General features: G+C 56.3%; 50 protein-coding genes, 1 tRNA gene and 1 other RNA gene (1 of these 52 cut by a window edge). 32 read left to right on the top strand and 20 right to left on the bottom strand.

Going from position 1 to position 57,354, the window contains the following annotated elements; genetic code table 11:
* Positions 1-20: 20 nt before the first annotated feature.
* Positions 21-671: a VTT domain-containing protein gene (locus tag JYG33_RS17790; protein WP_042483676.1), complete on the top strand. Its 651-nt coding sequence runs from the start codon at positions 21-23 to the stop codon at positions 669-671.
* Between the two features lie 565 nt (positions 672-1,236).
* Here the strand turns inward: JYG33_RS17790 and JYG33_RS17795 are convergent.
* From JYG33_RS17795 to JYG33_RS17805, 3 genes are read right to left on the bottom strand one after another with little or no spacing between them, the layout of a single operon-like run.
* On the bottom strand, positions 1,237-2,604 hold the full coding sequence (locus JYG33_RS17795; RefSeq protein ID WP_207873457.1) for an N-acetylmuramoyl-L-alanine amidase: 1,368 nt from the start codon (positions 2,602-2,604) through the stop codon (positions 1,237-1,239).
* Entirely contained in the window at positions 2,568-3,068 is a 501-nt protein-coding gene (gene tsaE, locus JYG33_RS17800; protein ID WP_207873458.1) for a tRNA (adenosine(37)-N6)-threonylcarbamoyltransferase complex ATPase subunit type 1 TsaE, read from the bottom strand. Before tsaE ends, JYG33_RS17795 begins: the two co-directional genes overlap by 37 nt.
* A 9-nt stretch (positions 3,069-3,077) precedes the next feature.
* Entirely contained in the window at positions 3,078-3,974 is an 897-nt protein-coding gene (locus tag JYG33_RS17805) for an AEC family transporter (protein WP_207873459.1), read from the bottom strand.
* Between the two features lie 151 nt (positions 3,975-4,125).
* On the opposite strand from JYG33_RS17805, the gene JYG33_RS17810 reads away from it, so the two are divergent.
* Positions 4,126-5,121, top strand: coding sequence for a tripartite tricarboxylate transporter substrate binding protein BugE (locus JYG33_RS17810; RefSeq protein WP_207873460.1), 996 nt, complete (start codon positions 4,126-4,128; stop codon positions 5,119-5,121).
* A gap of 75 nt (positions 5,122-5,196) precedes the next feature.
* Here the strand turns inward: JYG33_RS17810 and JYG33_RS17815 are convergent, their stop codons facing one another.
* Complete coding sequence (locus JYG33_RS17815) at positions 5,197-7,485, bottom strand: NADP-dependent malic enzyme (protein ID WP_207873461.1); 2,289 nt, start codon at positions 7,483-7,485, stop codon at positions 5,197-5,199.
* Positions 7,486-7,651: 166 nt separating this feature from the next.
* Between JYG33_RS17815 and JYG33_RS17820 the strand changes: the two genes are divergently transcribed.
* Positions 7,652-8,629 (top strand): LysR substrate-binding domain-containing protein, encoded by a 978-nt coding sequence (locus JYG33_RS17820; RefSeq protein WP_207873462.1) that lies wholly within the window; start codon positions 7,652-7,654, stop codon positions 8,627-8,629.
* Positions 8,630-8,846: 217 nt separating this feature from the next.
* Here the strand turns inward: JYG33_RS17820 and JYG33_RS17825 are convergent, their stop codons facing one another.
* Genes JYG33_RS17825 through dctP form a run of 6 tightly spaced genes read right to left on the bottom strand, consistent with a single transcriptional unit; the run spans position 8,847 to position 14,852 of the window.
* A complete protein-coding gene (locus JYG33_RS17825; RefSeq protein ID WP_207873463.1) occupies positions 8,847-10,331 on the bottom strand; it encodes an aldehyde dehydrogenase in 1,485 nt (494 codons plus the stop codon).
* Entirely contained in the window at positions 10,332-11,219 is an 888-nt protein-coding gene (dapA, locus tag JYG33_RS17830) for a 4-hydroxy-tetrahydrodipicolinate synthase (protein ID WP_207873464.1), read from the bottom strand.
* A 35-nt stretch (positions 11,220-11,254) separates the two neighbouring features.
* Entirely contained in the window at positions 11,255-11,905 is a 651-nt protein-coding gene (locus JYG33_RS17835) for a GntR family transcriptional regulator (protein WP_207873465.1), read from the bottom strand.
* A gap of 24 nt (positions 11,906-11,929) precedes the next feature.
* Positions 11,930-13,249 carry a TRAP transporter large permease subunit gene (locus JYG33_RS17840; protein ID WP_045930984.1) on the bottom strand — a complete coding sequence of 440 codons (1,320 nt, stop codon included), beginning with the start codon at positions 13,247-13,249 and terminating at the stop codon, positions 11,930-11,932.
* The gene (locus tag JYG33_RS17845; RefSeq protein WP_207873466.1) at positions 13,246-13,767 is read right to left on the bottom strand and encodes a TRAP transporter small permease subunit; all 522 of its coding nucleotides are present in this window, start codon (positions 13,765-13,767) and stop codon (positions 13,246-13,248) included. Before JYG33_RS17845 ends, JYG33_RS17840 begins: the two co-directional genes overlap by 4 nt.
* A 26-nt stretch (positions 13,768-13,793) precedes the next feature.
* Positions 13,794-14,852: a TRAP transporter substrate-binding protein DctP gene (dctP, locus tag JYG33_RS17850; RefSeq protein ID WP_207873467.1), complete on the bottom strand. Its 1,059-nt coding sequence runs from the start codon at positions 14,850-14,852 to the stop codon at positions 13,794-13,796.
* 562 nt (positions 14,853-15,414) lie between these two features.
* Here dctP and JYG33_RS17855 point away from each other — a divergent pair.
* Both JYG33_RS17855 and JYG33_RS17860 read left to right on the top strand, forming a co-directional pair.
* Positions 15,415-15,489, top strand: a tRNA-Arg gene (locus JYG33_RS17855).
* Between the two features lie 75 nt (positions 15,490-15,564).
* A complete protein-coding gene (locus JYG33_RS17860; RefSeq protein ID WP_207873468.1) occupies positions 15,565-15,990 on the top strand; it encodes a PACE efflux transporter in 426 nt (141 codons plus the stop codon).
* 53 nt (positions 15,991-16,043) lie between these two features.
* Here JYG33_RS17860 and JYG33_RS17865 read toward each other — a convergent pair whose 3' ends face one another.
* Positions 16,044-16,433, bottom strand: a complete 390-nt coding sequence (locus JYG33_RS17865; RefSeq protein ID WP_207873469.1) for a helix-turn-helix domain-containing protein — start codon at positions 16,431-16,433, stop codon at positions 16,044-16,046.
* Positions 16,434-16,584: 151 nt separating this feature from the next.
* Between JYG33_RS17865 and JYG33_RS17870 the strand changes: the two genes are divergently transcribed.
* Positions 16,585-17,196, top strand: a complete 612-nt coding sequence (locus tag JYG33_RS17870) for an NAD(P)-dependent oxidoreductase (protein ID WP_207873470.1) — start codon at positions 16,585-16,587, stop codon at positions 17,194-17,196.
* A 16-nt stretch (positions 17,197-17,212) separates the two neighbouring features.
* Positions 17,213-17,692, top strand: a complete 480-nt coding sequence (locus tag JYG33_RS17875) for a nuclear transport factor 2 family protein (RefSeq protein ID WP_207873471.1) — start codon at positions 17,213-17,215, stop codon at positions 17,690-17,692.
* A 172-nt stretch (positions 17,693-17,864) separates the two neighbouring features.
* On the opposite strand, the gene JYG33_RS17880 is transcribed toward JYG33_RS17875, so the two are convergent.
* The 3 genes from JYG33_RS17880 to xerD form a co-directional block, all read right to left on the bottom strand.
* Positions 17,865-19,094: an MFS transporter gene (locus JYG33_RS17880; protein ID WP_207873472.1), complete on the bottom strand. Its 1,230-nt coding sequence runs from the start codon at positions 19,092-19,094 to the stop codon at positions 17,865-17,867.
* Positions 19,095-19,386: 292 nt separating this feature from the next.
* Positions 19,387-19,881: a Cys-tRNA(Pro) deacylase gene (gene ybaK, locus JYG33_RS17885; RefSeq protein WP_207873473.1), complete on the bottom strand. Its 495-nt coding sequence runs from the start codon at positions 19,879-19,881 to the stop codon at positions 19,387-19,389.
* Positions 19,882-19,896: 15 nt separating this feature from the next.
* The gene (gene xerD, locus JYG33_RS17890; protein ID WP_207875936.1) at positions 19,897-20,793 is read right to left on the bottom strand and encodes a site-specific tyrosine recombinase XerD; all 897 of its coding nucleotides are present in this window, start codon (positions 20,791-20,793) and stop codon (positions 19,897-19,899) included.
* 186 nt (positions 20,794-20,979) lie between these two features.
* On the opposite strand from xerD, the gene modA reads away from it, so the two are divergent.
* From modA to JYG33_RS17905, 3 genes are read left to right on the top strand one after another with little or no spacing between them, the layout of a single operon-like run.
* The gene (gene modA / locus JYG33_RS17895; RefSeq protein ID WP_207873474.1) at positions 20,980-21,729 is read left to right on the top strand and encodes a molybdate ABC transporter substrate-binding protein; all 750 of its coding nucleotides are present in this window, start codon (positions 20,980-20,982) and stop codon (positions 21,727-21,729) included.
* Positions 21,730-21,751: 22 nt separating this feature from the next.
* On the top strand, positions 21,752-22,429 hold the full coding sequence (modB, locus tag JYG33_RS17900) for a molybdate ABC transporter permease subunit (RefSeq protein ID WP_207873475.1): 678 nt from the start codon (positions 21,752-21,754) through the stop codon (positions 22,427-22,429).
* Entirely contained in the window at positions 22,429-23,130 is a 702-nt protein-coding gene (locus tag JYG33_RS17905) for an ATP-binding cassette domain-containing protein (RefSeq protein ID WP_207873476.1), read from the top strand. Before modB ends, JYG33_RS17905 begins: the two co-directional genes overlap by 1 nt.
* Here the strand turns inward: JYG33_RS17905 and JYG33_RS17910 are convergent.
* A complete protein-coding gene (locus tag JYG33_RS17910) occupies positions 23,120-23,932 on the bottom strand; it encodes a TOBE domain-containing protein (protein WP_207873477.1) in 813 nt (270 codons plus the stop codon). The genes JYG33_RS17905 and JYG33_RS17910 overlap by 11 nt on opposite strands.
* A 108-nt stretch (positions 23,933-24,040) precedes the next feature.
* Here JYG33_RS17910 and JYG33_RS17915 point away from each other — a divergent pair, with 108 nt between their 5' ends.
* From JYG33_RS17915 to JYG33_RS17960, 10 genes are all read left to right on the top strand, one after another.
* Complete coding sequence (locus JYG33_RS17915) at positions 24,041-26,689, top strand: PD-(D/E)XK nuclease family protein (RefSeq protein WP_207873478.1); 2,649 nt, start codon at positions 24,041-24,043, stop codon at positions 26,687-26,689.
* A complete protein-coding gene (locus tag JYG33_RS17920; RefSeq protein ID WP_207873479.1) occupies positions 26,689-29,991 on the top strand; it encodes a UvrD-helicase domain-containing protein in 3,303 nt (1,100 codons plus the stop codon). Before JYG33_RS17915 ends, JYG33_RS17920 begins: the two co-directional genes overlap by 1 nt.
* A 16-nt stretch (positions 29,992-30,007) precedes the next feature.
* An RNA gene (gene ffs / locus JYG33_RS17925) (signal recognition particle sRNA small type) lies at positions 30,008-30,105 on the top strand.
* Positions 30,106-30,220: 115 nt separating this feature from the next.
* A complete protein-coding gene (gene dnaX, locus JYG33_RS17930; RefSeq protein ID WP_207873480.1) occupies positions 30,221-32,686 on the top strand; it encodes a DNA polymerase III subunit gamma/tau in 2,466 nt (821 codons plus the stop codon).
* 42 nt (positions 32,687-32,728) lie between these two features.
* A complete protein-coding gene (locus JYG33_RS17935) occupies positions 32,729-33,055 on the top strand; it encodes a YbaB/EbfC family nucleoid-associated protein (protein WP_207873481.1) in 327 nt (108 codons plus the stop codon).
* On the top strand, positions 33,055-33,666 hold the full coding sequence (gene recR / locus JYG33_RS17940) for a recombination mediator RecR (RefSeq protein ID WP_207873482.1): 612 nt from the start codon (positions 33,055-33,057) through the stop codon (positions 33,664-33,666). Before JYG33_RS17935 ends, recR begins: the two co-directional genes overlap by 1 nt.
* A gap of 104 nt (positions 33,667-33,770) precedes the next feature.
* Entirely contained in the window at positions 33,771-34,811 is a 1,041-nt protein-coding gene (locus JYG33_RS17945) for an ABC transporter substrate-binding protein (protein WP_207873483.1), read from the top strand.
* Positions 34,804-35,610: an ABC transporter ATP-binding protein gene (locus tag JYG33_RS17950; protein ID WP_207873484.1), complete on the top strand. Its 807-nt coding sequence runs from the start codon at positions 34,804-34,806 to the stop codon at positions 35,608-35,610. The genes JYG33_RS17945 and JYG33_RS17950 overlap by 8 nt, the downstream gene beginning before the upstream one ends.
* Before the next feature lies 1 nt (position 35,611).
* Positions 35,612-36,406 (top strand): ABC transporter permease, encoded by a 795-nt coding sequence (locus tag JYG33_RS17955; protein ID WP_207873485.1) that lies wholly within the window; start codon positions 35,612-35,614, stop codon positions 36,404-36,406.
* A 289-nt stretch (positions 36,407-36,695) separates the two neighbouring features.
* Positions 36,696-37,433 carry a class I SAM-dependent methyltransferase gene (locus tag JYG33_RS17960; protein ID WP_207873486.1) on the top strand — a complete coding sequence of 246 codons (738 nt, stop codon included), beginning with the start codon at positions 36,696-36,698 and terminating at the stop codon, positions 37,431-37,433.
* 136 nt (positions 37,434-37,569) lie between these two features.
* Here the strand turns inward: JYG33_RS17960 and tal are convergent, their stop codons facing one another.
* The gene (gene tal, locus JYG33_RS17965) at positions 37,570-38,532 is read right to left on the bottom strand and encodes a transaldolase (RefSeq protein WP_207873487.1); all 963 of its coding nucleotides are present in this window, start codon (positions 38,530-38,532) and stop codon (positions 37,570-37,572) included.
* Between the two features lie 225 nt (positions 38,533-38,757).
* Here tal and carA point away from each other — a divergent pair, with 225 nt between their 5' ends.
* The 4 genes from carA to JYG33_RS17985 all read left to right on the top strand — a co-directional run bounded on the left by carA (position 38,758) and on the right by JYG33_RS17985 (position 44,936).
* A complete protein-coding gene (gene carA, locus JYG33_RS17970; RefSeq protein ID WP_207875938.1) occupies positions 38,758-39,864 on the top strand; it encodes a glutamine-hydrolyzing carbamoyl-phosphate synthase small subunit in 1,107 nt (368 codons plus the stop codon).
* 8 nt (positions 39,865-39,872) lie between these two features.
* Positions 39,873-43,115 carry a carbamoyl-phosphate synthase large subunit gene (carB, locus tag JYG33_RS17975; protein WP_207873488.1) on the top strand — a complete coding sequence of 1,081 codons (3,243 nt, stop codon included), beginning with the start codon at positions 39,873-39,875 and terminating at the stop codon, positions 43,113-43,115.
* Between the two features lie 140 nt (positions 43,116-43,255).
* Complete coding sequence (gene lpxO / locus JYG33_RS17980; RefSeq protein ID WP_207875940.1) at positions 43,256-44,152, top strand: lipid A hydroxylase LpxO; 897 nt, start codon at positions 43,256-43,258, stop codon at positions 44,150-44,152.
* 13 nt (positions 44,153-44,165) lie between these two features.
* Positions 44,166-44,936, top strand: a complete 771-nt coding sequence (locus JYG33_RS17985; RefSeq protein ID WP_207873489.1) for an SDR family oxidoreductase — start codon at positions 44,166-44,168, stop codon at positions 44,934-44,936.
* A gap of 21 nt (positions 44,937-44,957) precedes the next feature.
* Here JYG33_RS17985 and JYG33_RS17990 read toward each other — a convergent pair whose 3' ends face one another.
* The gene (locus tag JYG33_RS17990; RefSeq protein WP_207873490.1) at positions 44,958-45,596 is read right to left on the bottom strand and encodes a histidine phosphatase family protein; all 639 of its coding nucleotides are present in this window, start codon (positions 45,594-45,596) and stop codon (positions 44,958-44,960) included.
* A gap of 320 nt (positions 45,597-45,916) precedes the next feature.
* On the opposite strand from JYG33_RS17990, the gene JYG33_RS17995 reads away from it, so the two are divergent.
* On the top strand, positions 45,917-47,242 hold the full coding sequence (locus tag JYG33_RS17995; RefSeq protein ID WP_207873491.1) for a solute carrier family 23 protein: 1,326 nt from the start codon (positions 45,917-45,919) through the stop codon (positions 47,240-47,242).
* Between the two features lie 31 nt (positions 47,243-47,273).
* Here JYG33_RS17995 and JYG33_RS18000 read toward each other — a convergent pair whose 3' ends face one another.
* Entirely contained in the window at positions 47,274-47,573 is a 300-nt protein-coding gene (locus JYG33_RS18000) for a hypothetical protein (RefSeq protein ID WP_207873492.1), read from the bottom strand.
* Between the two features lie 66 nt (positions 47,574-47,639).
* Here JYG33_RS18000 and greA point away from each other — a divergent pair, with 66 nt between their 5' ends.
* Entirely contained in the window at positions 47,640-48,116 is a 477-nt protein-coding gene (greA, locus tag JYG33_RS18005) for a transcription elongation factor GreA (RefSeq protein ID WP_207873493.1), read from the top strand.
* 96 nt (positions 48,117-48,212) lie between these two features.
* Here the strand turns inward: greA and JYG33_RS18010 are convergent, their stop codons facing one another.
* Entirely contained in the window at positions 48,213-48,809 is a 597-nt protein-coding gene (locus JYG33_RS18010) for a YhbY family RNA-binding protein (RefSeq protein ID WP_207873494.1), read from the bottom strand.
* Positions 48,810-48,826: 17 nt separating this feature from the next.
* On the opposite strand from JYG33_RS18010, the gene JYG33_RS18015 reads away from it, so the two are divergent.
* The 5 genes from JYG33_RS18015 to JYG33_RS18035 all read left to right on the top strand — a co-directional run bounded on the left by JYG33_RS18015 (position 48,827) and on the right by JYG33_RS18035 (position 54,546).
* Positions 48,827-49,465 (top strand): RlmE family RNA methyltransferase, encoded by a 639-nt coding sequence (locus tag JYG33_RS18015; RefSeq protein ID WP_207873495.1) that lies wholly within the window; start codon positions 48,827-48,829, stop codon positions 49,463-49,465.
* A 107-nt stretch (positions 49,466-49,572) separates the two neighbouring features.
* The gene (gene ftsH, locus JYG33_RS18020; RefSeq protein WP_207873496.1) at positions 49,573-51,486 is read left to right on the top strand and encodes an ATP-dependent zinc metalloprotease FtsH; all 1,914 of its coding nucleotides are present in this window, start codon (positions 49,573-49,575) and stop codon (positions 51,484-51,486) included.
* 26 nt (positions 51,487-51,512) lie between these two features.
* Positions 51,513-52,355, top strand: a complete 843-nt coding sequence (folP, locus tag JYG33_RS18025) for a dihydropteroate synthase (RefSeq protein WP_194273438.1) — start codon at positions 51,513-51,515, stop codon at positions 52,353-52,355.
* Positions 52,352-53,695 carry a phosphoglucosamine mutase gene (gene glmM / locus JYG33_RS18030; protein WP_207873497.1) on the top strand — a complete coding sequence of 448 codons (1,344 nt, stop codon included), beginning with the start codon at positions 52,352-52,354 and terminating at the stop codon, positions 53,693-53,695. Before folP ends, glmM begins: the two co-directional genes overlap by 4 nt.
* A 68-nt stretch (positions 53,696-53,763) precedes the next feature.
* Entirely contained in the window at positions 53,764-54,546 is a 783-nt protein-coding gene (locus tag JYG33_RS18035; protein WP_207873498.1) for a GNAT family N-acyltransferase, read from the top strand.
* A 289-nt stretch (positions 54,547-54,835) separates the two neighbouring features.
* Here JYG33_RS18035 and JYG33_RS18040 read toward each other — a convergent pair whose 3' ends face one another.
* Positions 54,836-56,326: a Ppx/GppA phosphatase family protein gene (locus JYG33_RS18040; RefSeq protein ID WP_207873499.1), complete on the bottom strand. Its 1,491-nt coding sequence runs from the start codon at positions 56,324-56,326 to the stop codon at positions 54,836-54,838.
* Positions 56,327-56,566: 240 nt separating this feature from the next.
* Between JYG33_RS18040 and ppk1 the strand changes: the two genes are divergently transcribed.
* Positions 56,567-57,354 carry the 5' portion of a polyphosphate kinase 1 gene (gene ppk1, locus JYG33_RS18045; RefSeq protein ID WP_207873500.1) on the top strand. Its footprint extends 1,285 nt past the window's final position, so only the first 788 of its 2,073 coding nucleotides appear in the window; the start codon lies at positions 56,567-56,569; its stop codon lies beyond the right edge, outside the window.

Raw genomic sequence — 57,354 nt, forward strand, 5'->3', positions numbered from 1 at the left:
TGTTATTTTGGTGTGGAACTATGCCCGATTTACTCAGCATGATCCTTCATATTGACCAATACCTGGGTGTGTGGGTCGAGCAGTATGGAGCCTGGATTTACCTTGTTCTGTTCTTGATTATATTTGGCGAGACCGGGCTTGTGGTTTTGCCATTCCTGCCAGGTGATTCCTTGCTGTTTATTGCCGGAGCCTTCGGGGCGTCGGGCATGCTGGACCCGGTGATGCTGGGTGGCTTGCTGATCGTGGCAGCCGTGCTGGGCAATACCGTGAACTATCACGTAGGGCGGTATATAGGCCCGAAAGTCTTTACCCAGGAATCCCGATTCCTGGATCGCCGTGCTTTGGTCAAAACCCATGCGTTCTATGAGAAGCATGGCGGCAAGACCATCGTCATTTCCCGCTTCCTGCCCTTGTTCCGTACCTTCGCTCCTTTTGTGGCCGGTGTGGGCCATATGAATGCCATGCGCTTTCAGATGTACAACATTACCGGTGCGGTACTGTGGATTTGCAGCTTGATTACCCTGGGCTACTTCTTTGGTAACGTGCCTTTCATCAAGGCGCATTTGAATACCATCGTGCTGATTGGTATTGCGGCTGCTGCGGTGCCTGTTGTAGCTGGGGCCTTGTGGAAGATCTTCAAACGCAAAAGCAAGGGTGATGCGGCTTTGTAGGCTTTGAGGCTGCATCGCTTGGCTGTTAAAGGCCAGGAAGAGGACGCTAGAAGGCGTCCTTTTTTTCGAGTATCTGTTAGGTGAAGTGCTTGTTAGTGGGAGTAAAGGCTGCCGCAAAGTCTGGGTTCAGGTGTTTAAGGTAATCCATTGGTGCTCTTCGCATTCCTGGAGTCGCCGCCCCTGCTTGAGCACACTACAAAGAATGCCTCAGTTTTCTTGAGGGGGAGCAGCTAGTCTGCAGGCGGGATTCTGGCCCGTGCTGCGCACGGGTTCCCTTGTCTCTTGAGCGATCCAGGCGCCCCGTGAACTCGCGCGATAGCTCGTCCCCCGGACGAGCTATAAGCGTCGCGCTCAAACAGCACGGGGCTTGCATCCTGGATAGCTCAAGAGCCTGCGGCCAGAGTCCTAACTCGCCTTCCGACTAGCTGCTCCCCCTCAAGAAAAAGCCACACCAGTTAGCGCTCAAACAGAGCGCTGCTCTCTCAGGGTATCCCCAGAGGCTACAAACGAAAAAAAGCGCAGCAAAAAGTTGCTGCGCTTTCTTCAAGAGCCACCAGGCTGATATTTAACTACGGCTAGCCAGTGCCGGAAATTCAGCAAAGTATCCGCGAATTCCTGTCAGGATGGCTTGTGCGATCTTGTCCTGATGCGAGGAACTGCGCAGCAGACGCTCTTCTTCCGGATTACTGATGAAGGCGGTTTCGATCAGGATGGACGGAATGTCCGGAGCCTTGAGCACAGCAAAACCGGCCCGCTCAACACTGCGTTTGTGCAAGCGGTTGATCTTGCCGATTTCGCCTAGCAGGTGAGCACCCACTTTGACGGAATCGTTAATCTGCGCGGCTGTAGACAGGTCCAGCAGAATTTGAGCAACCTGACGGTTATGGGAGCCGAGGTTCAGGCCACCGATCAAGTCGGCATCGTTCTCTTTCTTGGCCAGCCAACGGGCCGCCGAGCTGGTTGCACCGTTTTGGGACAAGGCGTAGATAGACGAGCCTCGCGCACTGGGTTTGATCCAGGCGTCAGCGTGAATACTGATGAACAGATCCGCTTTTACTCGGCGCGCTTTTTGTACACGCACTTGCAGCGGCACGAAGAAGTCCGAGTCGCGCGTGAGATAGGTACGCATATTGGGCTGGGCATCGATCAGGCGCTTCAAGCGTCGGGCGATGTTCAGCACCACGTCTTTTTCACGTGTACCGCCGGGGCCGATTGCACCGGGATCTTCACCACCATGACCGGGGTCCAGCGCAATCAGCAAGGGGCGATTGGGCGTGCCGGGTGTGGCTGCAGGCGAAGGAGAGCGCGGTGGGGTGGTAACAGGCGGTGGTGTTCGAGCGACGGGCGGCAAAGTCTGCCCTTGTACCGTAGGCACAGGAGCGTCGGGCGAGTTCTGAGCCAGGCTTTCCAGTACGGATGCCAGGGGATCGTTGTCGTCCTGAATTTGCAAAGCCAGCAGCGGGTCTTGGGCCACGCGAGGGTACAAGTCCAGTACCAGACGGTACTTGTATTCACCCACGGGCTTTAGCGTAAAGATCTGGGGGGCGACGGGTTGCTTCAGATCCAGCACCATGCGCACAACGTCGGGGCGGTTCTGGCCCACGCGAACGGAACGGATATAGGGATCGTTAGGACGGACCTTGGAAACCAGCTCTTCGATGGTGCGGTTCATGGTCAGGCCCTGGATATCCACCACCATGCGGTGCGGATTCTCCAGCGTGAAGTGCTCGGCCTTGAGTTCGCTATCCATCTCCAGGGTGACGCGTGTGTATTCGTCTGCTGGCCAGGTACGGACAGCCACAATCGTGCTGGCGTGCGCCAGTCGTGGGATGACAGGGAGCAGGAACAGGGTAGTGGCCGTGGCGACGAATCGGCGACGGGCCTGGCCGGCTGGGGCTACTTCTGCTGGCTGGGGGCGAGTGTCGTAATCCATAGCGTTCCTTTGGCGCTGCGTGCATCCAGGGTGGCCAAACGACCGTCACCACAATAATCCAGGTGTAAATCCAGATCGGGCTCGGGCAATAAATCCCCTGCTTTTTCGGGCCATTCGATCAGCACAACAGCATTGTCTTGCAAAATATCGCGAAAACCTGCGTCGACCCATTCTCGTGGATCGCTAAATCTATAAAAATCAAGGTGATAGAAGTATAAGCTAGAAACTTTATAACTTTCAAGTAAAGCGTAGCTAGGACTTTTGATACGACCGGTAACGCCGCAAGCCCGCAACAGGGCTCGAACGAAGTGGGTTTTACCGGCGCCCAGGTCACCATGAAGATGAATTCGGCCACCCGTCGGCACTCCGGACACCTGGCCGCTCAGTAGCGGGGCAAGGCGCTCGGCCAAGGCCGTGGTGGCGTCCTCGTCAGGCAAGGACAGGGTTAAAGCTTGCGGATTCATAGGCTTGGATCAGGTAGCGAGGGATAACCACAGTGGAATGGTCAAGCCCGCTAGTATAGTGCCGATCGACATGGTCAGCGCGACCAGACGGCTATCGGCTCCCATGCGGGCAGCCAGTACGTGGGCAGAAGAGGCCGTGGGTAGAGCGGCAAATACCAGTAACATCTGGCGCTCCAGTGCGCTCATATCCAACACCCAGGCAATAGCCAGTGCGGCAACCGGCAGCGCCAGCAGCTTGATGGCCGTAATCCAACTGATCAAGGCACCTGCCTGACGTGACCCTTGCAAGGATAAGGTGGCGCCTACACACAACAAACCGATGCCCAGGGCACAAGCACCCAGTCGGCTAAATGCCAATTGAAGGGGGGCGGGGACAGAGAAACCGGCCAGATTCCAGGCCAGGGCTGCCACCGTAGACAAAATCAATGGGTTTTTAAGCAGCTCAATGGCAATACGGCCTTGTTGCCCCCGTGCCAGCACGGTCACCGCCACCATATTGGCCATAGGCACAGAAAAACCCACCAGCAAGGCCATGACGGCCACGCCTGATGGCCCGGCAATGGCGCTGGCCAGGGACATGCCTAAATAAGTATTGAAGCGGAACGCGCACTGGGTCAGGGCGGCGTGCTGCAAGTGTTCGGGCTTCAGAATGGGCAAGGCCAACCAGGCTAATGCCGTGCCGACCGCTATCAGGGCGGCTGCCGCGACTAAGAGCGGCCAGGTATCACCCAGGTTCAGCGGGATGCGAGTAATGGAATCAAACAGCAGGGCTGGAAACAGCACGTAATAGACCAGCTTTTCGGCACCCAGGAAAAACTCCCGGCTGAAATGGAAGCGATGAAGCAGTAAAGCGCCCAATGCGATCAACAGAAAATCGGGCAGGATCAGCGGGAATATTGTGGCCATGATGACGGTAAATAGAAGCAGATATAGGTATATCCCCTGTGGGTCTCTGCTTTCATAATTAACAATTGTTGAGGATTAGCTGCGCTATTATTGGTGAGTTCCCCTTACCCAGGGGATGGATCTACAAAAAGACTAAAGAGGAGATGTTCCCATGATAGAGAAGTTTCCCAAGAAATTTGCGCTGCTATCCCTTTGTGCAAGTTTGTCGGTAATTGGTACAGCTACCGTTGCCCATGCTCAAGCTGATTATCCTAATCAGGCTATTCGCGTCATTGTTCCTTTTGCTCCTGGTGGCTCCACGGATATTGTGGCGCGTATCGTCACCAAAGGGATGAGCGAGGTCCTGGGCCAGACCATGGTTGTGGAAAATAAAGGCGGTGCCGGTGGTGCGATTGGAGCGGCAGAAGCGGCTCGCGCTAAACCCGATGGCTATACCTTGTCGATTGCCACTATCTCGACTCTGGCAGTGAACCCCGCTTGCCGTCCTAATGATTTGCCTTACGATCCTTTGAAAGACTTTGTGCCGGTCAGCAACTTTGCGAACCTGCCCAACGTGATCGAGGTCAATCCCAAATTCCCGGCACAAAACTTCAAAGAGTTTGTGCAACAACTGAAAGACAATCCCGGCAAATACTCCTACGGTAGCTCGGGCACGTGCTCGGTGCTGCACTTGTTTGGTGAAGCCTTCAAGCTGGAAACGGGCACCGATATCGTGCACGTTCCGTACCGTGGCGCAGGCCCGGCTGTGACGGATGCGGTGGGCGGCCAGATCAATGCCATGTTTGATAACTTGCCATCCTCCATGGCCCAGATTCAGGCGGGTAATTTGCGAGCCCTGGCGATTGCCTGGCCCGAGCGTCTGCCTGCTCTGAAAGACGTGCCAACTTTGGCGGAAGAGGGTTACCCACAACTGAACAGCCCGGCCTGGTACGGTCTGCTGGCTCCTAAAGGTACGCCTCCTGAAGTCGTCGCCAAACTGCATGCAGCCGCTGCAGAGGCCTTGAAAAAGCCCGAAATCATTTCGGCTTTGGAAAAGCAGGGTGCAACACCCTCTGGGAATTCGCCTGAAGAGTTCGCCAAGGAAATCAAAGAGCAGTACGACTGGGCTCACGACGTGGTCAAGAAAGGCAATATCAAGCTGGAATAAGCCTTTGGCGTTTAGCGTCACCCATAAAAAAACCGGCCTTTTTAAAGGCCGGTTTTTTGTTTCTGCAACTAAGGCTTAGCCGCGATTGGCTTGCAGTACGGTCAGTGCAGTCATATTGATAATGCGACGCACGGTAGAGCTGTAAGTCAGGATGTGCACCGGAGCATTAGCACCCATCAGGAAAGGACCAATAGCCACGTTGCTGCCTGCGGCGGTTTTCAGCAAGTTGTAGCTGATATTGCCTGCATCCACGTTCGGGCAGACCAGCAGGTTGGCCGAGCCTTTCAAGGACGAGTTAGGCAAAGTGCGGCTGCGCAGGGATTCGTCCAGCGCGCAGTCGGCGTGCATTTCGCCGTCTACTTGCAGGTCGGGTGCCTGCTCCTGAATCAGCTTCAGGGCTTCGCGCATCTTGGGGCCGGAAGCCGCCGAGTCCGAACCGAAGTTGGAGCGCGACAGCAAGGCAACCTTGGGCTCCAGGCTCAGTGTGCTCAACATGCGGGCCGCTTCAATCGTGTATTCCGCAATTTCCTGTGCGTTTGGGTCGTCGTTGACGTGGGTATCCGTCAAGGCAACCGTGCGCTCGCCCAGCAGCAGAATGTTCATGGCGGCGTACACGCTGGAGTTGGGCTTGCGGCCGATCATCTCGTCGATGTAACGCAGGTGGTTGTGGTAGGAGCCGATCGTGCCGCAGATCATGCCGTCGGCATCGCCCAGGTGCACCATGGTCGAGCCAATCAGAGTCAGGCGACGGCGCATTTCCACGCGAGCCATTTCCTTGCTGATACCGCGACGGCACATTTTTTCCCAGTACGTTGTCCAGTACTGGTGGAAACGGTCGTCGGACTCGGGGTTGGTCACTTCCACATCCACGCCCAGACGCAGGCGCAGACCAAATTTCTTGATGCGGGACAGCAGCACGGCAGGGCGGCCAACCAGAATCGGGTGAGCCAGCTTCTCGTCCACAATCACTTGCACGGCACGCAGAACGCGTTCTTCTTCACCTTCCGTAAAGACGATGCGAGCCTTGCCGCCTTCGCGTACCAATTGCTTGGCCACCGCAAACACGGGTTTCATGAACGCGCCGGAGTGGTAGACGAACTGCTGCAACTTGGCGATGTAGCCTTCCAGGTCAGCGATAGGGCGGGTAGCCACACCTTCTTCCATGGCGGCCTGGGCCACGGCAGGGGCGATACGCACGATCAGGCGTGGATCGAATGGCTTGGGAATCAGGTAGTCGGGGCCAAAGCTTAGACCGTACCCACCGTAGGCAGCGGCCACGGCTTCGTCTTGCTCTTCTTCAGCCAGGGCGGCAATGGCGCGTGCAGCCGCTTTTTCCATGCCACGGGTAATGGTGGTCGCACCCACATCCAGCGCACCGCGGAAGATGTAAGGGAAGCACAGCACGTTATTGACCTGGTTCGGGAAGTCCGAACGGCCAGTTGCCATGATGACGTCATCGCGAGCGGCCTTGGCCACTTCAGGCAGAATTTCGGGGGTGGGGTTGGCCAGTGCCATCACAAAAGGACGGTCTGCCATTTTTTGCAGCATTTCAGCTTTCAGCACGCCACCGGCGGACAGACCCACGAACACGTCGGCATTTTCGATCACATCAGCCAGCTTGCGGGCTTCGGTTTCTTTGGCGAAACGGGCCAGTTCAGGCACTTGATGGCCGGGGCGACCTTTGTAGACCACGCCATCAATGTCGGTGACCCAGACGTTTTCTTCAGGCAGACCCATGTCCACCATCAAGTCCAGGCAAGCCAAAGCGGCTGCACCGGCACCGGAGGTCACAACCTTGATCTTCTTGATGTCTTTGCCGACGACTTTCAGGCCGTTCAGGAAGGCAGCCGTCACACAAATGGCGGTACCGTGCTGATCGTCGTGGAAGACGGGGATATTCATGCGTGCGCGCAGCTTGCGCTCAACTTCAAAACACTCGGGTGCCTTGATGTCTTCCAGGTTGATGCCACCAAAAGTCGGCTCCAGACCGGCAATGATGTCGACCAGCTTGTCAGGGTCGGTTTCGTTGATCTCGATGTCGAACACGTCCAGACCAGCAAACTTCTTGAACAGAACGGCCTTGCCTTCCATCACGGGTTTGGAGGCCAGCGCACCAATATTGCCCAGACCCAGCACAGCCGTACCGTTGGAGATCACACCCACCAGATTGCCACGGCCGGTGTAGCGGAAGGCATTTTGCGGGTCGATAACAATTTCTTCACAAGCAGCGGCCACACCGGGCGAATAAGCCAGGCCCAGATCGCGTTGGCTGACCAGGGGCTTGGTGGCGGCAATCGTCACTTTGCCGGGAATCGGGAACTCGTGATAATCCAGTGCAGCTTGTCGATCTACGGGTGAACTCATAGTTTCCTCTTGCTCAGGCGTCAAACAGGTGTTTGGTGGAATCTGGGAATGGCGTGGGAAGTAGGCACCAGCGCCGCTTTTCAACAAGTGTAGATAATTAAACAGGCCAGGGTATTAGGGCTTATTATTACCCCATTAGTAAATACTTATAGTTAAAGGCAAAGGCTTGGAAACAAACGATATCGCCCATAGGTTGGTGCAACGGCTGAAGCTGCGTCACCTGGCATTGCTGATCGAGATTGATCGCCTGGGCTCGCTCACCAAAGTGGCTGATTTGATGGCGATGAGCCAGCCTGCCGTCACCCAGGCGCTGGCCGAGGTCGAGCAGGTTTTTGGCACTCCGCTGTTTTTGCGCTCCTCCCGTGGCATGGAGGCAACACCGCAGGGTCAGATCGTGATTTCACGCGCTCGGGCCATGGTGCAGGATATGGAGTTATTGAGCCTGGACTTGCAGGCGCACAGCATGGGGCGGCAAGCCCATTTGCGTTTGGGCGTCATTCCTTTGGTGTCCGGCAAGCTGGTTTCCACTGCCTTGCGAGCCACTCGCCCCCAAGGGCAGGTCGTGTCTGTCAGCATTACTGAAGGACTGACAGAGACCCTGCTGGAACAACTGCGCGATCACGCCCTGGATGCCGTAGTAGCCCGCAGTTCCCCCGAATTGAATATGAAAGGCCTGCGTCATGAGGCGCTATACGCGCAGCAACCGCGCCTGATTGCCAGTCGAGAACTGGCAGGTCGACTGGGGCGGCGCAAGCTGGACTGGTCACAACTGCAGGATCTGGACTGGATTCTAGGGCCGCGCAATACGCCGATGCGGCGGCAGGTGGCGAACTTGTTTTTACGGGCAGGTTTGCTGGAGCCAGTGCCCAGCGTGGAAACCTCGTCTCCCAAGCTGATCGGTGAGCTGATCGTGAACCACCCTCGTGCGGTGTCTGTGGTGCCGACCGAAATTGCTGAAGAGCTGGTGCGCGTGTCCGGGGTGGCAATCGTGCCGTATTCCTTCGAGTGGGGCTTGTCGCCCATCGCCTTGTTTACGCGTGAGGCTGGCCCGCAGCGACCGGTGGATAAGCTGTTTGCCCAGGAGCTGAAACGGGTGTGTACGGACAAGACGGTGCCCTTGGAGCGGGGGGCTTTTTTCTACTAGTATCGTTCTGTCTGTTGCGGGCTAATTACTAGTGTCACATCGTGAATGCCCCATGCCGAGGGAGCCGGACGAGATCTCGAAGCAGGATGTCATACCTGCCCAGGAAACCGAAGCAGCTCAATGGCAAGAACCGCCCCCCATTTTGATGTACAGGAGTCTGGGAGGGGGCGGTGTACAGCGGCCTGCTTATTGAGGCCTGGGCTATGCAAGCAGCGGCTTACTGATTGACATACCAGATCGCCTTGGTTTGCTGGTACTGATCCAGTGCCTCCATTCCCTTGTCTTTGCCGCCAAAACCGGACAGTTTGAAGCCGCCAAAAGGAGCGGTGATGTCGCCTTCTGAAAAGCCATTCACCGAGACTGTGCCCGCTTTGATCTTGCGCGAGACACGTTGTGCTCGGCGCACATCAAGGGTGTAGATGGAGGCGGCCAGGCCGTATTGGGTATCGTTTGCCAAGGTGATCGCTTGCTCTTCTGTCTCGAAGGTAGTGACGGCCAGAACGGGGCCGAACACTTCTTCCTGGAACAGGCGGTCTTCCGGGGTAATGTGATCGAAGATAGTGGGTTCGATATACCAGCCACTGCCCAAGTCACTATGAATACGCCCGCCATGAACCAGCTTGGCATTTTTTCCGGGGTTTTCCAGAAAGCTGGCCACTTTTTCAAAGTGCGCTTTTTCTACCATCGGTCCGATAGACACATCCGGGTCCGTAGGCAAGCCCACTTTCCAGGAGCCCAGCCCCTGTTTGAGTTTTTGCAGCAGTGTGTCTTTCAGGCTGCTGTGTACGATCAGGCGGGAGCCGCAACTGCAGTTTTCGCTCATGTTCCAGAATGCGGCCGCCAGGATGGAGGGGACCGCTTCGTCCAGCAGGGCATCTTCAAAAACGACCTGGGGGCTTTTTCCACCGCATTCCAGCACGACTTCCTTCAGGTTGCTTTCTGCGGAGTATTTCAGGAACAGGCGACCCACTTCGGTGGAGCCGGTGAACGACACAATGTCCACGTCCTCGTGCCGTCCCAAAGGCTCCCCGACTTCCTCGCCTGTGCCGGTGATCAGGATCAGTGCCCCTGCGGGGATGCCTGCCTGATGTGCCAGCTGTGTCATGCGGTAGGCGCTAAGACTGGTCAGCTCGGACGGTTTCACAATGACCGAGTTGCCGCACACCAGAGCAGGAGCCACTTTCCAGGCGTACATCTGGGCTGGGAAGTTCCAGGGCAGGACGGCAGCCACCACCCCAATGGGTTCTTTTGTGATCAAGCCCAGCGCGTCTGAGCCGGTTGGGGAAATGCGGCCAAAGCATTTATCAGCCGTTTCCGCATACCAGCTGAAGGTATCGATGGTGGCGGGCATGTCGGTGTTCAGGCATTCGGTGATGGGTTTGCCTGCATCCACGCAATCGAGTGCGGCCAGTTCCTCGGCATGTTGCTCCAGCAAGGCCACCCACTTGAGCATGATCTTTTTACGTTCTGCCGGAGACAACTCAGACCACTCACCGGACTCAAAGCTTGTGCGTGCGGCAGCGACAGCCGCTTGTACATCAGAGGCTTGGCCAGCAGCGATTTTGCCAATCACGGCCAGGTCGATAGGGCTGATGTTATCGAGCAGGGCCGAAGCCGTGGTTTGATGGCCCGGAATCAAATGGGAAGCGTGCAGCTTTCCGGCGCGGGCCAATTCAAAGACAGTCTCTTTCTGCGTGGGCATTCAAGCCTCCTGTTCTACTTGGTAAGCGTTGATCTGGGCCAGGAAGTCGTCGCGTTCCTGCGCTTCTACCGGCAGCAGGGGCAAGCGCACCGAACCGACATCAATGCCGTGACGCACGCAACCCAGTTTGGCTTTCTGGTTGTAGTTGCCGGACTCCATGGCGGCAATGGCGGGCAGCATGGCTGCCATCATGCGACGTACGCTGTCCCAGTCCTCTTGCTCGGCTGCCTTGAGCATTTGAACTTGCTCGGCAGGAAACACATTGGCCCCGCCGCTGATCCAGCTGCGCACGCCCCAGAACAGGAAGTCGGCCGCTTGGTCATCGCAGCCGCAAACAACCTGGAAATCTGGCAGATTGGCATTGACCATGGCCACCACTCGGCTGAAGTTGCCGCTGCTTTCCTTGATGCCCACAATGTTTTTGACCTTGGCCAGTTCGTAGACGGATTCCAGCTCAATTTGTATGCCGATGCGTGCCGGGAAGTTGTACATGACGATGGGCAGCGTGGTGGCTGCCGCCACTTCCTTGAAATAAGCCACCACCTCATTTTGACCCGGCAAACTGTAGGGTGTAGGGGACAGCATCAGGGCTTCGTAACCCAATTCTTCGGCTTCACGAATCCGGCTGATGGCTTCGGCAGGTGACATGGAGTTCACGCCGGCAATCAGTGTGGTGCGACCACGGCCGGTTTTGGCAACAATCTCCAGTACGCGGCGACGCTCCTGTGCGCTCAGCGCGTAGTATTCGCCTGTGGTACCGCAGGCCACAATTCCTCCTACGCCAGCTTCAATAAAGCACTCAACCAGACGCTCCAGAGCGGCTTCATTTAACTGGTTGTTGGCGTCAAACGGGGTAACGATAGGAACGAGAATGCCGTTCAGATTCATGATGTCTCCAGATTATTAATAGTTGATCTATCGGTTTATTCAATGACTTTGCGGGTGAAGGTGCTGAGGTAAGCCATCAGCGTTTCGGAGCCCTGCAAAGCCATGTCGGGATTTCCGTCCTGGATTCCTTCAGCCAGGGTCAAGTGGGCTTGAGCCCCGGCTTCCAGGTCACCTTCATATTGGTAGGCGTACCAGAATCGTCGGCACTGAACGATCATGGGGGTGACCGCCTGCACAGCGAAGGTATTGCGACAGGCCTGGTGGATGACTTCGTCCAGATGCTGGTCGGCCAACATATAGGCGTCTATATCTTTGGCATTGGCGGCGTCGACCATGGCCTGGGCGTGGCCGAGCAAGGTGCTGCGCTGGGCTGGGGTCGCCCATCGGGCAGCCCCTTGCACAATCAAGCGCTCCAGAACCCGTCGCGTTTCAATCAGAGTCAGGTGTTCAGCCACACGGATTTCACTGACACGCAGACCACGGCGTGGCTGCTGCTCAATCAATCCCAGGGCCACCATACGCATCAGGGCTTCACGTAAGGGGGTGCGTCCCAAACCTGTCATTTCCACCAGATCACTTTCCACGATGGCCTGACCAGGCTCCAGTTTGAGTGTGGCAATTAACTGCTCAATCGCCTGGTAGGCGGTTTCAGCGGCACGAGAAGAAGGGGTGGGGGCGCTACTCACAGAGACTCCAATATAAAAATGGCGTTAAAAACCGGATACTTGCTGAGGCAGCCAGGTTGCAATCGCGGGGAACAGGGCGACGATCAACAAGGTCAGCAACTGGGCAAGAATAAACGGCACTACACCTCGACAAACTTGTCCGTATGTCATGTCTTTCGGGGCAATGGACAGGAGGTAGAAAATAGATGAAGCCAGGGGCGGTGTCAGATAACTGGTTTGAATGACAACAATCACCATGACGCCAAACCACAAGGGGTCCAGCCCGGTCGCCACAATAAAGGGCAGGAAAAGCGGAACGCAAATGAGCACGTTCGCTGTCCAGTCCAGTACAAAGCCCAACAGAAATACGATGCCCAGAAACAGGATGATCGTACCTGTGCTGCCCAGCCCCAGATCGCTGGTGAGCATTTGCACCAGCTTGGCACCACCGTTGGCGGCAAAGGCACCGGTAAACATGGTACCTCCGGCCACAATCAGCATGATCATTGCCGTAATGCGCACCGTGATCCGCAAGGCTCCACTGAAGACTTCCCAGTTGAACTGACGGTAGAAAATACACAGAACAGCGGCGGCAGCAGCACCCAAGGCAGCGGCTTCGGTGGGGGAGGCTATCCCTTTCATCAACGAGCCCAGAACGGCGATGATCAGCAGCATCATGGGAACCAGACCACGCATCGTAATACTGATTTTTTCACCCAGGGGTCTGCGCATATCCTCGTCATCGGCGCGAGGCCCCAACTCAGGTTTGAGCGTAGTGGCGATCAGGATGTAAGCCACAAAGAGCGTGGTCATCAACAAGCCCGGAAAGAGCATGGCAGCAAACAGCTCGCCAACCGGAACCTGGGCCAGGGAAGCGTAGACCACCGCAACCACCGAGGGGGGAATCATGGTGCCCAGGGAGCCCCCGGCGCAGATCGTTCCCGCGATCAGCGAGTTGTTGTAGCGAAAGCGCTTCATGGCCGGGATGGCCATCAGCCCCACCATGATTTCTACCGCTCCAACCACACCTGCCGCAGCAGCAAAGGTGGCTGCCATGGCGATCGTGGCAATGGCCAGCCCGCCCGGCAGTCCGCCCAGCCAGAGCTGCATGGTGCGAAACAGGCGTGCAGCAATGCCTGACCGCTCCAGCAGGGCCCCCATCAGGACGAACATGGGAATCGCTGACAGGATATGGTTGGTGGCCGCGCCGTACAAAGCGCCATACATCTGGTCAAAGACCATGGGGCCAAAGGCGTACCAACCGGCCAGAAAGGCGGGCAGGATCAACGCAAAAGCCACGGGCATGCCCTGAAAAATCAGCAGGAACAGCGCAGGGAACATCAGTCCGGCGATCCATAAATTCATGGGTTCACCTCGACGTCAGCAGGGCTTTGTTCTTTGACTGCACAGCGCAGGCCATGGGCAAGCAATTGCAAGGTAAAGGCAACCAGACCAATCGCAATGCAGGCGTAGAAGGGCCACATGACCGGCGCCCAGGGGCTGACCATTTCGACCTCGTTCAGCTTCCAGGCCATCCAGGCTTTGTGAATGCTGACTTTGCTTAAAACGGCAAAGAGGGGAAACAGCACCAGCAAATACAGGACCAGGTCTGAAATGTGAGCAAAGGACCTGGGCAAGTGCTTGCGAACCACATCAATGCTGATGTGTTCGTTCTGACGCATCACCCAGGCCATGCCCAGCAGAAAAATAGCACCATTCATCATGTAGGCCACATCAAAGGCCCAGACGGTAGGAGCATGAAGGACATAGCGGGCAAAGACTTCCCACACCATGGCAGCGACCAGGATTGCCGCTGCCATTTCAGCCAGCCGAGAGCTTGCAAGGGCGATAAAGTCGATCAGTTTTGAAATAGGCTGCAGCATGGCAGCTCTCCTTCAGAAAGTGGGACTTAGTCTCGGATCAGGTAATTGCTTTCGCTGCGCCAACGGTTCAGGAAGTCATCGTAATCAGTCAGCAAGTTCTTCATGTAGTCGTTGCCGGACTGGGCTTGCGCATCGGCTTTCTTGTGTACCCAGTCATTACCGGCATCAGCCAATTGTTTGATGAAGGCCGGATCCAGGGTGATCACTTCATTGCGCCCTTGGCGATACTTTTCCATGGCTTTGATATCGGCGTTGTAGAAGTAATCCAGAGATTGGTGGGTGGTCAGTTCGGCAGCGGCCTCGATCAGTTTTTGCAAATCGGCCGGTACCTTGTCCCAGGTTTCCTGCTTTAGGACCACTTCCCACATGAAGGTGGGCTGATGCACCCCTGGCACCACAATGTATTTGGCAGCCTGATGAAAGCCTTCGGGGGTGTTGGAGGAGGGGGTGGCCCATTCCACTGCATCGACCCCTTTGCGTTGCAGCAGGGTGTAGGTGTCGCCAGGAGGAACCACGGTGGGAACGGCACCGAAATAATCTTTCATCACGTCGGCCCAGGCGCCGGAAGTGCGGTATTTCAGCCCTTTCAAGTCCTCTGCATTCCGAATAGGGGTGTTGGAGTGGGCCATCACCTCGGTCGAACCCAGGCCGACAATCATGGTTTTGAGCCCGTTTTTGGAGCGCAGCTCCTGCAGCTTTTCCTTGCCACCACCTTCATACAGCCAGACACGATAGGCATCAGGCCCCATGCCGCCCGGATAGCCCGCAAAAATCGCATTGGCTGGATCCTGATTGACCAGGTAACTGGAGGTGGAGTGCCCAGCTTCCACGACGCCGGTTTCGACGGCTTCAAACACCTTGAGGGCAGGAACAATGACCCCCGCTCCAAAGGGCTGGATTTCAACCCGGTCACCTGTCATGAGCTTCACATTCTTTGCGAAACGCTCCAGGAAGTTCTGATAGAAGGGCGATCCTTCCGGTACGGAAGTGGGAACGCGCCAACTGATGTCAGCAGCCTGTACCGAGGCCATACCGCACAACAAAAACAAACCAGCAATTCGTGAAGCACCAAGTTTGGATTTCATATTTGTCTCCGGTGGTTTTTTTATAGTCCAGCTCTGTCATAGGCCTGTGGCCAGGGCGAGAGCATGGAAATCATCTTAATATTTTATAAATATATTAACAACATATTTAGATTGGGGTTTGTCCTAGAAGGGGCCGTAGATGGCTTGTGGACTGGCTTGGAGTTTTTTTCAGGCCTTGGCAGGGGATGGCGTTGCCTTTTTGATGCCTGTTTCTGGATGTGGTTTCGGGTTTCGCAAAGAGGGCTGAAGCAGTACTGGTATAGCTCTCTTTGTGTTTTTTTGAAGCTGCTTGAGGCGCTTCATGCGGCCCTTGGAATCCTTTCGCGCCTGCGGTCTAGCTGGTACACTTTGCGGCTGCTTTTCTGAGAAGCGCGCAGTAGCGGGATTGGCTTGTTGAACAGGCCCTTTGCTGTAGCACTTCCGGCTGCACTTGCCAGGAAAAGGCTTGTTTTTTTACGCACAGAACAAGGCAGTCAATCTGCCTTCATGTGCTGTAAAGCCTGAATTCCTGCGGTGTATGTGGCGTCTGGCCCGCTTGGGCCCACTCCACAGAAAGCCCACCGGGCCCATAGTTAAATGGATATAACTTTCCCCTCCTAAGGGAAGATTGCAGGTTCGATTCCTGCTGGGCCCGCCATCGTATTTTTAATCGCACCGTTCTCTTGGCTCCTTGATCTTGGGGCTGCGGGGCGTGCGCACAAGCAGCTTAGTCATGACACTCCAAGGTTGGAAACGCCGCGCTTTTTACGTGGGTTTGTTTGAATTTTTCGCCATAGTTTTTTCTTCTTTCCTGCTGGCGTATTTTGCCGGGGGCGAGGCTTCTGAATCTGCTCCGATTGCAGTGGCTATTTCCGTGATCGCGATTATCTGGAACTACGTGTTCAACACGGCGTTCGAGCATTGGGAATCCCGCCAGGCCATTAAAGGCCGCAGCCTGTTGCGCCGTAGCGTGCATGCCATCAGCTTTGAGGCTGGCTTGGTGATTGCCATCGTGCCTTTGTATATGTGGTGGTATCAGGTTGGCTTGATGGAAGCGCTGCGTATGGAAGTCGCCATTCTGGTGTTCTTCCTGATCTACTCGTTTATCTTTAGCTGGACCTTTGATCGAGTGTTTGGCTTGCCAGCCAGCGCGGCTTGAAGCCCATCGCTCAATAAAAAAGCCGCGTAATGCGGCTTTTTTGTTTTCTATAGTCACTCCGCCTGAGCGTCCCGACGCGCCTGGCAGATGCGTCCATGATGCACATCTGCCCACTTCACCAGCTCTCGCATGGGCACCAGAAAGGATTGCCCCAATTCGGTCAGCGTGTACTCCACGCGTGGCGGTACTTCTGCGTACAAGGTCCGTTGTACAAAACCATCAGTTTCCAGACGCTTGAGGGTGCGTGAGAGCATTTGGCGGGAAATATCGCCGATTTCTCGGCCCAGCTCGTTAAAGCGCAGGGTGCCCGGTGCCAGGGATTCCAGGATCAGCAGGCTCCATTGGTCGCCAATTCGATCCAGTACATCCCGTATGGGACAGGGTTGTTCAAATTCTTCCTGTATTGGGCTGGAAGCCAGTACTGCTGCGCTTGATGAGGACATGTGTCATCGCCTTCTGGGGTTCAATAGTCACTTCCATGTGACCTGGTATGGCTTGCGTGACTTCTTGTGGACTGTCAAAAAACTGTCTAGCATCACACTTAATGGTCTACTTTATAGACCAAGTCTTAATTTGAGCACACAAGGAGCTGTTATGTCTCGTATTGCATTGATAGGTGCTTCTGGCGAAGTTGGTTCGCGCCTTTTGAAAGAACTCTCGGATCGCGGCCATACGGTGACAGCGATTGCTCGCCATACTGAAAAAATTGCCAGCCTGCCCAATGTCACGGCTGTTCAGGGTGATGTGAATGATCTGGACGGTTTGATCGCGCTACTGCAAGGTCACGATGTGGCGATTAGTGCAGTTCGCTTTGCGTCTTCAGACCCTTCCAAACTGATCACGGCGGTTCGTGCTGCCGGTGTGAAGCGCTATCTGGTTGTGGGTGGTGCTGCCAGTCTGGAAGTGGCTCCCGGTCAGCGATTGATTGATCAGCCTGCTTTCCCGGACGCGTACCGTACCGAGGCCTTGGGTGGCATTGCTTTCCTGGATCAGTTGCGTCAGGAAAAAGAGCTGGATTGGACTTTCCTGTCCCCATCGGCTGAATTCGGCCCAGGTCAGCGCACAGGCAAGTTCCGTGTCGGCAAAGACAGCCTTTTGGTCTCGGACCAGGGCAGCAAGATTTCTTATGAGGATTACGCCATCGCTTTGGTGGACGAGATTGAACGTCCAGCCCATTCGCGCCAGCGATTCACCGTAGGTTATTGAACAAGGAGTGGGACTGATGAAAGGTTTAATCCGATGGGTATCTCCAGTGTTATTAGCGGGCTCTTTCTTGTTGAGCACAAATGCAGTGTTGGCTGCCAATTCGCCGACTCGTGATGTGGCTCAGGAAGAAAGCAATCGCAAGCTAGTGGTCGATTTTTACGAGAGCTTCTTCAACAAGCATCAGGTGCAGGAAGCGGCAGCCGTGGTGGCCGAGGACTACATCCAGCACAACCCGGAAGTGCCGGACGGAAAGGCGCCTTTTGTGGGTTATTTTGGTGGCTACTTCAAAGAAAACCCGGAGTCTCGTGCGCGGATTGTGCGTAGTGCCGCAGATGGTGATCTGGTCTATCTGCATGTGCACTCGACCAATGGCAAGGCCGATCGCGGACAGGCGGTGATTGATATTTTCCGGGTGCAAGACGGCAAGATTGTGGAGCACTGGGATGTGATTCAGGCCGTGCCGGAGCAGGCTGCCAACAGCAATACCATGTTCTAAGGTCGCTAGTTCGGGGTGATGCGCTGCCCCAGTGCAAAGAGGACTTATGTGTACGCCAGATAAAAGACCCGCCATCACTGGCGGGTCTTTTTGATGAAGGGGCCGTTAAACAGGGTTCTTTTTGGGGCAAGCGTTTTTGCGGTGGTTTAGCAGGGTTGTAATCCCGAGTCGCCTAAGCCGTCTGCATCTTGATCTTGGCTTCGCGTATCGGCAGATTGACGATGGCAGCCAGTACGGCCAACACAATATCAGCCCACCACATCCAGCTATAGTCGCCAAAACGAGTCAGGGCAATGCCACCCAGCCAAGCACCTAGAAAGCCGCCGATCTGATGCGAGAAAAGGGCCAGACCGAACAGGGTAGCCAGATAGCGCGTGCCAAACAGCTTGGCAACGATATTGGCCGTTGGGGGTACGGTGGCCAGCCAGGTCAGTCCCAATCCGATGGCGAAGATATAAAACACCAGATCGGTTTTAGGCATCATCAAATACCACAGGATCAGCACGGCGCGAGAGGCATACATCAGCGCCAGTACGTACTTGCTGCGCCAGCGGGCAATGCAGGAGCCAGCGGCAATACTACCGAAGATATTGGCCAGACCGATCAAGGCCAGTGACCAGCTTGCCACCGAAGGCGGCAGTCCGCACAGGTCAATCTCCCCCGGCAGGTGGGTGACCAGAAACGCAATATGAAAACCGCAGGTGAAAAAGCCCAGGCTCAACAGCAAATAGCTGCGATCTTTCATGGCGCTTTTGACTGTCTCGGCCAGGCCAGGGCCGCTGGGAAGGGGAGCGGGGATTGGGGCAGCCGCCGCTTTGTTAGTCTTGCCGCCAGGGCTTAGTTTGCGGATCAAGGGCAGGGTCAGCAGGGCGGTCAGGGCCAGGACCCAGAAGGTGGACATCCAACCCACCCAGCCGATCAGTTTTTGTACAACGGGGGCGAAGACAAATTGCCCGAAGGAGCCGCCTGCATTGATCAGGCCTGAGGCCTGGCCGCGTGCATGGTCGGGAATGCGCTGGGCGGCGGCACCAATCAAGGTGGAAAAGCTGGCTGCTCCCGAGCCGAGGTTGGCCAGCAGGCCCAGCGTCAAGGTCAGGCCCAGGCCTGAGCCAATAAACGGAGTGACGGCGCAGCCCAGAGCCAGAATCAGGAGGCCTGCAATCAGTACACGGTCTGGACCCCAACGATCCGAGCAGGCACCGGCAATGGGCTGAATGGCACCCCAGGCCAGTTGGCCGACGGCCATTGCAAAGCTGATGGACATAATGCCCATGCCGGTTGCTTTATCAATGGGGCCGACGAATAGACCGAAGGATTGGCGTATCCCCATGGTGACCATCAGGATGCCAGCAGCAGCCAAAGTCACCGTCATGACGGCGGGCTGGCGCAAGGATTGAAACATGGGGTCCCCTCTTATTATTCAGGTTTGAATTATCTGGCGAAATGCCAAAGAGGTGCAATCACCTTGTCTTGTGAAAAGCGATTGGGTGGACAGTGTTGTAGGGCGCCGTGATCCAGTTCCAGTTGCAGGAGGTTGTTGTTGTGGGCTGTGCGTGGCAGGAAGTGTAGGGCGCAGAACCAGGCTGTTTACTGCGGCGTTTGATGGTTCAAGCGAGCGAGGGACATAAAAAAAGACGGAGCTATTAGCCCGTCTTTTTTGTACTTGTTGCTCAATAAGATCAGCTTTTTTAAGCTCAACCTTTTTCCAGACCCGCTTGTACTGGTCGTGCTCCCAGCTTGTCGATCAGAACCTGAGGGTTGATGCCCAGCAAATAGCCGCGTCGGCCGCCGTTAATGTAAATGGTGTCGAACTCCAGCAGTTCTTCTTCCAGCCACACAGGCATGGCCTTGCGGGTGGCAAAGGGCGAGGTGCCGCCAACCATATAGCCAGAGTGGCGCTGGGCTACATCTGGCTTGCAGGGGGCGATCTTTTTCGCGCCCGTCTGACGGGCCAGATTCTTGGTGGAGACTTCACGGTCACCGTGCATCACGATAATCAACGGCTTGGCGCTTTCATCTTCCATGATCAGGGTCTTGGCCACCCGGTGCAGGTCCAGACCTAGCTGGGCTGCTGCTTCCATGGCTCCGCCGTGATCGACATAGTCGTAGCTATGCTCGGTAAAGGAAATGCCATTTTTACGTAGCCATTGCGTGGCGGGTGTTTCGCTAACGTGTTTTTCTTTAGCCATATCTGGGTAGGGCGCTCAGGCGCGTGGGTGATGGGCTGCGTGCAAGGCTTTCAAGCGCTCACGTGCCACATGAGTATAAATCTGGGTCGTGGAAATGTCGGCGTGCCCCAGGAGCATCTGCACGACGCGCAAGTCGGCACCGTGATTCAGCAAATGAGTTGCAAAAGCATGACGCAGAACGTGCGGGGACAAGGGGGCCAAAATCCCGGCCTGGGCAGCGTACTTTTTGACGATCAGCCAGAAGGATTGGCGGCTCATGCAGGTGCCACGCGCGGTAATAAAGACAAAGTCGCTGCGTCGCTGGCCCAGCAAAGCCGGGCGGGACTCCTGCATATACCGCTCGATCCAGTGCATGGCTTCTTGGCCCAAGGGAACCAGTCTGTCCTTGCCGCCTTTGCCCTGATCAATGCGTAGCACGCCGTCGCTCAGGCTCAGGTTTTGCAGGGGGAGCTCAGTCAGTTCAGTGACGCGCAAACCGCTGGCATACAAGGTTTCCAGCATGCAGCGATCACGCAGTCCCAGGGGATTATGAATGTCTGGTGCTGCCAGCAGGCGCTCTACCTGCTCTTCGGACAAGGTGTGCGGGACGCGCGGGGCCTGACGGGCACTGCTCAGTTCCAGGCAAGGATCATCCTGACGCATGCCTTCCTGTACCGTCCAATCGTAAAAGCGGCGCAAAGTCGCTAGTCTGCGGTTGGCGGTGCTGGCTTTGCTGTGGCCGGACTGGCTGGCCATCCACTCTCGTAAATCAATCGCTTCTAGCTGCTCCAGCGGCTTTCCCCCGCGCTCTTGCTGAGTCCATTCTTCCAGGCGCTCCAAGTCCTGCCGATACGCTTGCTGCGTGTTGGCGGCCAGGCCATCCTGCAACCAGAGCATGGTGATGAAATCGGAAATCAGACTGGCTTGCGTCATGGGAATGGAGGCGTCATAAAGCCGGGTTTCAGAGAGCTTTAGTACAGGGAAACAGGGCGAGAAAGTCATCATGCTATCACTCCAGCATGATGATCTTCATTCAGTAGATAGGGTGTCCTGCGCTATATACCTATATATATTTCCTGATTATACTAATTCGTTACACCCGTCCTGGAGGAGAAAACAATGTTTAAACGTGTCGTATCGGTAGCCGCCTTATCCCTGTTCCTGCAAGGCACCGCCCAAGCCGATGAGTTGGTGGTGGCCGCTGCTGCCAGCCTGACCAACGCCTTCAAGGAACTGGCCGGTCAGTTTGAAGCAGAGCACCCCGGCACTAAAGTGCTGACCAGCTTTGCCGCATCGGATGTCTTGTTGCAGCAGATCGTCAATGGCGCTCCTGTGGATGTGTTTGCGTCGGCAGACCAGAAAGCCATGAACAAGGCCGAGGAAGCCAAGGCCGTTGATCCCGCTACTCGCAAGAATTTTGTGCAGAATCAGGTTGTGCTGATTGTGCCTAGCGACAACCCCGCTAAAGTGACTAACGCTGGCGATCTGGGCAAGCCAGAAGTCAAACGTGTTGCTCTGGGTAATCCTGCTGTGGTGCCGGTTGGCCGCTACACCCAGGCTGCTCTGGAAAAAGCCGGTCAGTGGGATGCGGTCAAACAGCGCGAAATCCTGGGCCAGAACGTGCGTCAGGTGCTGGATTACGTGGCCCGTGGTGAAGTGGAAGCCGGTTTCGTGTTCGCAACCGACGCAGCCATCATGAAAGACAAAGTGGAAGTGCTGGAAGTGCTCAAGACCACCGAGCCTGTTACTTACCCGATCGCTTTGGTTCAGCGTGACGGCCGTAACGACAAGGCCCAGGCTTTCCAGGATTTCGTCATGTCCGAGTCCGGTCAACAAGTGCTGGCAAAATACGGTTTTGCCAAGCCTTGATAGATAGGATTTTGATAGCAGGATGACTTCACTTTGGATTCCCTTGTGGTTATCGCTTAAGGTCGCCGGTTGGGCGACCTTGTTCGCCTGCGTGCTGGGCATAGGCATTGCCTATGCCTTGTCGCGCTGGCGGTCGCGCTGGTGTGACCTGCTCGACTCCATTCTGACCTTGCCCATGGTTTTGCCGCCCACCGTGATCGGCTATTACCTGCTGGTCTTGTTGGGGCGACGAAGCGCTGTAGGGCAGTGGCTCTCCAGCATGGGGATTGAGCTGGTCTTTACCTGGCAGGGCGCCGTCATTGCCGCAACAGTCGTCGCCTTTCCCATGATTTTGAAAGCGGCTCGTGCAGCTTTTGAAGACGTGGACCCGCGACTGGAAAATGCAGCCAGCGTCTTGGGCCTGAAACCCCTGGCCATTTTTTTCCGTGTCAGCCTGCCTTTGGCGGCGCGTGGCATTATGGCGGGTGTCTTGTTGGCCTTTGCCCGTGCATTGGGCGAGTTCGGGGCCACCCTGATGATTGCAGGCAGCATACCTGGGCGTACCCAGACTATGTCGATTGCCATTTATGAAGCGGTGCAGGCGGGCGAGGATCAGCAAGCCTTGGTGCTGGTCGCTATCATTTCGATTACCTGCGTGCTGGTTCTGTGGAGCACCAGTGCTTTGTCACCGCGCCATGTACGTCGTAAAAGAGGGATGTAATGAGCCTGAATGTACAGATTCAACGCACTGTGGTCAGCGAGGCCCGTCGTTTCGAGCTGAATATACAGATTCAAACCGAGGCCCGGCATATTGCCTTGTACGGGCCGTCGGGCTCGGGTAAATCCTTGACGGTGCAAAGCGTGGCCGGTTTGTTGCGTCCCGACCATGGCCGCATCCAGATTGGCGATCAGGTTTATTTTGATTCTGAAAAAGGCATCAATCTGAAACCGCGCGAGCGTCGGGTGGCCTATCTGTTTCAGGATTACGGTCTGTTCCCGCATCTGACAGCGGCGCAGAATATCTGCTTTGGCCTGAACACGGGCTTGTTCAACCGCTCGGTGCGGGACATGCCTGCGGCGGCCCAGCGTTGGGTAGAGGCGTTTCAGTTGGAGTCTGTGCTGAACAGCTATCCTGCCCAGCTATCGGGCGGGCAAAAGCAGCGTTGTGCTCTGGCTCGAGCCTTGGCAATCAAGCCACAATTGCTGTTGCTGGATGAGCCTTTGGCGGCCCTGGATCAGGATTTGCGTGCCCGTTTGCGGGCCGAACTGGCTCAGTTGCAAAGCCAGATCGATATTCCCACCATTTTGATCACGCATGATCCTGAAGATGCCAGGGCCTTGGCCCAAGAGGTCTACCGCATTCGCGATGGACGCATCATAGAGCGCTGTACCAGCGCTGATCTGGAACTGGCTACAGCGTAGCGATCATCACGCTGGAGGCTTTGAACAGCGCATAGGCGGATTGGCCTGCTTCCAGGTGCAAACGCTGTGTGCTGTCCAGGGTGATGCTGGCCGTCACGGTCAGCCCTTGAGGCAGTTCCAGACGCACTTCCGCATTTACTGCACCGGCGATGACATCGGTAATCTTGCCGGGCAACTGGTTGCGGGCGGACAGCGAGTCGCGCGTATCGCCAGTACCAATCATGATCGAGGACGCTTTCAGGAAAGCCAGTACTTTCTGTCCTTCGCGCAGGCCCAGGTTTTCCGTGCTTTCTCGTGTGATGGACGCCACGACAGTTTGGCCCTGGCCAATATCTACATGAATTTCGTCGTTGACGGCACCCGTTTTGATCGTGGTAACAACACCGGGTAGTTGGTTGCGAGCAGAAGTTTGCATGATCATGGTTTGGAGTAACTCCATCTGAGTGGCCACTGAAGGCATTAAGCGACCGATACGGCTCATGAAACGCTGATGCAGCCGGTCGTAGGTTTGGTACAGCTCCAGCAATTCAACAGCCTTGGGCGTCAAGGTGGCGCCACCGCCACGGTGGCCGCCAGTACTGCGCAGCACCAGTGGCTCGCCCGCCATATTGTTCATGATGTCGATGGCGTCCCAGGCCGCTTTGTAGCTGATGCCAATATGGCGGGCAGCGGCAGAGATCGAGCCCAGCTCGGCAATGGCGGCCAGCAAAGCCATACGACGGGCGCTGCCCCAGGTATGGTCGCCCGTGCGCAGCGACAGGCTGCCGGTTAATTCGGTATTGGGAGTGTGTGAACTAGACATGGTGATAAGTGTAAGGGCGAGAGCGAGCTAGGGATAGAGCGCCGGTACAATGGCCGGATCAGCGCTGCTGGCCGTTCTGTTTTCTTGCAACCTTAACTGGTTTTTTCTATGTACGACACCCCCACTGTTTCCATGGCTCAATTGCAGGAGCTCAATAGTGCCGAGACGGTCGTCCTGACCGTGAACAAGCGCTATGCCCGCCGTTTGCTGGGCCATTTGTCGGCCCGCCTTGCCGGAGCAGGGGGGACGGTAGCGGTTCCAGAAATTGTGCCCTTGGGGGCTTGGCTGGGGCAGGCCAGCGACCAGCTTTGTTTTTCCGAGCAATGGCAACCGGCCGCGCATCAGATGGATCGCTTTGCCGCCTTGCAGCGCTGGGAACACAGTATTGAGCAGTGCGAGGAAGAGGGCTATTTCCTGGACGTTGGGCAGGCGGCGCGTCTGGCCTGCGAAGCCGATGCCTTGCTGGATGAATGGAATATTGTATTAAATCCCGGCGAAGCCAGCGTGGACTTCGAGCGTCTCTTGCAGTGGCGTGCGCATTACCGACAAAGCCTGGAGCAGGCAGATCTGGATGACGCGAATCTGGCCGCTGGGCGTGTGCTGAACGCGGTCAGGGCCGGAGCCTTGCACATACGTCATCGTCATATGGTGCTGCATGGTTTCCACGAGTACTCGCCGCGCTTGCAGGCCTTATTAAGTGGCTTGCAGGAAATGGGGGTAGAGATTTTGCGTCTGGAGCATGAAGAGGCTCCGGCAAATCAGGTACACCGGGTGCAGGCGCAAGATGCCGATACCGAATGGCGTTTGGCCGTGCAGTGGGCTCGTCGTCAAGTGGATGAGGACCCGAAGCGTACGGTCGCCATTGTGGCCGCGCAGTTGGAAACACAATTGCCGCTGGTGCACCGCTTGTTGCGACAGGCCATGCAGACCGATCACGGTGCTTTGCCTTATAACGTGGCCGCTGCCCGATCCCTGGCAGAGTGGCCGGTCGTCGAAGCGGCCCTGGCCTGGTTGAAAGCCCTGTTTACGTTGGCGACCAAAGCGCAGGCAGAACCGGCCATGCTGGGCGAGGCTTTGCGTCTGGGGGCGTGTCAGGCCGAGCAGTCCGAGGCCGGAGGCCGTGCTCGTATTGATAAGGCCTGGCGCGACAATCGCATCACGCAAGTGAGCCGTAAAGAATTTGCCGATATGCTCAGCCACCACACGCCCGAACTGGCCTTGGCCTGGGGCAAGGCGATGGAGCGTTTCGAGTCTGTGTCAGCCGGTGCTCAAGGTGTGGATACCTGGGCCTCGGTCATGCGGCAGTGTCTGGAAGCCTTGGGCTTTCCGGGCTCCAGTAGTCTGGACAGTGCCCAGTTTCAAACCCTGGAGGCCTTGGAAACCCTGCTGCTGCAACTGGCGCAGCAAGCACCAGTCTTGGGTCGCATCAGTGCTTTGAAAGCGCAAAGTGCCTTGGCTCGCATGGCCCGTGAAAACCTGTTCCAGCCGCAACGTGATCCTCAATCGCGTCTGGATGTGCTGGGTTTTCTGGAGGCTGAAGGCGGGCGCTGGGATGCAGTCTGGGTTCTGGGTCTGACGGACGATATTTTGCCTGCGGCTGTCAAACCGAATCCCTTGATTCCAGCCCAGGTGTTGCGTCGGGTGCAGGCTCCTCGCAGTACACCGGAACGAGAGCTGGAATGGGCGCGCTGGATGCTCGCCGCTTTGCTGCGCTGTGGAAATCAGGTTTTGCTGAGCGCACCTTTGCATCAGGGGGAGCAAGAGCTCAGGCCCAGCCCCTTGATTGTTCATTGGCCGGTACTGGATATGCCTTGGGCGGTGCAGGCCGAACAGGCCGTTGCGCAAGAGGCTTTATTGGATGAGCAAGGCCCCAGCTTGCGCATGGAAGAGCGCATACGTGGCGGGATCAGTGTGCTGGATACACAGGCTCGTAATCCCTTGTGGGCTTTTGTGAAATTCCGTTTGCACGGACAGGCTTTGCCGGATTACGCCCGTGTGGGTGACATGAATACGCGTGGCATGTTCTTGCACCGTGCTGTCGAATTGTTCTGGCTGCGAGTGAAGGATCAGGACAGCTTGCATGAGTTGATCGGCGAGGGCTCCTTGCAGGATGTGGTGCAAGCCTGCGTCGATCAGGCGGCTCAGGAAGAGTTGGCAGATTATGGCCCGGTGCTGCGCAGTCTGGAGATGGAGCGTGGTCTGGCGGTGTTAAGTGAGTACACCCATCAAGAAGCCCAGCGCCCCCCATTCGCATTGGGGGCGACGGAGCACGAATTGAGCTGGAACCGTGGTCTGCTGCGCTTGAATCTGCGTCTGGATCGCCTGGATGATCTGGCCGATGGCGAACAATTGCTGATGGATTACAAAACCGGCATAGGCGAGCTGCGACCTGATAAAGACTGGTTGCGGCCTAGACCCGTAAATCTGCAACTGCCGTTTTATGCGGCTGCCTTGCAAGACGAGGGCAGAACTGTCAGTGGTTTGGCCTTTGTGCGCTTGCATGCCCGTCAAGTAGGTTTAAGCGGTTTGGCTGCTCCCGGCATGGAGATTGAAGGCCTGACCGAATTGGAAAGCGCGCAGCAGTGGACTGCACAAATTGCCCAGTGGAAGCAGGCGGTGGAAGGTCTGGCTGATGAGTTCCTGCAAGGGCAGGCAGCCAATCAGATCTGGAACCGCAACGATTTGCTGTATTGCGATGTTTTGCCCTTTTTACGTTTATTCCAGGAAGACCTCCAGGACAATGGAGGAGAGGTGTAATGCTGACAGCCCCTAGCGATAGCCCAGCCCGTGCACGGGCGCTGGACCCCGAGTCCTCTTTTCTGGTGCAGGCACCCGCAGGCTCGGGCAAGACGGAATTACTGACTGACCGCATTCTGGCTTTGCTGGCTCGTGTTCAGCGGCCAGAAGAAATTGTGGCCATCACCTTTACCCGCAAGGCGGCGGCTGAAATGCACGCTCGTGTACTGGAAAAACTGGCCGCGGCGGATCAGGAACGCCCAGCCGAACCGTACCGGGTGCGTAGTTGGGAATTGGCACGTGCCGCCATGCAGCGCAATCAAGAGCAACAGTGGGATTTGCTGGCTTACCCGGCTCGTCTAAGTATCCGTACGATTGACTCCTTATGTGCGCACCTGGTGCGTGCCATGCCCTGGATTACCGGCTTGGGCGGCGTGCCCGCCATTACCGACAAGGCTCAGGAGCACTACGAAGCCGCCGCTTGGGCCACGTTAGAAATGGCTGAAAGCGTACCCAGCGTGGCGCGTTTTCTGGAGCATATGGATGTCAACTTGCTCCAGGCACAGGCACTGTTGGCCGGTATGCTGGCTAGCCGGGATCAGTGGTTGCCCGCGGTAGGTCAGGGCGGTGATGTGGCGCTTTTGCAAGACAGTTTGCGCGAGGTGGTAGAGCAGCAGTTACAGCAATTAAGTGACTGCCTTCCCCCCGGCTGGGCGCGAACCCTGGCGCCCTTGGCCTGCTTTGCGGCATCGAATCTGGAAAGCGGTGATGTGTTGGCCCTGGCAGATTGGCAAGGCGATAACTTGGCCCCAGTCATGGACGATTTGCCGCGCTGGCGCGGTTTGGCCGCCTTGTTGCTGACCGATAAGGGCGATCTACGTAAAAGCCTGACGGTGCGTAATGGTTTCCCACCTAAAACCGCTCAAAAAGAAATGCTGACCGAATGGCTGGGCAATTTCCTGGGGATGGAGCCCTGGATTTCGCGCCTGGCCAGTGCCCGCTTGTTGCCTGCCCAGTATTCCGAACAGCAGCAAGAGGTGCTCTCTAATCTGATTCAGGTCTTGTGGCTGGCTGCGGCGCAACTGAAGCTGCGCTTTGCCGAGAAGGCCGAGGTCGACTTCACCGAGATCGCCCAGCGTGCGCTGCAGGCTTTGGGCGATGCCGACGAGCCGGGCGAATTGTTGCTGCGCATGGACAGATCCATACGCCATTTGCTGGTGGACGAATTCCAGGACACTAGCCAGTCTCAAGTGCAATTGCTGGAGCGCTTGACCAGTGGTTGGGAGCCGGACGACGGGCGTAGCCTGTTCTTGGTGGGCGACCCCATGCAGTCCATTTACCGCTTCCGCAAAGCCGAAGTGGGCTTGTTTCTGCAGGTCTGGCAAGCCAGATGTCTGGGTGAGGTAGAGCTGGAGCCGCTGAACCTGAGCAATAACTTCCGCTCGCACCCGCGTTTGGTGGAGTGGGTGAACAAGGTGGGGGCGCAACTGTTCCCGGCTCAACCTGACCCGGATCTGGGCATGGTGACGTATGAACATTCCACGGCTTTCAAACCTGATATTCCTGAATGGGCAGTGCAGTTCCATCCTTCCTGGCATTTTCGGGTTGCGCGTGGTGAGGATGCGGTGCCTTCACAGCAAGCAGCGCAGGAGCGGGCTGTCGAGGAAGCAGTGCAATGTGCGGCGCAGGCGTTGGAGCGTTATCAGGAGAGCGAACATCCGGTAGCCATCCTTGTGCGGGCGCGCTCACACTTGCATGGTCTGGTACGCAAACTGGGCGAGCAGGGCATACCGTGTCGAGCGGTAGAGCTGGAGCCTTTGCAGCAGCGTCCTGTGGTGGCGGATTTGGTGCAGCTAGTGCGTGCGCTGGCGCATCCGGCTGATCGTCTGGCCTGGCTGTCTGTGTTGCGTTCTCCCTTGATCGGTTTGCGCTTGGACAGCCTGCATCGCCTGTGTGCCTTGCATCCGACGCAGACCCTGGCCGAGCTAACACACAATCAGGATTTTGAAGACTGGGAGCCGAATGAGCGTGCCCGTCTTTTGTTTGCCTGCCAAATTCTGCTGGACCGGGGTAATCGCAGTGGTTTGATGCCTTTTGCGGGCTGGGTGCAGGAGTGCTGGACGCGTTTGGGCGGGTCGCAGGTGTACCCAAGCCTGGCCGATCAGGCAGATGCGGAACAAGTCTTGCGGCTGCTGGAAGAGCTGTGTCCGTACGGGCCGCCCGATCAGCAGCAGTTGCAGGCCCGCGTGGAATCCCTGTACGCCACGCCGCAAGGCACGGGCAAGGCCGTGGAGGTGATGACGATTCACAAATCCAAAGGCCTGGAGTTTGAAACCGTCATCTTGTTTGGTTTGCATAAACAGTCTGCTGCGGACTCCGAGCCCTTGATCCGCCTGGAGCATAGCGCCGAGCGCCTGATTCTGGGACCGATCAGTCATAAAGGCAGTGAGCAGCGTGACCCGGTCTCGCAGTTTCTGGCTGCACGGGAGCGTATCCGGGCGGAGCAGGAAAGCCACCGCCTCTTGTATGTGGCCTTAACCCGCGCTCGTCAGGAACTGCATTTGTTTGCAGAGCTGAGCATCACTCAGGATAAAGGCCTGCGTGACCCGGATGGTCGCTCTTTGTTAAGCCGTGTCTGGCCGGTACTGGTTCAGCCGGAAGCCCCCGTCTGGCAAGCCGAGCAAGGCGTGTTGCAAGAAAATGCAGGGCAGAGCTCTGCCGCCTTGTTGCAGCGTGTCCTCAGCCTGCCTGCAGCGCCTCCCGAGCAGTTGCAGGCAGCGACTTCGCAATATCAAAGCTGGCAGTGGTCTTTGGACACGACCCACGAAAAAGCCATTGGGACCGTTGCCCACGACTGGCTGGAAAAGCTGGGGCGTGAAGGACTGGAGCAATGGCCAGTAGAGCGTTTGCAACAAGGCCGCAGCGTGATGCGCCGTCAATTGTTGCGAGCCGGGGTGCCTGCCAACTATCTGGATGAGGCGGCCCAATCCTTGTTTGAGGCGATTGCCGCAACCGTACAGACCGAACGGGGCCGCTGGTTGCTGGGTGTTACCCGTGCGTACCGCGAATGGTCTTTGCTGGATGTCAGCGGTCGGGTGTCGATTATTGACTTGGCGATTTCCCAGGAGGATCACTGGCTGGTTGTGGATTACAAGACCGGACGGCCTGCCGAGCATGAAAGCCAGGACGATTTTGCGGCGCGCATGCTGCTGCGTTATGCACCGCAATTACAGCGTTATTGTGAGCAGGTGCAGGCTCTGGATGGACGCCCCGCGCAGGCTGCGCTTTATTTCCCGAGGGCCGATCTTTGGCTGCCGTATTAATGCTACACTACTGGTCGGCGGGCCCCTCCGCATGGTTCGGCGGTGAATCTGGTCAGGTCGGGAACGAAGCAGCCACAGCCGTGCAGAATCAGTGCCGGAGTCAGGCTCGCCACTTCATTTGCTTATCGGGTTATGCGCGCCCGGTCTATCTGCTTCCCTTCAGCACCGAATCCGGTACACTTTTCCTTTCGCTTATTTGTATTGATGGTTCACGCCGTCCGGAATTCGCATGACCTATCTCGTTCTGGCCCGCAAGTGGCGCCCTCGCTCCTTTGACACCCTGGTTGGTCAGGACCACGTGGTGCGCGCACTGACGCACGCTCTGGATACCCAGCGCCTGCACCATGCCTGGCTGTTTACAGGCACACGCGGCGTGGGCAAGACCACCTTGTCGCGTATTCTGGCCAAGTCGCTGAACTGCGAAACCGGCATCACCTCCAAGCCCTGTGGCGTTTGCCGCGCTTGTACGGAAATTGATGCTGGCCGCTTTATTGATTATGTAGAGCTGGACGCTGCCTCCAACCGGGGTGTGGAGGAAATGACCCAGTTGCTGGAGCAGGCGGTCTACGCCCCCAGCTCGGGCCGTTACAAGGTCTACATGATTGACGAAGTTCACATGCTGACCGGGCACGCCTTTAACGCCATGCTCAAGACGCTGGAAGAACCGCCAGCGCACGTCAAATTCATTCTGGCGACCACGGACCCGCAAAAAATCCCGGTCACAGTCTTGTCGCGCTGTCTGCAATTCAATTTGAAGCAGATGACAGTGCCTGCGATTGTGGGCCACCTGCAAGACATTCTGACCCAGGAAAAAATGCAGTTCGAGCTGCCCGCCTTGCGTTTGCTGGCGCAGGCAGCCGATGGCTCCATGCGAGATGCTTTGTCGCTTAGCGATCAGGCCATTGCTTATAGTGCTGGCGATCTTAGCGCTCAGGCCGTGCAAGCCATGTTGGGCACCATTGATCAACGCCACCTGGCGCAATTGCTGCAAGCGCTGGTCGCTTACGATGCGCAGGCCATTATGGGTGTGGCCGATGATCTGGCCTTGCGTGGTCTGTCTTACTCGGGCGCTCTGGCTGATCTGGCAACCTTGTTGTCCCGTATCGCCATCGAGCAACGCATTCCCGGCACGATTTCGGATGATGATCCCTTGGCAGCGGCGGTGCGGCAATTGGCGCCTACGCTCTCGCCTGATCATGTGCAGTTGTTTTACTCGGTAGCCGTGCATAGCCGCCAGGAGCTGTCTTTAGCGCCTGATGAGTACGCCGGTTTTGTGATGGCGTGCTTGCGTATGCTGGCCTTGTTGCCCGAGCCTGTCTCGGCCTATGTGCCACCGCCAGCAGGGCCTTCGGGGTCTGATACTGCTGGTGCTAGTGCTAGTGCTAGTGCTGGTGCTGGTGCTGGTGCTGGTGCTGGTGCGGCTCAGGCTGCTCCCGCTCCTGCGACAACTCCAGTTGCTTCAGTGGCTGCTTCTGCAGTCCCTGTTGATGCCGCTGCTTCTGCCGCGCCTGTACAGAAAGCTGCGCAGGGTGCCCAAACAGAGCCGAGCACGCAAACGGCACATGCAGTGCAAACAACTCCGCCTGTGTCTGATCCACAGGCTGCGTCTCAGCAGGCACAAGCCTCTGCCCCTGCAGACGCTCCGGCCGCTGACTCTGCTAGTGCTCATGCAGCCCAAGCAGCGCCTGTCGAAGAATCCATTCCTGCGGACGACGATTTTGTCCCTGCCTGGGAAGATGCTCCTGAGCCTGCCGGTGCAGGGGTCAGCTATGACTCTTCAGAGTCTGCCCCAGCGGATGCAAATTTTGACGCCCGTTCCGCGACCAGTCAGCCTCAAGAAGCTGCGACCGCAGTTGCTGACAACAGCGCTGTTGAAGCCGCCCAAGCGCTATCAACGCCTTCCGCTCCGTCAGCCCAGCCAGCCGCAGAGTCCACCTCCGCAGGCCAGGTAGACTCCTCTGCCGACCCTGCCGCAGAACCTTCCAAAGCTCAGGGCAAGAGTAGCGCTCAACCCCTGATGTCTTCCCAGGCCCAGGCTGCCACTCGTGTGGAGCCCGTGGCAGAGGACGCTTCCGCTGCGGTAGCGACTCAGGATGGCCAGCAAGAGCCCGCCTGGGTGTCCGAGGGCATGGACGAAGAGTTCGAGAATTATCAACCCCTGGATATGGACGCGGCCCTGGCCGAAGAAGAGGGCGATGTGCCCTCCGTGTCCATGTCTGATCGTTTCATGCCCGACACCGAACTGGGTTTGCCCGTACCGCAAAGCGGCTCGGACAGCCCCCGTGTGGTGCGTCTGGGTGGGATGAAAGCAGAGACCTGGCCCGATGTCGCCACCAGTCTGCCATTAAGTGGCTGGGCCGCTGAACTGGCTCGTCAAAGCGAATGGCTGGGTGTGAAAGGGCAGGAAATTCACCTGCGTGCCAAAATCAAGGCCACTGAAGGCAGCCAGGGCAAAGCGCGCTTGCGCACCGTCTTGTCGGAATACTTTGCCCAGTCCATTCAGTTGGTGATCGAATACGGGGATACCGGTGATGCCACCGCGCATGCCGTGGAGCAGGCCAAGCTGGCCGAACGCCAACGGCAGGCTGAAGAGCAAGTTACCCGGGATCCCTTTGTCTTGAGCCTGATCCAGGATTTTGACGGTAGCGTCAAAGCAGGGTCGATCAAGGCAACTCCTTTGGTTCGGGCCGCCTGAAATGGCCCCTTGTCAATTTAAATCAATCAGGAAAACCAAACCATGATGAAAGGTCAGATTGCCGGCTTGATGCGCCAGGCGCAGCAAATGCAGGAAAACATGAAAAAGGCCCAGGAAGCCTTGGCCGAGATCGAGGTCGAAGGCGTTTCCGGTGGTGGTCTGGTCAAGGTCACCATGAACTGCCGCCATGATGTGCGCCGCGTCTCTATCGACCCCAGCCTGCTGGAAGACGAAAAAGAGATGCTGGAAGATTTGATTGCTGCTGCCTTTAACGATGCACAGCGCAAAGCCGAGGCAACTTCGCAGGAAAAAATGGCGGGTGTGACCGCTGGCCTGCCACTGCCACCCGGTATGAAGCTGCCGTTCTAATGAACGAACCGCAGATCGCTGAGCCCGAACCGCTTCGGGCTCTGATCCAGGCTCTGCGTCGGCTACCCGGTGTGGGCGAGCGTAGTGCTCGCCGCATGGCCTACCACTTGTTGCAACACGATCTGGTAGGCGCCGACCAATTGAGCCGCGCTCTTGAACATGCCACTACGGCATTGCAGCACTGTCAGCGCTGTAATGGTTTCACTGTTCAACCTATCTGTGAAACCTGTGCCAATCCCCGCCGTGATCCGGCGTTGTTGTGTGTGGTGGAGACGCCTGCTGATCAAAACATGATCGAGGCCACGCATGGCTATCGAGGCCTTTACTATGTGCTGATGGGGCGCTTGACGCCGCTGGAAGGCATAGGCCCGGATGCCTTGCAATTTGACCGCTTGCTAGAGCGAGCTGGTGATGGCCAAGTGCAGGAAGTGATACTAGCGACTAATTTCACCGCAGAGGGCGAAACCACCGCCCATCATCTGGCGGAGATGCTCAGTAGCCAAGGTTTGAAAGTGACTCGTCTGGCCCGCGGTGTGCCAGCGGGAAGCGAACTGGAGTATGTAGACCCCAGTACCATTGCCTGGGCGCTAATGGAGCGTCGCGCCACCTAATCAGGTTTGACCGCTTAGTGGACAAGGGGGGGACACCCCCTTTTGTTTTTAGTATAAGTATTAAACCTAAAAAGTTAATGACCAACAACAAGAAGGGGATTGCCATGAAACTGACACGTCGTCATGCACTCAAACTGGTTGGAGCATCGGGACTGGCGCTGTCCTTGCCAACTCTGGCCCGTGCGCAAGAAATCGAAAAAAAGAACATCACGATTGCCGTCGGTGGCAAAGCGCTGATCTATTACCTGCCTTTGTCCATTGCCGAGATCAATGGCTACTTTGATGACGAAGGTCTCAAAGTCAAGGTGGCGGACTTTGCCGGAGGCTCCAAAGCCCTGCAAGCCGTCGTGGGCGGTAGCGCCGATGTGGTATCGGGTGCGTTTGAACACACTATCAACTTGCAGTCCAAAGGGCAGATGTACCGTGCCTTTGTGCAGCAGGGGCGTGCACCGGCCATTGTTCTGGCTGTGTCCAACAAGACGATGCCTGACTATAAGTCGCCAGCCGACCTGAAAGGCAAGAAAATCGGTGTGACTGCACCGGGTTCCTCGACCAATATGATGGTCAACTTCTATCTGGAACAGAACGGTCTGAAACCGTCGGACGTGGCCTTTATCGGTGTAGGCGCTGGCGCCGGTGCCGTGACCGCCATGCGTACGGGTCAGATCGATGCCATGGCCAACCTGGACCCGGTTATTGGCACCTTGCTGAAAGAAAACGAAGTCCGCGTTATTGCTGACACGCGTACCGTTGCCGACACCAAGACCATTTTTGGCGGCAATATGCCTTCGGCCTGCTTGTACGCGTCTGAAGAATTCATCACCAAGAACCCGAACACGGCTCAGGCTTTGGCCAATGCCATCGTGCGTGCCGACAAATGGATTCAGGCCAATGATGCCGAAACCATTGCCAAGACCGTGCCTGCTACCTACCTGCTGGGTGACGTAGAGCTTTACAAGCAATGTCTGGACGCCAATAAAGAAGCGCTCTCGCCCGATGGCCGCGTAGATGCAGATGGCCCCGCTACCGCCTTGAATGCACTGGCCGCTTTTGTGCCGAATCTGGACGCATCCAAGATCGATACCAGCAAGATCTTTACCAACGAATTTGTCGACAATGCCAACAAGAAGTACCCCAATGTCTGAGGCAGCACTTTCCTTAGACAACATCAGTTGTGTGTTCGCATCGCGTGATGGCAAGGGTACTTACACCGCCGTCCGTGATGCCAGTCTGAACATTGCGCCAGGCGAGTTTGTATCGGTTGTAGGGCCAACAGGCTGCGGCAAGTCCACGCTCCTGAACGTAGGGGCAGGCTTGCTGACCCCTTCGTCAGGTGAAGTGCGCGTGTTTGGCAAACCCCTGGAAGGGGTGAACGAGCGCGCTGGCTACATGTTCCAGGGCGAAGCACTGATGCCCTGGCGCAGTGCCGAGTCCAACGTGATGGCCGGTCTGGAGTTTGCCGGTGTCCCGCAGGACGAAGCCCGCGCCCGTGCGCAGGACTGGCTCAAGCGAGTTGGCCTGGGTGGCTTCGGGGATCGTTACCCGCATCAAATGTCTGGCGGCATGCGCAAACGCGTCATGCTGGCTCAGACCCTGATTCGTGATCCCGACATCATTCTGATGGACGAGCCATTCTCGGCGCTGGACATTCAGACCCGTCAATTGATGGAAAACGAAGTGCTGGAGATCTGGATGGCGCAGCGTAAAGCCGTGCTGTTCATTACGCACGACCTGGACGAGGCCATTGCCATGAGCGATCGGGTGGTGGTTCTGTCGGCCGGGCCGGGCACTCATCCCATCGGCGAATTTCATGTCGATCTTCCACGCCCTCGCGACGTGGCCGAAGTACGCAATGACCCCCGCTTTGTCGAATTGCATGCGGCAATCTGGGCCGTCTTGCGTGATGAAGTTCTGAAGGGTTATGCCCAGCAAAAGCGTGCCTGATATGTCTAAATCTATTACTCGATCCAAGCTGGCCCTGCGTGGCTGGCAAATCTCGCTGCTCATCGTCATTCTGGCTGCCTGGCATTTCTTCACGCTGGACCCCAAAGTGGCTTTCTTCTTTGGACAGCCACTGGAAGTGGTCAAGGTGATCTGGGCCTGGTTCGTCACCAATGGTGATATTTACCTGCACCTGGGCGTGACCCTGAGCGAAACCCTGCTGGCCTTTGCCATTGGTACGATTGCCGGTTTGGCTTGCGGTCTGTGGCTGGGGCTTTCGCCCCGCGCAGCGGCCTTGCTGGACCCGTACCTGACAGCGGCCAACTCCATGCCTCGCGTGATTCTGGCGCCTATCTTCGGCATGTGGTTCGGCCTGGGTATCTGGTCCAAGGTTGCCTTGGCAGTGACGCTGGTGTTCTTTATCGTGTTCTTCAACGTGTATCAGGGTGTGCGTGAAGTCAGCTCCACGCTGCTGGATAACGCCCGCATGTTGGGTGCCAGCCGTCGTCAGTTGCTGCGCCATGTCTACATTCCTTCGGCTACGAGCTGGGTGTTTTCCAGCTTACACACATCGGTCGGTCTGGCCTTTGTGGGGGCTGTGGTGGGGGAATACCTGGGTTCAGCGAGTGGGGTCGGTTATCTGATCCTGCAGGCAGAGGGCACGCTGGATGTGAATACGGTGTTCGCCGGTATTGTGGTGCTGACCGTTTTTGCGCTGATTCTGGATGGTCTGGTCAGTGTGTTTGAAGATCGCCTGCTGGCCTGGCGGCCTCAGGGTGGCGGTACTGAAAAGCTCTGATCGTATGCCTGAGCAAGTCATCGACTAGTTTGGCTATGCGTTGAAAAACCGGCTCCTGCTTCAGGAGCCGGTTTTTTTTTATGCTTGCCCTTCGTAGTAGGAGCAAGGAAACAGTTAGGCACTTAAATAGATAGAAAAAGATCCGGGAATGCAGGGGCATGCTTTTTCCGTGTGATAGCAGTACCGACAAAATGCTATAGAAAAAGGCCGTACCGCGTGATCGGTGGGTTCAAGCAGTCTCAATACATCGTGGTTTTGTTGTCAGACAAACGGAGATGGAGAGTTGAACATGGAAAAAAAGCATGATTACAACGCAATCGGCAGCATATACGAGGAGTTCAACCGAACCTCACCCGCCCGCTTGGCGGAGGTGGCAACCGTGGAGCAATTGCTGGGAGACGTGAGCGGCAAGTCTGTGCTGGATCTGGCCTGTGGCTATGGCTTCTTTGGGCGTGCTGCTTATGAGCAGGGCGCAGACAGGGTGGTGGGGGTAGATATCTCGGAGAGCATGATTAATCAGGCCAAGGAAATTTCCCGACAACAAAACGAAGATATCGAGTTCCGGGTGGGAGATGTATTGGAAATGGGTGTGATCGGGCAGTTTGACCGGGCCATTGCGGCTTTTCTGTTCAATTACGCACGCTCGGTGCAGGAGCTGGAGCAGATGTTTCAGGCGGTGGCGGATAACCTCAAACCCGATGGTCGTTTGGTGGCTTACACCGTGAACCCGGACTTTCAACTGGGAAAAGAGGATGTGGCCAAGTACGGTTTGAAAGTGCTGACCGAGGAACCGTACCACGAGGGTTTTCGGCATACCGCCCATTTCAATGTGGGGCCACCGATCCAGTTTACTTATCATCGCTGGGGCAAGCAGCACTATGAAGCTGCTCTGAAAAAAGCAGGCTTTCGATCTTTTCGCTGGCAAGCGCCGCTTGTTACCCGGCAGGCACTGGACGCCTATCCGCCCGGTTTCTGGGATAACTATGGATTGAACTGTCCCCAAATCAGCTTGTTGTGTGAGCGCTGAGAGAGGATGTAAATGCTGTTTTAGAAGAGGTGATAAGCGAAACCCGAGCAGGGTGTAGATCACTTTTCAGGAAGAGGGCGTTTTTTGGGGCTTTGCATGGTGCAAAGCCCCTTTCTATATCGCTATGGCCCGGGACTCAAGCCTGCTGGCGTGCCTGCTGAATCAGGGCGTCCAGTTTGATACCGTCAGCGGTGAACTGGCGTATGCCTTCGGCCAGCTTTTCAGTGGCCATCGCATCCTGGTTCAAATCCGTACGGAAGGTGATTTCATTGCTGGCCCGCCATTCTGGCGCAACGGCCTTGGCGCGGGCTACATCCAGCATGGCAGGAACTTCACCCTGGGCTGCATCCAGCTGGCCCAGCAGATCCGGGCTGATGGTCAACAGATCGCAACCAGCCAAGGCCTTGATCTGGCCGATGTTACGGAAGCTGGCGCCCATGATCTCCGTGGGGATGTCATAGGTTTTGTAGTATTCGTAAATGCTGCGTACCGAGCGCACGCCGGGGTCGTTCTCGCCCTGATTGGCGCTTTCGTCCCAGTCCTGACCGGCAGTCTTCTTGAACCAGTCGTAGATACGGCCCACAAAGGGCGAGATCAGGGTGACTTTGGCCTGAGCGCAGGCAATGGCTTGCGGCAGACAGAACAGAAGGGTCAGGTTGCAGTTGATGCCTTCCGCTTGCAGCGTCCGGGCGGCCTGAATGCCTTCCCAGGTGCTGGCCAGTTTGATCAGCACGCGTTCGCGGGCGATACCGGCTTTTTCGTAATGCTGGATGATGTGGCGGGCGCGCTCGACGCTGGCCAGGGTGTCAAAGGACAGGCGGGCATCCACTTCGGTGGAGACGCGGCCGGGCACAATGTCCAGAATCTGGCGGCCAAAGGCAACCAGCAGCAAATCGCTGGTTTCAGCCAGGCTGGCGTTGGGGTGGTCGGCGATGACGCGATCGAGCAAGGGGCGATAGGCCGCCTGCTGGACAGCCTTCAGAATCAGGGAAGGATTGGTTGTTGCATCGGTAGGGCGATACGCGCGCATCGCTTCAAAATCGCCCGTGTCGGCCACTACGGTTGTGCACTGGCGCAGAGAGTCAAGCTGAGTAGTCATGTCTGTTACTAGTCCATCGCAAAGCCATCAAACCAATCGATTACTGTAGTCGATTTCCCATGGTTTCGCGCCTGATTTCAGTGTTATTGCCGAGAAACTACCGGAAGATGGCTGTTTGAGCATATAATCAGAAGGTTTAATATTAATTTCAGAACCGGGGTTTTTAACGTGCTGCCGTCTTTATTTCCTGAGGAGTCCCGCACTATCACTAGTGCTATCCTAGCCCTGGCGGATGGAACCCTATTCAAAGGGGTATCAATCGGTGCCGAGGGGCACTGTGTTGCTGAGATCGTTTTCAATACAGCCATGACGGGCTATCAGGAAATCCTGACAGACCCAAGCTACAGCGGTCAGATTGTTACGCTTACCTATCCGCACATCGGTAATACCGGTGTCAATCCAGAGGACTCCGAATCCACCAAAGCCCATGCTGCCGGGCTTGTTATTCGCGATTGTCCCGCTCGCCTGTCCAACTTCCGCTCCACCCAGTCTTTGCCTGACTACCTGAAAGCTCAGGGCGTTGTGGCTATCTCGGGTATCGATACACGCAAACTGACCCGCATCCTGCGCGAAAAAGGCTCCATGGGCGCCTGCATTTTCGTGGGTGACGATGCCGAGCGTGCGCTGGAACTGGCTCGTTCTTTCCCTGGCCTGAAAGGTCAGGATCTGGCCAAAGTGGTCACCACCGATAAATCCTACGACTGGTCTGAAGGTTCCTGGGAATTGGGTCAAGGCTTTGGGAAGCCTGCAACAGACCGCTTCCACGTGGTGGCCTACGACTTTGGCGTCAAGGCCAACATCTTGCGTTTGATGGCAGACCGTGGCTGCAAAGTTACCGTCGTGCCTGCGCAGACACCTTTGGCGGATGTGCTGGCTTACGAGCCAGATGGTGTGTTCCTGTCCAACGGCCCTGGCGATCCGGAGCCTTGCGATTACGCCATCGAAGCCTGCAAGGGCTTGCTGGAGCGCAAGCTGCCTGTGTTTGGTATTTGTCTGGGTCATCAGATTCTGGGTCTGGCCGTCGGTGCCAAGACCTTGAAAATGAAGAATGGCCATCACGGTGCCAACCACCCTGTGCAAGAACTGGCCAGTGGCCGTGTGTTCATCACCAGCCAGAATCATGGCTTTGCGGTGGATGCCACAACCCTGCCAGCCAATGCCAAGGTTACGCACATCTCTTTGTTCGACCAGAGCCTGCAAGGCTTCGAGTTGACAGATCGCCCCGCGTTTTGCTTCCAGGGTCACCCCGAAGCCACTCCCGGCCCGCGCGATATTGCCTCGCTGTTCGACAAATTCATCAGCCTGATGGCTGCTCACCAGGCCAATAAATAAATCGCACTATGCCAAAGCGTTCAGACTTAAAAAGCATTCTTATCATTGGCGCAGGCCCGATCATCATTGGTCAGGCTTGTGAATTCGACTACTCGGGAGCTCAGGCGTGTAAGGCCCTGAAGGCCGAGGGTTACCGGACTGTGCTGGTCAACAGCAACCCGGCCACCATCATGACTGACCCGGATACGGCCGATGTGACCTACATCGAGCCCATTACCTGGCAAGCGGTCGAGAAAATCATTGAAAAAGAGCGTCCCGATGCGCTCTTGCCCACCATGGGCGGCCAAACCGCGCTGAACTGCGCGCTGGATCTGGCCAAGCATGGCGTGCTGGAAAAATACGGTGTCGAGCTGATCGGTGCCAATGCAGCCGCCATTGAAAAAGCGGAAGACCGCCTGAAGTTCAAAGACGCCATGACGTCCATTGGTCTGGAGTCCGCCAAGTCCGGCGTGGCCCACTCCATGGACGAAGCCTGGGCGGTTCAAAAGCGCATTGCGGAAGACATCGGCACAGCCGGTTTCCCCGTGGTTATCCGCCCCAGCTTCACGCTGGGTGGTACAGGCGGTGGTATCGCCTACAACCCGGAAGAATTTGAAACCATCTGCCGCCGTGGTCTGGAGGCATCGCCTACCAAAGAGCTGCTGATTGAAGAGTCGCTGCTGGGTTGGAAAGAGTTTGAAATGGAAGTCGTGCGCGACCGCGCCGACAACTGCATTATTGTGTGCTCCATTGAAAACTTGGACCCCATGGGTGTGCACACCGGTGACTCCATCACCGTGGCTCCTGCCCAAACCCTGACCGACCGCGAATACCAGATCATGCGTAATGCATCGATCGCCGTATTGCGTGAAATCGGTGTGGATACCGGTGGCTCGAACGTACAGTTTGCGGTGAACCCCGATAACGGTCGCATGATCGTTATCGAAATGAACCCACGTGTGTCTCGCTCCTCGGCCCTGGCTTCCAAGGCAACTGGTTTCCCTATCGCCAAGATCGCTGCGCGTCTGGCCGTGGGTTACACCCTGGACGAGCTGCTGAACGAAATTACCGGTGGTGCTACCCCCGCTTCGTTCGAGCCCACCATCGATTACGTGGTCACCAAAGTGCCACGTTTCGCCTTCGAGAAATTCCCTCAGGCCGACTCGCGTCTGACCACCCAGATGAAATCCGTGGGTGAAGTGATGGCCATTGGCCGCACTTTCCAGGAATCCTTCCAGAAAGCCCTGCGTGGCCTGGAAGTGGGTGTAGATGGCCTGAACCAGAAAACCACCGACCGCGAAAAACTGCAGGTCGAGCTGGGCGAACCCGGTCCAGAGCGTATCTGGTACGTGGGCGATGCCTTCGCTCAAGGTCTGACTCTGGACGAAGTTCACAACCTGACCAAGATCGACCCCTGGTTCCTGGCCCAGATCAAAGAGATCGTGGACATCGAACTGGCTCTGGAACAAAAGACGCTGGCCGATCTGGACCGCGACACCTTGTTCGGTCTGAAGCGTCGTGGTTTCTCCGACCGCCGTCTGGCTTTCTTGCTGGATACCGTGGAATCGGAAGTGCGCAAACTGCGTCACCAACTGAACGTGCGTCCTGTCTACAAGCGTGTGGACACCTGCGCGGCCGAGTTCTCCACCGATACGGCCTACATGTACTCGACCTACGAGGAAGAGTGCGAATCCAATCCTACGGACAAGAAGAAGATCATTGTTCTGGGTGGTGGTCCTAACCGTATTGGTCAGGGTATCGAGTTTGACTACTGCTGCGTGCACGCTGCGCTGGCATTGCGCGAAGATGGTTACGAAACCATCATGGTCAACTGCAACCCCGAAACGGTTTCTACCGACTACGACACTTCCGATCGTCTGTACTTCGAGCCTCTGACTCTGGAAGACGTGCTGGAAATCGTCCACATCGAAAAACCAGTGGGCACCATCGTTCAGTACGGTGGCCAGACTCCTTTGAAATTGGCACGTGCTCTGGAAGCCAACGGTGTACCTATCATCGGTACCAGCCCGGAATCCATTGACGTGGCCGAAGACCGTGAGCGCTTCCAGAAGCTGCTGACCAAGCTGGGTCTGCGTCAGCCGCCAAACCGTACCGCCCGTACCGAAGGCGAAGCCATTTCTCTGGCTGCCGAAATTGGTTACCCACTGGTGGTGCGCCCAAGCTACGTGCTGGGTGGCCGTGCCATGGAAATCGTGCATGAACAGCAAGACCTGGAGCGCTACATGCGCGAAGCGGTCAAAGTCAGCAATGACTCGCCTGTGCTGCTGGATCACTTCCTGAACAACGCCACTGAAGTCGACGTGGATTGCCTGGCCGATGGCGAGCGCGTCTTTGTGGGCGGTGTGATGCAACACATCGAGCAGGCAGGTGTTCACTCCGGTGACTCCGCTTGCAGCTTGCCTCCTTACTCGCTCAGCGACGAAACCGTAGCTGAAATCAAGCGCCAGACTGCACTCATGGCCAAGGCCTTGAACGTGAAGGGCTTGATGAACGTACAGTTCGCCATTCAGGACGGTGATGTTTACGTGCTGGAAGTGAACCCACGTGCTTCGCGTACGGTGCCTTTCGTCTCCAAGGCGACTGGTTTGCAGTTGGCCAAGATTGCGGCTCGTGCCATGGCCGGTCAAACCCTGACCGAACAAGGTATTACCGAAGAAATCACGCCTCCTTACTACAGCGTGAAAGAAGCCGTGTTCCCCTTCGTGAAGTTCCCTGGTGTCGACACCATTCTGGGACCTGAAATGAAGTCCACCGGTGAAGTCATGGGCGTGGGCACCTCGTTTGCCGAAGCCTTCGTGAAGTCGCAGATGGCTGCCAGCGTAACCCTGCCTACAGGCGGTCTGGCCTTCATCAGCGTGCGTGGCCAGGACAAACCACAAGCAGTTGAAGTGGCTCGTGGCCTGATCTCGCTGGGCTTCAAGGTTGTGGCTACCCGCGGTACCGCCGCCGCTATCGAACAGGCTGGTCTGGCTGTTCAAGTGGTGAACAAGGTTACCGAAGGTCGTCCGCACATTGTGGACATGATCAAGAACGGCGAAGTTTCTCTGGTCATCAATACGGTTGAAGAGCGTCGCAACGCTATCGTTGATTCGCGTACAATCCGTACACATGCGCTGGCTGCCAACCTGGCCTACTACACCACCATTGCCGGTGCGGTAGCGGCTGTTCAAGGCCTACAGTATCTGCGTCATGGCGATGGCTTGAAGGTTTACGCGCTTCAAGAGCTGCACGCTCTGCTCGCGAAACACTAAGTCGTACCATGCCAGAAAGGCGCACCTAAGTGGTGCGCCTTTTTTTGTTCTTGCATCAACAAGACCAAGCCGTCGTATTGGGGCAGCATGCAGGCTACAGCCTGTCAGGCGTAGAAGTTTTCTTCTTTGGAGATCATGTCGTGAAATGGTTCATTCTTGCCTTATTCATTGTGTGCACGATTGTGGTGCACTTCAGGGGTCGAGTCAGGCACCGGTTTTCCCGCCAGTTGCTGGACCATTCCACCTTCACGGCACCTCTGAACGTCTTCATGTACGGTTTTTCGGCAGTACCGAACGAGCCGTATCTTGATCTGAAGCATTTTCCCGAGCTGAACAAGCTGCTGGAGCACTGTGACGAAATCCGTGCCGAGGCCGAGCAACTGTTTGGCGAAGGACATATCAAGGCTTCCGACAAGTACAACGATGCGGGCTTCAACTCCTTCTTCAAAACCGGCTGGACGCGTTTTTACCTGAAGTGGTATGACGCCGACCACCCCTCAGCCCGCGAGCTGTGCCCGGTGACGACCAATCTGCTCAAGGATATTCCGTCCATCAAGGCGGCCATGTTTACCTCCTTGCCGCCGGGTGCCCGTTTGCCGCGTCACCGCGACCCTTATGCCGGTTCGCTGCGTTTTCACATGGGCTTGATGACGCCAAACAGCCCGGATTGCTACATCGACGTAGACGGCCAGACCTACTACTGGCGCGACGGTGAAGCCGTGGTGTTTGATGAGACCTTTATTCACTACGCTGAAAACAAGACCGATCAAAACCGTATCATCCTGTTTGCCGACGTAGAGCGCCCCATGCGTTACCGCTGGGCGCAGACTATTAACCATGCGGTGGGTGGATTCTTGTTGCGTGCGGCAGCCGCTCCCAACCAGGAAGGCGACCGCACGGGCGGTATCAATCGTATTTTCGGTACGGTTTACGCCGTGCGCCGCTTCGGCAAGGCGATCAAGAAAAAGAACGAAACCCTGTACTACATCCTCAAATGGATTTTGGTATTGGGTATCGCTGCCTTGATCTTCCTGTAAAGCGCGGCTGACAATGCAAACCGTCTTTATCACCGGTGCCAGCAGCGGTTTGGGTAAAGCCCTGGCCCAGGAATATGCGGCTCAAGGGGCCAGCCTGGGTTTGCTGGGACGGCGTCAGGAAGAGCTCCAGGCACTGGCCGACAGCCTGCCCGGCGAGCATCGTATTTACGTTGCAGATGTGCGTGACAGAGACGCTTTGCATCAAGCTGCCCAGGATTTTTTACAGTTCACGGGGCAAAAGATTGATGTGGTTATTGCCAGTGCAGGCATCAGCGCTGGCACCTTGACGGAAGAAACCGAAGACTTCGCTGTCTTCAAAGCCATTGTGGATACGAATCTGCTGGCTATGGTGGCGACCTTCGAGCCCTTTATCGGCACCATGAAAGCGGCAGGCGAGGGCACTTTGGTGGGTATTGCCAGCGTGGCAGGTATTCGTGGTTTGCCCGGCGCGGGTGCTTACAGTAGCTCCAAGGCAGCAGTAATTGCGTATTGCGAAAGCTTGCGTCTGGAGCTATCGCTACACGGCGTATCCGTTGTCACCATTACCCCCGGCTATATCCGCACGGCCATGACGGCGCATAACCCATACTCCATGCCGTTCCTGATGCCTGCCGAGGACTTTGCCCGCAAAGCCCGCAAGACGATAGAGCAGGGCATTTCCTACCGGGTGATTCCTTGGCCGATGGGTATTGTGTCCCGTCTGATGCGTCTGCTCCCCAATTGGCTCTACGACCGCCTGGCCCGTGGGGCACCGCGCAAACCGCGTTTGAGGAAAGACTCCTGAGCTTGCCTGGAAACAGGCCGCTTAGCGTTGCTCGTCCAGCGCCGTATTCAGATGTGGTAACTGCCCCCATTGCGTACAGGTCCAGTTCAAGGCTGCATCAATGCTGAAGAAGTTCAGGCTGGTATTCAGAATTGCGTGAGTGCGTTTCGCATTTAGCGGCTGCTGGTTCAGCTTGCGCCAGACCATATCAATAACGCCACCGTGTGCAAAAACCAGCAGGTTCTTGCCTGCATTCTGCTGGGACAGTTCTTCAAAGCAGCTCAGTATCCGCGTCTGGAACTGGCGTAGCGACTCACCACCTTCTACTGCGTAGTCGATATCCACGGTGTCATCTGGCTGGTCCGGGCCGTGGCGACCGGCAGCATCCCATGCCTGGCCTTCCAGTGTTCCAAAGCCGCGCTCACGCAGTCCTTGGGTTTGTTGAATCTCAATATCCCAGTGCTGACAGGCTATTGCTGCCGTTTCCGAGGCGCGTTGCAGATCACTGCTGATGACGGCGTTCACAGGCATGTGAAATGCCGGGGAGCTTAAATAGCTTTGCAGGGCACGGGCCTGCTCGCGGCCGGTCTCGTTCAGTTCTATATCCTGCCAGCCTTGTAAACGGCGTACGGCATTCCAGGCGGTTTCACCGTGACGGATCAGACAAATAGACGTACTCATGCTCGCAACCATCATTCAGGTAAGGGATCGGACCGCCATAGGCAGGCTGATTGTCTATTGTAATCGGCCAGTCAAGAGCAGGCAGATAGAGAGGGTATATACCGCATATAGCGCGAGCATCGACGCTAAAAGGCGGTCTGAAACCTCTATTGCTTAGACCTGTGTTGGGGTTTACCGCGTACTGCCTTATTTTCAGGTGCCTTGTTGAGTCTTTCACGTTTAAAATCATGCCTCAACGAATCAGCCAGTGAACTATTGCCTGCTGCGCTGCCGTATATCGAATTCAGCTGTATTTCTTTATTCCTTTTCTGGAACCCCCTATGTCTCAGTCTTACTTTCCGCGTTGGCGCCGTGTATCCGGCAGCGAACCCGGTGCGGTTGTGCAGCCCGACGAATGTCTGGCCACGCCGCAAAACATTGCCATGGGCGCGCAGCATGTGGTGGCCATGTTTGGCTCCACCATTCTGGCCCCCCTGTTAATGGGTTTTGATCCCAATCTGGCCATTTTGATGTCCGGTATTGGGACGCTGATTTTCTTCGTTTTTGTGGGTGGCCGTGTTCCCAGCTATCTGGGTTCCAGCTTTGCCTTTATCGGTGGTGTGATCGCCGTAACCGGTTATGCCGGTAGCGGGCCCAATCCCAATATCGGCGTGGCTTTGGGAGCCATTATTGTCTGCGGTCTGGTCTATACGCTGATTGGTGTGCTGGTCTGGGTGTTCAATGCCCGTACTCAGGGCGGTGCGGCGCGTCTGATCAACCAGTGGATGCCTCCCGTCGTTACCGGCTCGATTGTGGCCGTGATCGGTCTGAATCTGGCACCGATTGCAGCCAAAGGCGCCATGGGTAGCGGCACGTTTGATTCCATGATGGCTTTGATGACTGTGCTGTGTGTGGGTGGTATTGCGGTCTACACCCGTGGGGTGGCCCAGCGTTTGCTGATTCTGGTGGGTCTGGCCCTGGCCTGCGTGCTGTACTGGGTCTTTACTAACGTCATGGGCTACGGCACTCCGATCAATTTTGCTCCCGTTGCGGCGGCGGACTGGCTGGGTCTGCCCAGCTTTGCAGCGCCTGTGTTCCAGGCTCACGCCATGACGGTGATTGTGCCGGTGGCCATTATTCTGGTGGCCGAGAATCTGGGCCACATCAAAGCGGTTAGCGCGATGACCGGGCAGGATCTGGACGGTTACCTGGGTCGCGCTTTTGTGGGTGACGGTGTTGCCACCATGTTGTCCGGCTCGGTAGGTGGCACAGGTGTGACAACTTACGCTGAAAATATCGGCGTGATGGCGGCAACCCGTATCTATTCGACGCTGGTGTTTGCCTTTGCTGCCGTGATTGCGATTTTCCTGGGCTTCTCGCCCAAGTTTGGCGCTGTCATCCAGTCCATTCCCGGCCCGGTGCTGGGTGGCATGTCTATTGTGGTGTTTGGTCTGATCGCCATTGCTGGTGCCCGTATCTGGGTGGTCAACCAGGTGGATTTCAGCGATAACCGCAACCTGCTGGTGGCTGCCGTGACCTTGATTCTGGGGGCAGGTAACTTCTCCTTGCAGTTTGGCGTGATCCGTCTGGATGGTATCGGTTGTGCCACCTTTGGTGCCATCTTGCTGCACGCCTTGTTGCGAGGTCGGGGCCAAAGCCGGGCCTGATTCGCTCAAGGCTGATCAATACTGGCCTGGGCTATAAAGGCCCAGCCAGTATCCGCATGACTGCTTGTGACAGACGGTCTATCTGGCAGGTTTCTGTCTTTTTGTACAGGGGTTTTAGGGGCTTGCTATTTTCAGGCAGTTTGCCGACAATAGATCTCACACCCCGGTTCTTCGCGGGGTTTTTTTCTGCCGCAGAATTCTTCTGTGTCAGAAAAGCCATATTGGGGCAGCCGGCAGGTTTGGCTTGAGCAGTGTGTTTGAATGTACGCTGTAGGGTCAGCAAGACTTTCAAGTCGGCCGATTCAACCTGTTTGATTGTTTGCCCCATCATCGTTATCCCCCTATTTTCCAGGCGCTCCTGCTACGGAGCGTCTTTTACTTGTTGAGCAGGAATACTATGTCTGCGATCCCATTGACTGCGCAGGGCGCACAACGTTTGCAAGTCGAATTACACCGCCTCAAGACGGTGGAACGCCCGGATGTGATTAACGCCATCGCTGAGGCGCGTGCTCAGGGCGATTTGTCCGAGAATGCGGAATATGATGCCGCGCGCGAGCGCCAGGGCTTTATTGAAGGCCGGATCAGCGAACTGGAAGGCACTTTGTCCAATGCCCAGATCATCGAACCCGCAACGCTGGATGCCGAAGGCCGTATCGTGTTTGGTGCCACGGTCGAGATCGAGGACCTGGAGTCCGGTAACACCGTGACTTACCAGATCGTGGGTGATGTTGAAGCCGACATTCGTGCCAACAAGATCTCTATTTCCAGCCCTGTTGCTCGTGCCCTGATTGGCAAGAGCGCTGGTGATGTGGTTGAGGTGAAGGCACCGGCCGGTATTCGTGAATACGAAATCCTGACCATCAACTACGTTTGATGCCGCCTCAAACAGCAGGCCTGGCCTGCTGTTGATGCAAGCGCGCAAAAGAAAGGCCCCTGTACATTGTGCCGGGGCCTTATAATTTACGGCAGTTTAGCGTTTGCCCGAACCGCCCAGTCCGCGACGAGCACCGGCCCGCAAGGACATGGCGCTGCCAGGACGGTTGGTGTTGCTACGTGGAGCAGCAGCCGGTTTGACCGACGAGAATTTCTGAAGGCTGCGTGGAGCGGCCGACGCTTTTTTCTCTTGGGTGCTAGTGCGTTCTGCTTTCATTTCCGCACGGCGGGCACGTTCTGTGCTGCGAGTACGCTGGACACCAGAGGCAGCCAGTTTTTTGGGTGTGTAGGGCTCCGAGGCCTTACGCACGGCACGGGTAGGTTTTTCAGGCGCTCCCATCAAGACTGGGGGGCGTTCAATATTGGGTCTGTAGATGGTCAGGATTTTGCCCAGATGATGAATAGGGGCAGCATCGAGCGCATCGCAGATTTGTTCTAACATGGTCAGACGGGCCTGACGGTCATCACCGGCCACACGGATCTTGATGAGCTGGTGAGCCTGCAGGTGGACGGTGATTTCTTTGAGCACCGCCTCGGTCAGGCCATTGTCTCCAATCAGGACAACTGGGCGCAGAGCGTGAGCAGCAGCACGAAGGTCGCTGCGCTCATGAGGTGTAAGGTTGAGTTTTGGCATAAAGAGATTGTACGGGAATGGCCAAGAAAAAATTCTCTAAAGAGTGGGTTCAGCAGCATATAAATGACCCTTACGTCAAATTGGCGCAACAAAAAGGGTATCGCGCGCGTGCGGCCTTCAAACTCAGTGAAATATTGGATCTGGAGAAGATTCAGGTTCAGGGCAAGGTGGTGGTGGACCTGGGGTCTACGCCGGGTAGCTGGTCGCAGTTAATTCGGGAACGCATGGTCGGTCACGGCGGCGTGCTCAATGGCCGCATTATCGCACTGGATATCCTGGAAATGGAACCCATTGCCGGTGTGGAATTCATGCAGGGCGACTTTCGCGAGGACTCCGTCCTGGAGCAATTGCAAGAATCCTTAAAAGGTGCAGCCGTAGACCTTGTGATTTCGGATATGGCCCCCAACTTGTCTGGTGTGGCATCGGCTGATTCCGCCCGTATCCAGCATTTATGCGAGCTGGCACAGGAATTTGCCCTGCAGCATCTGACCGATGAAGGTGTGCTGATCGTCAAAGCCTTCCATGGAAGCGGGTTTTCCCAGATCGTGGAATCGTTCAAGCAGAATTTTGTCAGAGTCGTCGAGCGTAAACCCAAGGCTTCGCGCGATAAATCCGCCGAGACCTTTCTTGTTGCCCGAGGCTTGAAGGGCAGGTAATTTATGACTTGCCGGTCTTCGAATCGGGTAGAATGAACTATGTATGGCGCTTGTTCAGCTATGTGTAAGCATAGTGGGCAAGTTATCGCAATCGCAGGAGATTGGCTTTGAACAATTCGTTTTCCAAAGTCGCGATCTGGATGGTTATTGCGCTGGTGCTGTTTACTGTTTTCAAGCAGTTTGACGGCCGGCCACCAGCCACTGATGGCGTCACTTACACACAATTCATGAATGATGCCCGCTCCGGCCGCATCAGCAAGGTAGATATTCAGGGCGATACCCTGCATGTCACGCCGGATTCTGGCCGCAGCTACTCGCTGACGTCCCCCGGTGACCTGTGGATGGTGCCTGAACTGGTGAAATCCGGTGTGCAGGTATCGGGCAAAGCCCGCGAAGAGCCTTCCTTCCTGACCAGCCTGTTCATCTCCTGGTTCCCCATGCTGCTCTTGATTGGCGTGTGGGTGTTTTTCATGCGTCAGATGCAAGGTGGTGGCAAGGGTGGGGCATTCAGCTTCGGTAAATCGCGTGCGCGTTTGCTGGACGAGAACACTAACCCAGTTACCTTTGCCGACGTTGCCGGTTGCGACGAAGCCAAGGAAGACGTACAGGAACTGGTGGATTTCCTGCGTGACCCGACTCGCTTCCAGCGTCTGGGTGGCCGTATCCCCCGCGGTATCCTGATGGTCGGCTCGCCCGGTACTGGTAAAACCTTGCTGGCTCGTGCTATTGCTGGCGAAGCCAAAGTACCTTTCTTCAGCATTTCCGGTTCCGACTTCGTTGAAATGTTTGTAGGTGTGGGTGCTTCCCGTGTTCGCGACATGTTCGAGACCGCCAAGAAGCAATCGCCTTGCATCATCTTTATCGACGAAATTGACGCCGTAGGCCGTCAGCGTGGTGCTGGTCTGGGCGGCGGTAACGACGAACGCGAACAGACTCTGAACCAGTTGCTGGTTGAGATGGACGGTTTTGAAACCGGCCAAGGCGTACTGGTCATTGCTGCTACCAACCGTCCTGACGTTCTGGACCCCGCTTTGCTGCGTCCTGGTCGTTTTGACCGTCAAGTGGTTGTCGGCCTGCCTGATATCCGTGGTCGCGAGCAGATTCTGAAAGTACACATGCGCAAAGTGCCTTTGGCTCCCAACGTGGACGCCGTGGTGCTGGCTCGTGGTACGCCTGGTTTCTCCGGTGCTGATCTGGCCAACCTGGTTAACGAAGCGGCCTTGTTCGCTGCGCGCCGTAACGGCCGCACCGTGGATATGCAGGACTTTGAACGCGCCAAGGACAAGATCATCATGGGTGCAGAACGCCGCACCATGATCATGCCCGAGGAAGAGCGTCGCAACACCGCTTACCACGAAGCCGGTCACGCTCTGGTGGCTTGCATGCTGCCCAAGACTGACCCGGTTCACAAAGTCACCATCATTCCTCGTGGTCGTGCTTTGGGTGTCACCATGCAATTGCCGGAAGGCGATCGCTACAGCATGGACAAAGAGCGCCTGTTGAACATGATTGCCGTGCTGTTCGGTGGCCGTATCGCTGAAGAAGTGTTCATGAATCAAATGACCACGGGCGCATCGAACGACTTTGAGCGTGCCACGCAGATTGCCCGCGACATCGTGACTCGCTACGGCATGACGGACTCCTTGGGTCCTGTTGTCTACGCCGAGAACGAAGGCGAAGTGTTTCTGGGCCGCAGCGTCACTAAAACGACGCACGTGTCCGAGGCCACCATGCAAAAAGTGGACTCCGAGATTCGCAAGATTATCGACGAACAGTACGCGGTTGCTCGCAAGCTGATCGAAGATAATATGGACAAGATGCATGCCATGGCCAAGGCCTTGCTGGAGTGGGAAACCATTGATGCCGACCAGATCGACGACATCATGAAAGGTTTGCCACCACGGGCTCCACACGTGCCCAACAGCAATGACAACACACCCTCCGATGGCTCTACGCCACCAGCCGCTGGTCCTAGCCCAGCCGATGACAAGGGTGCCGCGGCGACAACGCCGGTTGCTTAACTTACAACATAGGCCACGCCTATTTCATGAATTACCCTGAGTGGTCTTGTGGGCGCTTCCAGTTTGGGCTGGAGCGCCCTTTGGTTATGGGGATTGTGAATGTCACCCCAGACTCCTTTTATGACGGCAATACACACAATGATTTGCCTCGGGCGCTGGACCACGCCCGTCAATTAATCGCCGAAGGCGCAGACATTCTGGATATTGGTGGCGAATCGACTCGCCCCGGTGCCGAGCCCGTTTCTTTGGAACAAGAGCTTGAGCGTGTCATCCCTCTGATCGAGGGTTTGCGTGATAGCGGTGTGGCCTTGTCGGTCGATACCTTCAAACCTGAAGTCATGCGCGCCAGCCTTGCCGCCGGTGCGGACATGATTAATGACATCTACGCCTTGCGCATGCCCGGTGCCATCGAGGTCGTCAAGGACTCCAATTGCGGTCTGTGCATCATGCACATGCAAGGCGAGCCTCGCACCATGCAAGAGCAGGTTCACTACGATGATGTTGTCGTTGATGTACGTCATTTTTTGCAACAACGATGTGACGCCATAGTGAGCGCAGGGATTCAATCCGAGCGTATCATGCTGGATCCCGGCTTTGGCTTCGGTAAAACAGCGGCACATAATTATCAGTTGCTACGGGATTTGCAGCAGGCGGCAGTGCCTGGTTACCCCTGGCTAATCGGCTTGTCGCGCAAATCCATGATTGGCCATGTCACGGGGAAACCCGCCAGTGAGCGTTTGATTGGCAGTCTATCGGCAGCCCTTGCCTGTGTGGCACGGGGCGCAAAAATTGTCCGTGTCCATGATGTAGCCGCCACGCGCGAAGCGCTGGATGTGTGGAACGCGGTTGAATGTGGAGTCTCTGAATGAGCGATCGTAAGTATTTCGGCACCGATGGTGTCCGCGGTGAAGTGGGTGGTCCAACCATTAACCCCGAATTCGCCCTGCGTTTGGGTTACGCGGCCGGGCAGGTTCTGGCTGCCCAGTATGAAGGGACAGGTCGCCCTACCGTGGTGATTGGCAAGGACACGCGTATTTCCGGCTACATGCTGGAATCGGCGCTGGAAGCGGGTTTGTCGGCCGCCGGGATCGATGTTTTGCTGGCTGGCCCTGTGCCTACGCCCGCTGTGGCTTATTTGACGCGTACCCTGCGCCTGACGGCCGGTATCGTGATTTCCGCCTCGCACAACCCGTATTACGACAACGGTATCAAGTTCTTCTCGGCTCAAGGCACCAAGTTGCCTGACGAGATCGAGCTGAAAATTGAACAAGCCATTGACCAGCCCATGCATTGGGTGAAGTCCGAGTCCCTGGGCCGCGCGCGTCGTCTGGCTGACTCGGCAGGTCGTTATATCGAATTTTGCAAGAGCGCCTTCCCGAACGATTTGAACCTGAACGGGCTCAAGATCGTGGTGGATGCCGCTCATGGCGCGGCTTACAACATCGCTCCGCACGTGTTCCGCGAGCTGGGTGCAGAAGTTATTGCCGTGGGTGTTCAGCCTGATGGTTTCAACATCAATCAGGAAGTCGGTGCCACCTATCCCGAGAAGCTGGCTGAAGAAGTACGCAAGCACAGTGCTGATCTGGGCATCGCTCTGGATGGTGATGCAGACCGTCTGCAAATGGTGGATGCGCAGGGTCGTATCTACAATGGCGATGAACTATTGTATCTAATTGTTGCTGATCGCCTGCAGACTCAGCCCGTAAAAGGCGTGGTTGGCACGCTCATGACCAACCTGGGTTTCGAGAAGAAAATGCAGGAATTGGGCGTGGAATTTGCCCGCGCGAAAGTGGGTGACCGCTATGTGCTGGAATTGATGCAGCAAAAAGGCTGGGTCTTCGGTGGTGAAAGCTCGGGACACTTGTTGTGTCTGGAATGGCACACCACAGGCGATGGCATTGTGGCCGCCTTGCAGGTCTTGACTGCGCTGTGCCATAGCGGCAAGAGCCTGCCCGAATTGATGGATGGTTTGAAGATGTACCCGCAAATCATGGTCAACGTGCCTTTGCAGCCGGGCCAGGATTGGAAAAATCATGCAGGTTTGCAACAGGCTACCCAGGAAGTGGAGCAAATGTTGGGCGACCGTGGTCGAGTCCTTATTCGCGCATCGGGCACGGAGCCTAAGCTGCGGCTGATGGTGGAAGCGGAAGAGGCGGATCTGGCTCAAGCAGGTATCGATACCTTGCTTGCAGTGGATTTAATGAAATAGTAATGTGGCTATCAAATACCTGAAACATTGTTTGTGCATGATGCACGAAAGTGTTTGGAGTCATCACGATGCTAAATCTTGAGCGCGAACGTACTGAAGTGGATTGGGGAAATACTTGGGCAGGTCATACCGTTGGAGGCTTGGCCTTGCGTCTGGCTCGTACCCAGACAGAACTTGAATGCCTTCAGCGCTTGCGTTTTCAGGTTTTCACCCAGGAAATGAACGCCGTCTTTCCAGACCAGCATAATGGTCTGGATATTGATCGCTTTGATCCCTGGTGCGAGCATTTCATGGTTACCGAGCCCGAGGAAAACCGGGTTGTCGGAACCTACCGCTTGCTGACCCCTGAAAATGCCAATAAGGCGGGCGGCTATTACTCTGAGTCCGAGTTTGATATCAGCGCCCTGGCTGCATTGCGGCCCAGCCTGGTTGAGGTGGGGCGCTCCTGCATCCATCCCGATTACCGTAATGGCTCGGCCATCATGATGCTGTGGGGTGGAATTGCCGCCCTGACGCGTGTGGGTGGCTATCGCTACCTGCTTGGTTGCGCCAGCGTCAGCCTGCGTGACGATGGGGTCACTGCCGCTGAAGTGTGGCGTGTGGCTCAAAAGTCCATGCAGGACAATAAGCACATCCCGCATGTGCAGCCTTTGAATCGCTACCCGGTCGAACGCCTGAATAGTGATTTGCCAGCGCGTATTCCACCGTTGATCAAAGGCTACCTGAAGTTGGGAGCCACGATTTGCGGTGCGCCTGCCTGGGACCCGGATTTCAATACAGCAGACTTCCCGGTCTTGCTGGATCTGGAAGCCATGGACGAGCGCTACAAGCGTCACTTCGGCCTGGTCTGATTGCCAGTGGCGTAGTGCCAAGGGTGTGGGCTGAAACAAGGCCCTCAGATTAAAAAAGAACCCCCGAAAGTTGGATAGCTATCCAACTTTCGGGGGTTTTTTATGGTTTGATGGGCAGCAAGTCAGCAAGTCAGCAAGTTAGTAAGCAAACCTTGGCGATTCCAATGGGACCGGATCGCGAGAGCAGCAGCATCCTTGGGTTTCCTGTGCCTGAGCCGCATTACGCATCCCGAACAAGCTTAAGAAGCCGAGTCTGGCTCGGCATTCTTAGGCTATACAGGGCAGGGGCTTAAACCAGTTCCAGGCTGAACTCGTTCAGCTCGGTTTGCCAGGCCTGTACTTCGGCCAGCAAGGACGCCTGGGACAGAGGATGGCTAGCCATCCACTCATGATCCAGATGGATCTGGACGGTTTTGCCGCGCATTTGCAGGCTCAGTGGCAAGGTATCCCTGTCTTCACGACGGCGCATCAGCATGACGGCCAGGCGCAGGCTTAACAAGGTCAGCCACCAGGCGTTATTGCTTTCAAAGCGCTTGAGCTTGCCCAGCTTGCCCTGGTGACCCAGACTCAGGAAACTGAGCAGCATCTGGTCGTCGTTGGAAAAACCGGGCATATCAGCATGTTCCAGCACGTACGCCGTGTGCTTGTGATAGTCCGCATGTGCAATGCTCAGGCCCACTTCGTGCAGATCAGCGGCCCAGCCCAATTGGCGTTGCAGCTCTTGCACTTCTGGCGATTCAGGCAGCTTCAACTGCGCAAAAAACTGCATGGCGGCATCGTGTACACGATGGGATTGGCGCGTGTCGATCTGATAACGCTTCATCATCTGCTGAACCGTCTGGTCGCGCTGATCGTGTTCCGATTCGCGGCCCAGCATGTCGTAGAGCACCCCGACACGCAGCGCGCCCTCACCAGGCAGCATCTGGCGAATCTTCAGTTCCTGGAAGGCTGCCATCATGATGGCCAGACCTGCCGCCAGCACGGGCGCACGGTGCGGCTTGATGCCGCTGAGATTGCGCATGTCCACCTTGCCGTCGTGCACCAGACGTTTGCGCAGCAGCTCCATGCCTTCCAGCGTAATGCCCTTTTTGGACATGCCATTTTCTTGCAGGATGGCGATCAGGCCTTTCGCGGTACCGGAGGAGCCATAGGCTTCCTGCCAGCCTGTCTTGCGATACTGACGCGTAATGCCTTCCAGCTCGCGGCGGGCCGTCAGAATGGCATTGCTCATGCGCTCTTCGGTGATCACGCCATCGGAGAAGAATTTGTCGGTATAGCTGACACAGCCCATGTACAGGGAAGACAGCAGCAAGGGCTTGAGGCCTTTGCCAATAATGACTTCAGTCGAACCACCGCCAATATCAATCATCAGACGGCGATTGGGGGAGGGGGGCAGTTCGTTGCTGATACCGGAGAAAATCAGGCGGGCTTCTTCGTGGCCGGAAATGACCTCGATAGGAAAGCCAAAAGCTGCTTCGGCCGCAGGCAGTACTTCGCTTAAATTGCGGGCCACCCGAAAGGTGTTGGTGGCCACGGCGCGAACACGATTGGGGTGAAATCCAGCCAGACGTTCGTTAAAGCGTTTCAGGATGACTACCGCGCGTTCGATGGCATCGGGGCTGATGTACTTGTCGGGGCCCATGCCAGCGGCGAGTCGGACGGATTCATTTAGCCGGTCAATGGTGTAGATCTGGGCATGACCGTTGTGCTGAACCACTCGTCCAATGGATAAACGAAAGCTGTTGGAGCCCAGGTCCACAGCGGCAAGAAGTTGTTCCATGAGGCATCGCTCGGGATGATTACTGTGCGATTATAAGGACATTAATCATGGGTTTTGTTACACGAACCGGAAAATTAAGAAAAGTTAGACGAAAGCATCTTCAGAAAGGCGATGTGGTATTTGAAGGCAGCTTCTGAGGTGGTGATTTAGACTTGAATTGACCCTGGGTCATAGAGCTGTAACATTCATGTAGTAAAAGTCTCACGATCCCATCTTCTTTGGCTTTTTAACGACCTCACCATGCTGCCTTCTCCAGATTCAACCTTGCTAAACCGTGAGTTGTCCTTGCTCAAGTTCAATGAGCGAGTGCTGGCCATGGCCGAAAATTCGACCACGCCTTTGCTGGAGCGCTTGCGCTACATCTGTATTGTCAGTTCCAACCTGGACGAGTTTTTTGAAATTCGTATCTCCAGCCTTAAAGAACAGATTTTGCAAAATCCTCATCAAGTGGGGGATGATGGATTTTTGCCTCAACAGGCTTTTGACAAGGTGCAGGCTGCCGCCCACCAACTGGTCGAGAAACAGAATGACCTTTTGATGGATGAGGTTTTGCCTACCTTGATGGATGAAGGCATTGGCCTGTTGCTGACCGCGTTATGGACACCTGCCCAGCGCGAGTGGGCCTATCAAACCTTTTTGCGTGATGTCATGCCTTTGCTCACGCCTATCGGTCTGGACCCGGCGCACCCATTTCCCCGTGTTTACAACAAAAGCCTGAATTACATCGTTGAGCTGAGCGGCGAGGATGCGTTTGCCCGTACCGGTACGATTGCGATTGTGCAGGCACCGCGCGCCTTGCCTCGTGTGATCCGCGTGCCAGACGATATTGCAGGCATTCCACAGGGCTATATGCTGCTGACTTCCCTGATCAGCGTGTTCGTGGGCGAGTTGTTCCCCGGCATGGATGTGAAGGGTTGCTATCAGTGGCGCGTGACCCGCAACAGCGATCTGTTTGTGGATGAGGAAGAAGTCACCAACTTGCGCGCCGCCTTGCAGGGCGAGCTGTCGCAACGTAACTTCGGTGCGGC

Source organism: Alcaligenes sp. SORT26 (genome assembly GCF_017377875.1).
Lineage (GTDB): Bacteria > Pseudomonadota > Gammaproteobacteria > Burkholderiales > Burkholderiaceae_B > Alcaligenes > Alcaligenes parafaecalis.

Coding starts and splice junctions, on each gene's coding strand:
- JYG33_RS17790 (WP_042483676.1), top strand. CDS start 21: ATGCCCGATTTACTCAGCATGATCCTTCATATTGACCAATACCTGGGT.
- JYG33_RS17795 (WP_207873457.1), bottom strand. CDS start 2,604: ATGGATTACGACACTCGCCCCCAGCCAGCAGAAGTAGCCCCAGCCGGC.
- tsaE (WP_207873458.1), bottom strand. CDS start 3,068: ATGAATCCGCAAGCTTTAACCCTGTCCTTGCCTGACGAGGACGCCACC.
- JYG33_RS17805 (WP_207873459.1), bottom strand. CDS start 3,974: ATGGCCACAATATTCCCGCTGATCCTGCCCGATTTTCTGTTGATCGCA.
- JYG33_RS17810 (WP_207873460.1), top strand. CDS start 4,126: ATGATAGAGAAGTTTCCCAAGAAATTTGCGCTGCTATCCCTTTGTGCA.
- JYG33_RS17815 (WP_207873461.1), bottom strand. CDS start 7,485: ATGAGTTCACCCGTAGATCGACAAGCTGCACTGGATTATCACGAGTTC.
- JYG33_RS17825 (WP_207873463.1), bottom strand. CDS start 10,331: ATGCCCACGCAGAAAGAGACTGTCTTTGAATTGGCCCGCGCCGGAAAG.
- dapA (WP_207873464.1), bottom strand. CDS start 11,219: ATGAATCTGAACGGCATTCTCGTTCCTATCGTTACCCCGTTTGACGCC.
- JYG33_RS17840 (WP_045930984.1), bottom strand. CDS start 13,249: ATGAATTTATGGATCGCCGGACTGATGTTCCCTGCGCTGTTCCTGCTG.
- JYG33_RS17845 (WP_207873466.1), bottom strand. CDS start 13,767: ATGCTGCAGCCTATTTCAAAACTGATCGACTTTATCGCCCTTGCAAGC.
- dctP (WP_207873467.1), bottom strand. CDS start 14,852: ATGAAATCCAAACTTGGTGCTTCACGAATTGCTGGTTTGTTTTTGTTG.
- JYG33_RS17860 (WP_207873468.1), top strand. CDS start 15,565: ATGACACTCCAAGGTTGGAAACGCCGCGCTTTTTACGTGGGTTTGTTT.
- JYG33_RS17865 (WP_207873469.1), bottom strand. CDS start 16,433: ATGTCCTCATCAAGCGCAGCAGTACTGGCTTCCAGCCCAATACAGGAA.
- JYG33_RS17870 (WP_207873470.1), top strand. CDS start 16,585: ATGTCTCGTATTGCATTGATAGGTGCTTCTGGCGAAGTTGGTTCGCGC.
- JYG33_RS17875 (WP_207873471.1), top strand. CDS start 17,213: ATGAAAGGTTTAATCCGATGGGTATCTCCAGTGTTATTAGCGGGCTCT.
- JYG33_RS17880 (WP_207873472.1), bottom strand. CDS start 19,094: ATGTTTCAATCCTTGCGCCAGCCCGCCGTCATGACGGTGACTTTGGCT.
- ybaK (WP_207873473.1), bottom strand. CDS start 19,881: ATGGCTAAAGAAAAACACGTTAGCGAAACACCCGCCACGCAATGGCTA.
- xerD (WP_207875936.1), bottom strand. CDS start 20,793: ATGACGCAAGCCAGTCTGATTTCCGATTTCATCACCATGCTCTGGTTG.
- modA (WP_207873474.1), top strand. CDS start 20,980: ATGTTTAAACGTGTCGTATCGGTAGCCGCCTTATCCCTGTTCCTGCAA.
- modB (WP_207873475.1), top strand. CDS start 21,752: ATGACTTCACTTTGGATTCCCTTGTGGTTATCGCTTAAGGTCGCCGGT.
- JYG33_RS17905 (WP_207873476.1), top strand. CDS start 22,429: ATGAGCCTGAATGTACAGATTCAACGCACTGTGGTCAGCGAGGCCCGT.
- JYG33_RS17910 (WP_207873477.1), bottom strand. CDS start 23,932: ATGTCTAGTTCACACACTCCCAATACCGAATTAACCGGCAGCCTGTCG.
- JYG33_RS17915 (WP_207873478.1), top strand. CDS start 24,041: ATGTACGACACCCCCACTGTTTCCATGGCTCAATTGCAGGAGCTCAAT.
- JYG33_RS17920 (WP_207873479.1), top strand. CDS start 26,689: ATGCTGACAGCCCCTAGCGATAGCCCAGCCCGTGCACGGGCGCTGGAC.
- dnaX (WP_207873480.1), top strand. CDS start 30,221: ATGACCTATCTCGTTCTGGCCCGCAAGTGGCGCCCTCGCTCCTTTGAC.
- JYG33_RS17935 (WP_207873481.1), top strand. CDS start 32,729: ATGATGAAAGGTCAGATTGCCGGCTTGATGCGCCAGGCGCAGCAAATG.
- recR (WP_207873482.1), top strand. CDS start 33,055: ATGAACGAACCGCAGATCGCTGAGCCCGAACCGCTTCGGGCTCTGATC.
- JYG33_RS17945 (WP_207873483.1), top strand. CDS start 33,771: ATGAAACTGACACGTCGTCATGCACTCAAACTGGTTGGAGCATCGGGA.
- JYG33_RS17950 (WP_207873484.1), top strand. CDS start 34,804: ATGTCTGAGGCAGCACTTTCCTTAGACAACATCAGTTGTGTGTTCGCA.
- JYG33_RS17955 (WP_207873485.1), top strand. CDS start 35,612: ATGTCTAAATCTATTACTCGATCCAAGCTGGCCCTGCGTGGCTGGCAA.
- JYG33_RS17960 (WP_207873486.1), top strand. CDS start 36,696: ATGGAAAAAAAGCATGATTACAACGCAATCGGCAGCATATACGAGGAG.
- tal (WP_207873487.1), bottom strand. CDS start 38,532: ATGACTACTCAGCTTGACTCTCTGCGCCAGTGCACAACCGTAGTGGCC.
- carB (WP_207873488.1), top strand. CDS start 39,873: ATGCCAAAGCGTTCAGACTTAAAAAGCATTCTTATCATTGGCGCAGGC.
- JYG33_RS17985 (WP_207873489.1), top strand. CDS start 44,166: ATGCAAACCGTCTTTATCACCGGTGCCAGCAGCGGTTTGGGTAAAGCC.
- JYG33_RS17990 (WP_207873490.1), bottom strand. CDS start 45,596: ATGAGTACGTCTATTTGTCTGATCCGTCACGGTGAAACCGCCTGGAAT.
- JYG33_RS17995 (WP_207873491.1), top strand. CDS start 45,917: ATGTCTCAGTCTTACTTTCCGCGTTGGCGCCGTGTATCCGGCAGCGAA.
- JYG33_RS18000 (WP_207873492.1), bottom strand. CDS start 47,573: ATGATGGGGCAAACAATCAAACAGGTTGAATCGGCCGACTTGAAAGTC.
- greA (WP_207873493.1), top strand. CDS start 47,640: ATGTCTGCGATCCCATTGACTGCGCAGGGCGCACAACGTTTGCAAGTC.
- JYG33_RS18010 (WP_207873494.1), bottom strand. CDS start 48,809: ATGCCAAAACTCAACCTTACACCTCATGAGCGCAGCGACCTTCGTGCT.
- JYG33_RS18015 (WP_207873495.1), top strand. CDS start 48,827: ATGGCCAAGAAAAAATTCTCTAAAGAGTGGGTTCAGCAGCATATAAAT.
- folP (WP_194273438.1), top strand. CDS start 51,513: ATGAATTACCCTGAGTGGTCTTGTGGGCGCTTCCAGTTTGGGCTGGAG.
- glmM (WP_207873497.1), top strand. CDS start 52,352: ATGAGCGATCGTAAGTATTTCGGCACCGATGGTGTCCGCGGTGAAGTG.
- JYG33_RS18035 (WP_207873498.1), top strand. CDS start 53,764: ATGCTAAATCTTGAGCGCGAACGTACTGAAGTGGATTGGGGAAATACT.
- JYG33_RS18040 (WP_207873499.1), bottom strand. CDS start 56,326: ATGGAACAACTTCTTGCCGCTGTGGACCTGGGCTCCAACAGCTTTCGT.